This is a genomic window from Mycobacterium sp. SMC-19 (assembly GCF_045310815.1).
GTDB lineage: Bacteria > Actinomycetota > Actinomycetes > Mycobacteriales > Mycobacteriaceae > Mycobacterium.
In genome coordinates, this window is sequence record NZ_JBJIAM010000008.1 from 1 (window position 1) to 57,671 (window position 57,671).

49 protein-coding genes, 1 pseudogene and 1 riboswitch (1 of these 51 running past the window's edge) are annotated in these 57,671 nt (G+C 66.9%); of the genes and pseudogenes, 24 read left to right on the forward strand and 26 right to left on the reverse strand.

Annotated elements, in window-relative coordinates:
- A partial coding sequence (locus ACJH5R_RS17455; RefSeq protein WP_406782491.1) for an SDR family NAD(P)-dependent oxidoreductase occupies positions 1–2,460 on the forward strand: 2,460 nt, incomplete at its 5' end.
- 21 nt (positions 2,461–2,481) lie between these two features.
- Positions 2,482–9,819, forward strand: a complete 7,338-nt coding sequence (locus tag ACJH5R_RS17460; protein WP_406782492.1) for a beta-ketoacyl synthase N-terminal-like domain-containing protein — start codon at positions 2,482–2,484, stop codon at positions 9,817–9,819.
- A 261-nt stretch (positions 9,820–10,080) separates the two neighbouring features.
- Here the strand turns inward: ACJH5R_RS17460 and ACJH5R_RS17465 are convergent, their stop codons facing one another.
- Complete coding sequence (locus tag ACJH5R_RS17465; protein ID WP_406756904.1) at positions 10,081–10,836, reverse strand: DUF1906 domain-containing protein; 756 nt, start codon at positions 10,834–10,836, stop codon at positions 10,081–10,083.
- A gap of 318 nt (positions 10,837–11,154) precedes the next feature.
- Between ACJH5R_RS17465 and ACJH5R_RS17470 the strand changes: the two genes are divergently transcribed.
- On the forward strand, positions 11,155–11,898 hold the full coding sequence (locus ACJH5R_RS17470; protein WP_406756592.1) for a carotenoid biosynthesis protein: 744 nt from the start codon (positions 11,155–11,157) through the stop codon (positions 11,896–11,898).
- On the opposite strand, the gene ACJH5R_RS17475 is transcribed toward ACJH5R_RS17470, so the two are convergent.
- The gene (locus ACJH5R_RS17475; protein WP_406782493.1) at positions 11,895–13,106 is read right to left on the reverse strand and encodes a PPE family protein; all 1,212 of its coding nucleotides are present in this window, start codon (positions 13,104–13,106) and stop codon (positions 11,895–11,897) included. The two genes, ACJH5R_RS17470 and ACJH5R_RS17475, sit on opposite strands and share 4 nt — an antisense overlap.
- A 17-nt stretch (positions 13,107–13,123) precedes the next feature.
- On the reverse strand, positions 13,124–13,420 hold the full coding sequence (locus ACJH5R_RS17480) for a PE family protein (RefSeq protein ID WP_406756594.1): 297 nt from the start codon (positions 13,418–13,420) through the stop codon (positions 13,124–13,126).
- Positions 13,421–13,709: 289 nt separating this feature from the next.
- Positions 13,710–13,882: riboswitch (M-box (ykoK) riboswitch) on the reverse strand.
- A 468-nt stretch (positions 13,883–14,350) separates the two neighbouring features.
- Here ACJH5R_RS17480 and ACJH5R_RS17485 point away from each other — a divergent pair.
- Genes ACJH5R_RS17485 through ACJH5R_RS17505 form a run of 5 tightly spaced genes read left to right on the forward strand, consistent with a single transcriptional unit; the run spans position 14,351 to position 18,648 of the window.
- Positions 14,351–15,325 carry an acyl-CoA thioesterase gene (locus ACJH5R_RS17485; protein WP_406756595.1) on the forward strand — a complete coding sequence of 325 codons (975 nt, stop codon included), beginning with the start codon at positions 14,351–14,353 and terminating at the stop codon, positions 15,323–15,325.
- On the forward strand, positions 15,325–16,146 hold the full coding sequence (locus ACJH5R_RS17490; protein WP_406756596.1) for an SDR family NAD(P)-dependent oxidoreductase: 822 nt from the start codon (positions 15,325–15,327) through the stop codon (positions 16,144–16,146). The genes ACJH5R_RS17485 and ACJH5R_RS17490 overlap by 1 nt, the downstream gene beginning before the upstream one ends.
- A gap of 24 nt (positions 16,147–16,170) precedes the next feature.
- Complete coding sequence (locus ACJH5R_RS17495) at positions 16,171–17,091, forward strand: LLM class F420-dependent oxidoreductase (RefSeq protein ID WP_406756597.1); 921 nt, start codon at positions 16,171–16,173, stop codon at positions 17,089–17,091.
- 28 nt (positions 17,092–17,119) lie between these two features.
- Positions 17,120–17,920 carry a DUF1906 domain-containing protein gene (locus ACJH5R_RS17500; protein ID WP_406756598.1) on the forward strand — a complete coding sequence of 267 codons (801 nt, stop codon included), beginning with the start codon at positions 17,120–17,122 and terminating at the stop codon, positions 17,918–17,920.
- Positions 17,917–18,648: a hypothetical protein gene (locus ACJH5R_RS17505; protein WP_406756599.1), complete on the forward strand. Its 732-nt coding sequence runs from the start codon at positions 17,917–17,919 to the stop codon at positions 18,646–18,648. The genes ACJH5R_RS17500 and ACJH5R_RS17505 overlap by 4 nt, the downstream gene beginning before the upstream one ends.
- Here the strand turns inward: ACJH5R_RS17505 and ACJH5R_RS17510 are convergent.
- Positions 18,598–19,215 carry a TetR family transcriptional regulator gene (locus ACJH5R_RS17510; protein ID WP_406756600.1) on the reverse strand — a complete coding sequence of 206 codons (618 nt, stop codon included), beginning with the start codon at positions 19,213–19,215 and terminating at the stop codon, positions 18,598–18,600. The two genes, ACJH5R_RS17505 and ACJH5R_RS17510, sit on opposite strands and share 51 nt — an antisense overlap.
- Positions 19,196–20,035 carry an SDR family NAD(P)-dependent oxidoreductase gene (locus tag ACJH5R_RS17515; protein ID WP_406782494.1) on the reverse strand — a complete coding sequence of 280 codons (840 nt, stop codon included), beginning with the start codon at positions 20,033–20,035 and terminating at the stop codon, positions 19,196–19,198. The genes ACJH5R_RS17510 and ACJH5R_RS17515 overlap by 20 nt, the downstream gene beginning before the upstream one ends.
- Before the next feature lie 120 nt (positions 20,036–20,155).
- On the opposite strand from ACJH5R_RS17515, the gene ACJH5R_RS17520 reads away from it, so the two are divergent.
- The 5 genes from ACJH5R_RS17520 (at position 20,156) to ACJH5R_RS17540 (ending at position 24,736) form a co-directional block, all read left to right on the forward strand.
- Positions 20,156–21,022 (forward strand): LLM class F420-dependent oxidoreductase, encoded by an 867-nt coding sequence (locus ACJH5R_RS17520; protein WP_406756602.1) that lies wholly within the window; start codon positions 20,156–20,158, stop codon positions 21,020–21,022.
- A complete protein-coding gene (locus tag ACJH5R_RS17525) occupies positions 21,019–21,513 on the forward strand; it encodes a nuclear transport factor 2 family protein (RefSeq protein WP_406756603.1) in 495 nt (164 codons plus the stop codon). The genes ACJH5R_RS17520 and ACJH5R_RS17525 overlap by 4 nt, the downstream gene beginning before the upstream one ends.
- Complete coding sequence (locus ACJH5R_RS17530; protein WP_406782495.1) at positions 21,513–22,289, forward strand: SDR family NAD(P)-dependent oxidoreductase; 777 nt, start codon at positions 21,513–21,515, stop codon at positions 22,287–22,289. Before ACJH5R_RS17525 ends, ACJH5R_RS17530 begins: the two co-directional genes overlap by 1 nt.
- A gap of 90 nt (positions 22,290–22,379) precedes the next feature.
- Complete coding sequence (locus tag ACJH5R_RS17535; RefSeq protein ID WP_406756605.1) at positions 22,380–23,612, forward strand: acyl-CoA dehydrogenase family protein; 1,233 nt, start codon at positions 22,380–22,382, stop codon at positions 23,610–23,612.
- The gene (locus ACJH5R_RS17540) at positions 23,612–24,736 is read left to right on the forward strand and encodes an acyl-CoA dehydrogenase family protein (RefSeq protein ID WP_406756606.1); all 1,125 of its coding nucleotides are present in this window, start codon (positions 23,612–23,614) and stop codon (positions 24,734–24,736) included. The genes ACJH5R_RS17535 and ACJH5R_RS17540 overlap by 1 nt, the downstream gene beginning before the upstream one ends.
- A 9-nt stretch (positions 24,737–24,745) precedes the next feature.
- On the opposite strand, the gene ACJH5R_RS17545 is transcribed toward ACJH5R_RS17540, so the two are convergent.
- The 11 genes from ACJH5R_RS17545 to ACJH5R_RS17595 form a co-directional block, all read right to left on the reverse strand.
- Entirely contained in the window at positions 24,746–25,063 is a 318-nt protein-coding gene (locus ACJH5R_RS17545) for a DUF732 domain-containing protein (RefSeq protein ID WP_406756607.1), read from the reverse strand.
- Positions 25,064–25,119: 56 nt separating this feature from the next.
- Positions 25,120–26,295: a sodium-dependent bicarbonate transport family permease gene (locus tag ACJH5R_RS17550; RefSeq protein ID WP_406756608.1), complete on the reverse strand. Its 1,176-nt coding sequence runs from the start codon at positions 26,293–26,295 to the stop codon at positions 25,120–25,122.
- Positions 26,296–26,346: 51 nt separating this feature from the next.
- Positions 26,347–27,672, reverse strand: coding sequence for a PPE family protein (locus tag ACJH5R_RS17555; protein WP_406756609.1), 1,326 nt, complete (start codon positions 27,670–27,672; stop codon positions 26,347–26,349).
- Positions 27,673–27,740: 68 nt separating this feature from the next.
- Entirely contained in the window at positions 27,741–29,009 is a 1,269-nt protein-coding gene (locus ACJH5R_RS17560) for a PPE family protein (protein WP_406782496.1), read from the reverse strand.
- A gap of 475 nt (positions 29,010–29,484) precedes the next feature.
- Positions 29,485–30,513 (reverse strand): fused (3R)-hydroxyacyl-ACP dehydratase subunits HadA/HadB, encoded by a 1,029-nt coding sequence (locus tag ACJH5R_RS17565; RefSeq protein ID WP_406756611.1) that lies wholly within the window; start codon positions 30,511–30,513, stop codon positions 29,485–29,487.
- 51 nt (positions 30,514–30,564) lie between these two features.
- Positions 30,565–32,238, reverse strand: a complete 1,674-nt coding sequence (cydC, locus tag ACJH5R_RS17570) for a thiol reductant ABC exporter subunit CydC (RefSeq protein ID WP_406756612.1) — start codon at positions 32,236–32,238, stop codon at positions 30,565–30,567.
- Positions 32,225–33,838, reverse strand: a complete 1,614-nt coding sequence (gene cydD, locus ACJH5R_RS17575) for a thiol reductant ABC exporter subunit CydD (protein WP_406756613.1) — start codon at positions 33,836–33,838, stop codon at positions 32,225–32,227. The genes cydC and cydD overlap by 14 nt, the downstream gene beginning before the upstream one ends.
- Positions 33,839–33,894: 56 nt before the next feature.
- Positions 33,895–34,938, reverse strand: coding sequence for a cytochrome d ubiquinol oxidase subunit II (gene cydB, locus ACJH5R_RS17580; protein ID WP_406756614.1), 1,044 nt, complete (start codon positions 34,936–34,938; stop codon positions 33,895–33,897).
- A gap of 20 nt (positions 34,939–34,958) precedes the next feature.
- The gene (locus ACJH5R_RS17585) at positions 34,959–36,428 is read right to left on the reverse strand and encodes a cytochrome ubiquinol oxidase subunit I (protein WP_406756615.1); all 1,470 of its coding nucleotides are present in this window, start codon (positions 36,426–36,428) and stop codon (positions 34,959–34,961) included.
- A 142-nt stretch (positions 36,429–36,570) separates the two neighbouring features.
- Positions 36,571–37,395, reverse strand: a complete 825-nt coding sequence (locus tag ACJH5R_RS17590; RefSeq protein ID WP_406756616.1) for a class I SAM-dependent methyltransferase — start codon at positions 37,393–37,395, stop codon at positions 36,571–36,573.
- Between the two features lie 116 nt (positions 37,396–37,511).
- Positions 37,512–38,084 (reverse strand): TetR/AcrR family transcriptional regulator, encoded by a 573-nt coding sequence (locus tag ACJH5R_RS17595; RefSeq protein WP_406756617.1) that lies wholly within the window; start codon positions 38,082–38,084, stop codon positions 37,512–37,514.
- 140 nt (positions 38,085–38,224) lie between these two features.
- Between ACJH5R_RS17595 and ACJH5R_RS17600 the strand changes: the two genes are divergently transcribed.
- The 3 genes from ACJH5R_RS17600 to ACJH5R_RS17610 are packed head-to-tail and all read left to right on the forward strand — an operon-like array spanning position 38,225 to position 41,963.
- Entirely contained in the window at positions 38,225–38,686 is a 462-nt protein-coding gene (locus tag ACJH5R_RS17600; RefSeq protein WP_406756905.1) for a hypothetical protein, read from the forward strand.
- Positions 38,683–39,126, forward strand: a complete 444-nt coding sequence (locus ACJH5R_RS17605; protein ID WP_406756618.1) for an MmpS family transport accessory protein — start codon at positions 38,683–38,685, stop codon at positions 39,124–39,126. Before ACJH5R_RS17600 ends, ACJH5R_RS17605 begins: the two co-directional genes overlap by 4 nt.
- The gene (locus tag ACJH5R_RS17610) at positions 39,123–41,963 is read left to right on the forward strand and encodes an RND family transporter (RefSeq protein WP_406756619.1); all 2,841 of its coding nucleotides are present in this window, start codon (positions 39,123–39,125) and stop codon (positions 41,961–41,963) included. The genes ACJH5R_RS17605 and ACJH5R_RS17610 overlap by 4 nt, the downstream gene beginning before the upstream one ends.
- Here the strand turns inward: ACJH5R_RS17610 and ACJH5R_RS17615 are convergent.
- Complete coding sequence (locus ACJH5R_RS17615) at positions 41,960–43,099, reverse strand: epoxide hydrolase family protein (RefSeq protein WP_406756620.1); 1,140 nt, start codon at positions 43,097–43,099, stop codon at positions 41,960–41,962. The two genes, ACJH5R_RS17610 and ACJH5R_RS17615, sit on opposite strands and share 4 nt — an antisense overlap.
- Positions 43,086–43,688, reverse strand: coding sequence for a TetR/AcrR family transcriptional regulator (locus tag ACJH5R_RS17620; protein WP_406756621.1), 603 nt, complete (start codon positions 43,686–43,688; stop codon positions 43,086–43,088). The genes ACJH5R_RS17615 and ACJH5R_RS17620 overlap by 14 nt, the downstream gene beginning before the upstream one ends.
- Before the next feature lie 81 nt (positions 43,689–43,769).
- Here ACJH5R_RS17620 and ACJH5R_RS17625 point away from each other — a divergent pair.
- The 3 genes and pseudogenes from ACJH5R_RS17625 (at position 43,770) to ACJH5R_RS17635 (ending at position 47,017) form a co-directional block, all read left to right on the forward strand.
- Positions 43,770–45,532 (forward strand): annotated as a pseudogene (locus tag ACJH5R_RS17625) (N-acyl-D-amino-acid deacylase family protein).
- Positions 45,533–45,568: 36 nt separating this feature from the next.
- A complete protein-coding gene (locus tag ACJH5R_RS17630; protein ID WP_406756906.1) occupies positions 45,569–46,072 on the forward strand; it encodes an SRPBCC family protein in 504 nt (167 codons plus the stop codon).
- Positions 46,073–47,017, forward strand: coding sequence for an oxidoreductase (locus ACJH5R_RS17635; protein ID WP_406756623.1), 945 nt, complete (start codon positions 46,073–46,075; stop codon positions 47,015–47,017).
- On the opposite strand, the gene ACJH5R_RS17640 is transcribed toward ACJH5R_RS17635, so the two are convergent.
- The 4 genes from ACJH5R_RS17640 to ACJH5R_RS17655 form a co-directional block, all read right to left on the reverse strand.
- On the reverse strand, positions 46,986–47,606 hold the full coding sequence (locus ACJH5R_RS17640) for a TetR/AcrR family transcriptional regulator (protein WP_406756624.1): 621 nt from the start codon (positions 47,604–47,606) through the stop codon (positions 46,986–46,988). The two genes, ACJH5R_RS17635 and ACJH5R_RS17640, sit on opposite strands and share 32 nt — an antisense overlap.
- 132 nt (positions 47,607–47,738) lie before the next feature.
- Positions 47,739–48,251 carry a YkgB family protein gene (locus tag ACJH5R_RS17645; protein ID WP_406756625.1) on the reverse strand — a complete coding sequence of 171 codons (513 nt, stop codon included), beginning with the start codon at positions 48,249–48,251 and terminating at the stop codon, positions 47,739–47,741.
- Between the two features lie 44 nt (positions 48,252–48,295).
- Complete coding sequence (locus tag ACJH5R_RS17650) at positions 48,296–48,943, reverse strand: nitroreductase family protein (RefSeq protein WP_406756626.1); 648 nt, start codon at positions 48,941–48,943, stop codon at positions 48,296–48,298.
- Between the two features lie 34 nt (positions 48,944–48,977).
- The gene (locus tag ACJH5R_RS17655; RefSeq protein WP_406756627.1) at positions 48,978–49,526 is read right to left on the reverse strand and encodes a carboxymuconolactone decarboxylase family protein; all 549 of its coding nucleotides are present in this window, start codon (positions 49,524–49,526) and stop codon (positions 48,978–48,980) included.
- A 139-nt stretch (positions 49,527–49,665) separates the two neighbouring features.
- Here ACJH5R_RS17655 and ACJH5R_RS17660 point away from each other — a divergent pair, with 139 nt between their 5' ends.
- The 3 genes from ACJH5R_RS17660 to ACJH5R_RS17670 all read left to right on the forward strand — a co-directional run bounded on the left by ACJH5R_RS17660 (position 49,666) and on the right by ACJH5R_RS17670 (position 52,562).
- A complete protein-coding gene (locus ACJH5R_RS17660; RefSeq protein ID WP_406756628.1) occupies positions 49,666–50,289 on the forward strand; it encodes a TetR/AcrR family transcriptional regulator in 624 nt (207 codons plus the stop codon).
- A 66-nt stretch (positions 50,290–50,355) separates the two neighbouring features.
- A complete protein-coding gene (locus tag ACJH5R_RS17665) occupies positions 50,356–51,018 on the forward strand; it encodes a DsbA family protein (protein WP_406756629.1) in 663 nt (220 codons plus the stop codon).
- 86 nt (positions 51,019–51,104) lie between these two features.
- Positions 51,105–52,562 carry an aldehyde dehydrogenase family protein gene (locus ACJH5R_RS17670; protein ID WP_406756630.1) on the forward strand — a complete coding sequence of 486 codons (1,458 nt, stop codon included), beginning with the start codon at positions 51,105–51,107 and terminating at the stop codon, positions 52,560–52,562.
- Between the two features lie 3 nt (positions 52,563–52,565).
- Here the strand turns inward: ACJH5R_RS17670 and ACJH5R_RS17675 are convergent, their stop codons facing one another.
- Complete coding sequence (locus ACJH5R_RS17675; protein ID WP_406756631.1) at positions 52,566–54,614, reverse strand: MMPL family transporter; 2,049 nt, start codon at positions 54,612–54,614, stop codon at positions 52,566–52,568.
- Between the two features lie 68 nt (positions 54,615–54,682).
- Here ACJH5R_RS17675 and ACJH5R_RS17680 point away from each other — a divergent pair, with 68 nt between their 5' ends.
- On the forward strand, positions 54,683–55,303 hold the full coding sequence (locus tag ACJH5R_RS17680) for a hypothetical protein (protein ID WP_406756632.1): 621 nt from the start codon (positions 54,683–54,685) through the stop codon (positions 55,301–55,303).
- Positions 55,304–55,404: 101 nt separating this feature from the next.
- Positions 55,405–56,031, forward strand: coding sequence for a hypothetical protein (locus ACJH5R_RS17685; protein ID WP_406756633.1), 627 nt, complete (start codon positions 55,405–55,407; stop codon positions 56,029–56,031).
- 2 nt (positions 56,032–56,033) lie between these two features.
- Here the strand turns inward: ACJH5R_RS17685 and ACJH5R_RS17690 are convergent, their stop codons facing one another.
- The 3 genes in view from ACJH5R_RS17690 to ACJH5R_RS17700 are tightly spaced (each overlapping or abutting the next) and all read right to left on the reverse strand, a layout consistent with a single transcriptional unit that may run on beyond the window.
- Positions 56,034–56,705 (reverse strand): maleylpyruvate isomerase family mycothiol-dependent enzyme, encoded by a 672-nt coding sequence (locus tag ACJH5R_RS17690; protein WP_406756634.1) that lies wholly within the window; start codon positions 56,703–56,705, stop codon positions 56,034–56,036.
- Positions 56,698–57,138, reverse strand: coding sequence for an SgcJ/EcaC family oxidoreductase (locus ACJH5R_RS17695; RefSeq protein ID WP_406782497.1), 441 nt, complete (start codon positions 57,136–57,138; stop codon positions 56,698–56,700). The genes ACJH5R_RS17690 and ACJH5R_RS17695 overlap by 8 nt, the downstream gene beginning before the upstream one ends.
- On the reverse strand, positions 57,135–57,671 hold the final stretch of the coding sequence (locus ACJH5R_RS17700; RefSeq protein ID WP_406756636.1) for an FAD-dependent oxidoreductase. Its footprint extends 813 nt past the window's final position; the window shows 537 of its 1,350 coding nt (coding positions 814–1,350); its start codon lies beyond the right edge, outside the window — the gene reads right to left on this strand; the stop codon is at positions 57,135–57,137. The genes ACJH5R_RS17695 and ACJH5R_RS17700 overlap by 4 nt, the downstream gene beginning before the upstream one ends.

Sequence of the window (57,671 nt, forward strand, 5' to 3'; positions counted from 1 at the left end):
GTGCAGGATCGGGTTCCATCGTTGCCTGAGGTGGAGACGGCGACGATGGCGGCGTTGGTGACGTTGCAGGAGATCGTCGACTACCTGCAATCGCTCATGGGATCACCACCACCGGATCTGGTGGCGACCAACGGATTATCGGCAGGTGATCGCGCCCCTTTTGAGTTGACCGGAGCGGAGGTGGCGCGCTACGAGGTACGCGCCACCGCCGCTCCGGTGAGCGGGATGGGCATGCCTGGCCTGTATGCCGCAAGGACCGTCGAGATCGTGACGGCCGAGGCGGCCCAGGCCGGACTGACCGAGACGGCCGAGGCCTTGGCCGCAAGGCTGCGGGCCCACGGTATTCGCGCGACGATCGCGGCCCGGCCCAGTGCGGACGCCGAAGCGGTCATCCATCTGGGCGGCCTGCGGCCGATCGCCACTCGTGACGAGGCGCTTGCCGTCAACCGGGTGCTGTTCGCCGACGCACAGTGCGTCGCAGCGCAGTTCGCAGAGCGTGGCGGTGTCTTCGTCACGGTCCAAGACACCGGCGGCACGTTCGGGCTGCTCACCGATCCCGGCCTGCGGGCCTGGTCGGGCGGGATCGGCGCACTGACCAAGACGGCCGCGCAGGAGTGGACCAGCGCGCAGGTGAAGGCAATCGATATCGCCGTCGGGCACCGGTCCCCGGATGTCGTCGCCGAGCAGATCGCCGACGAAGTCCTGTCCGGCGGGATGGAACTCGAAGTGGGCCTGGGCAGTTCGCACGGGCGAACCATCGTCGTCGCGGACGCGCAGCAGGTGAGCACTCGCACTCACCGCATCGGTGCGCACGACGTGATCGTCGTTTCGGGCGGTGCCCGCGGTGTCACCGCCGGTTCAGTGATCGCCCTGGCGCAGCAGACCCAGGCGGCTTTCGTGTTGATCGGGCGCACCGAGCTCAGCGACGAGCCGCCGGAAGCGCACGGGCTGACCACCGACGCGGAGCTCAAGCGGGCGCTGCTGGCCAGCGCTGGGGCGCAAGGGCTCAAGGTCACACCGAAGCAGTTGGAGCAACAGGCGCAGCGCATCCTGGCCGATCGCGAGGTGCGGGCCACCCTGGCCGCGCTGACCGCGGCCGGCTCCCGCGTTCGCTACGCCGCCGCCGATGTCCGTGACACCGCGCAGCTGGGTGCGTTGCTGGACCGGGTGCGAAGCGAGTTCGGTCCGATCACCGGGCTGGTGCACGGTGCCGGCGTGCTGGCCGATGCGCCGTTGCACAAGAAGACCCTTGACGGGTTTGACCGGGTTTTCGAGACCAAGGTCGGCGGCGCGTCCGCGCTGCTGGATGCGACGGCCAACGATGAGCTCAAGGTGATCTGCCTGTTCTCGTCGGTGGCCGCGCGCAGCGGAAACGTCGGGCAAAGCGACTACGCCATGGCCAATGAGATCCTCAACAAGGTGGCCCTGGCGGAGCAGGCTCGTCGCGGGCCGTCCTGTGTGGTGCGGGCGTTGGGTTGGGGCCCTTGGGATTCCGGGATGGTTACCCCCGGGCTCAAAGCGATGTTCGAGTCCCGAGGCATCTCGCTGATCCCGCTCGCCGACGGCGCGCGTGCGTTCGTCGCCGAGGTTCTGGACGGCGAAACCGGCAGTTCCGAGGTGACCCTCGGCGACGGCGTGCTGGCCGGGCTGCCCACACATCCGATACCGCCGGAGGGTCGGGTCGCGCGGGTGCTCGCCCACGTGGCGCAGCAGCCCTATCTGCTTGACCACCGGGTTCAGGGCAACGTCGTGTTGCCGGTCGTGCAGGCGCTCGAATGGTTCATCCGGATGGCCGAGGCGTGCCGGCCCGGGCACTACGTGGACCGTGTGCTCGACCTCAAGGTGCTGCGTGGCGTGACGCTCTACGAGTTCGAGAAGCACGGCAACCCCCTGTTGGTGCGGTGCGTGCCCGTCGACGATCGTCCCGAGCTGCTGACGTTGACGCTCTCCGACATCGAAGACTCGACCGCGTACTACTCGGCCAAACTCGAGATGCGTTCGGGCGCAGCCGTGGTCCCGAGCGCCCCGATGTCGGCACCGGGCAATCGCCGGATCGACCGCGAAGGCTGCTACACCGGCGGAGCACTGTTTCACGGAGCGGCATTCCAGGTGCTCGACGCCGTGGACTGCGCCGAGACGACCGCGACGGCCAACCTGTCCGGATTGACGACGGTGGGCTGGCCGGGGGAGGGCTGGGCGACTGACCCGGCCGCCGTCGACGGATGCCTGCAGGCGGCACTGGTCTGGAGCTACGAGCTGCTCGGCCGCAATGTCCTTCCGCTGCGGGTGGGCGAGATCATCCGGTATCGGTCCGGCGCGCTGGGTGCGGGACTGCGCTGCGTGCTCACCGGCGGGGACGCCAAGACCAGCCGCGCCGTCTGCGACATCGATCTGGTCGACGCCGACAACCAGCTGGTGATCAGTCTCAAGCGACTTGAGTTGTATCCCTACGGCGGCTGAATCGACGGCGGCTGATTCGAAGTGAAGTTTGATCCCATCGCGATCGTCGGGCAGGGCTGTGTCCTGCCCGGGGGACTGAATGCGGGTGAGCTCTGGACGACGGTGCGCGACGGCCGTGACGCGCTGGGTTCGCCCGGCCCGGATTATTGGGGCGTATCGCCGGCTCGCGTCCTGTGCGCGCCGACGGACGCACCCGAACTCGACCACACCTGGTCGGACCGCGGCGGCTATGTCCGCGGCTTCGACGACGCCTTCGATCCCCGCGGACTGCTCCTCGAGGCCGACGATCTCGCCGGCCTCGACCCGCTCTACCGGTGGGGCATCGAGGCGGCCCGACAAGCGCTGGACAGTGCCGGTTGGCGAGCGGGTGAGGTCCCCGGCTCTGCGGGCATAGTCCTGGGCAACCTGAGCTACCCCACCAAAAAGATGACCGACCTCGCCGAAAACGTCTGGCGGGGACAACAGCCCGGCGTCGACGCCGGGCTGGACTGGCGCAATCGCTTCATGTCCGGGCTGCCGGCGCATCTGATCGCACAGGCACTGGGCTTGACGGGGGGAGCCGCGGCTCTCGACGCCGCCTGCGCTTCGTCGCTGTATGCCATCAAGTTGGCGTGCGACCGGCTGCACGATGGCACCGCGGACGTCATGTTCGCCGGCGGCATCAACGGTGCCAGCGATCTGCTGCTGCATGTCGGCTTCACCGCGTTGCAGGCGCTGAGCCGAACGGGGCGGTCGCGGCCGTTCAACAACGGCGCCGACGGGCTGGTCCCCGCCGAGGGCGCGGCCATCCTGGTGCTGCGACGGCTTGACGACGCGATCGCCGAGGGCGACACCATCCTGGGCGTTATCCGGGGCGTCGGCTTGAGCAACGACGGCCGGGGACATGGATTTCTGGTGCCCTCGCAGGACGGCCAGGAGCGCGCGATGCGACTGGCCTACGAGATGGCCGGCCTACAGCCGCGAGACATCTCGCTCGTCGAATGCCATGCCACCGGGACATCGCGCGGCGACCTGACCGAGATGATGAGCATGGCGCGCATCTTCGCCGGCCTCACCGACGTGCCCATCGGATCGCTGAAATCCAATCTGGGACACTCGATCACGGCATCGGGTGCGGCGGGAGCCATCAAAGTGCTCGCGGCGATGCGTGCCGGCATCCGCCCGCCGACCCTGCATGCCGACGATCCGCTGCCCTTCATCGCCGACTCGCCGTTCCGGCTGCTCACCGATGCCGAGCCGTGGGACAGCGACGGCCCGCGCCGCGCCGCGGTCAACAACTTCGGCTTCGGCGGCAACAACGCCCACCTGCTGCTCGAAGAATGGGTCGAAGGGCGCGGTCCTACGCCGGCCGCACCGATCACCGCCCCCCTGCCCGAGCAGGAGATCGCGATCGTCGGGCTGAGCCTTCTGGTCGGCGATGGACACGGAACCGCCTCTGTCGCAGAGCACTTGAAGACATGTCAGCCGATACCCACCGGCACGGCCGATGGAGGCCGCGGCGCACGCATGGATGAGGTCTGTCTGGACCTGACCCAAACCCGCTTCCCGCCGGCCGACCTCAAACAGACCCAGCCCCAACAACTGGCACTGCTCGGCGCGGCCCTGGGCATCGGCGAGCTGATCAAGTCCTTGCCGCCGGACACCACCAGCGTCATCGTCGGAATGGGCTGCGACGCCGAAGTCACCCGATTCGGGGTGCGCTGGCGGTTGGCGGACGAATGCGACGACCCCGATCAGCTCGCCGCGGCCCGCGACGGCGTCGTCGCGGGATGGACCGCCGCGGGGGTCGTGGGCGCCATGCCCAACATTGTGGCGAACCGTCTGAACAGCCAATTCGATTTGCGTGGACCGAGTTTCACGGTGTCGCGGGAACAGCTCTCGGGCACCACGGCACTCGAGTTGGCTGCGCGGGCGTTGCGACGCGGCGAGGTCGACGCGGCCGTGGTGGGGGCGGTGGACCTCAGCTGCGAACCGGTGCACCAGGCAGCGGCGCGTGCCTTACTGCACGCCGACGAGCAGATACCCGGCGACGCAGCCGTTGTGCTCGTCCTCAAGCGCGCCGCCGATGCGCGCCGCGACGGTGACACCGTGTATGCGACCCTGCTCCCCAATCAGCAGGTGGACGCCGAATGTCTGCACCTGGGCACCGTTCCCGGTGCGGTGAACCTGTCGGCCCTGTTGGGGCACGCGCACGCCGCCTCCGGGCTGCTGCATGTGGCCGCCGGTGTGCTCTACGGAGCCCTCGGTGTGTGGCCCGACGGCGAGCCCTGGACCTCCGAGCAACGGCGCGTCGCCGTCGAACTCACCGGAATGGCCGACCAGCGACACCACCTCACGCTGGTGTCGTCGGCAACCGGGCCCGAGGCCGCGACCTTGCTGGCGCCGGCGGAGGCCAACGCCGGCGCGAAACCCATCCGGCTCAACTTCCCCGCGCACCTGCCCACGGTCCAACTGCCACCACGCGTCACGGCCCCAGGAACGAACCCCCCTCATCAACTGGAGCGATTCATGCCAACCCAACTCCCGATGCCTCCGGCCCTGGCAACCGTCGCGGAGTCGCTGGCCCGGCTGCCGTTGGCTGTCGCCGCCGCAACGCCGTCGCGCCCGGAGCCGCAGCCGACCGCGGCCGCGGCTGAAGGCGCGGCACCGGCCGCCGGCACCATGTCCGCAGGCGCAAGCCGGGCCATCCAGCCCGTCCGGCCCGCCGACAAGGTGGTGCCGGTGCCGACGGTCAAGCGCGAGCCGGTGGGGCTCAAGCTCGACAAAGACGGTCTGCGCGTGCACTCCTCGGGGCACATCTCCGAGATCTTCGGCCCGGCGTTCGCCGAGCAGGACCAGTACCCGCGACAGGTCCGGATGCCCGAACCGCCACTGCTGCTGGCGGATCGACTGCTGGGCATCGACGCCGAGCCGGCCCGCCACGGCACCGGAACGCTGTGGACCGAAACCGATGTCACCGCCGACTCATGGTGGCTCCAGCAGGGCCGGATGCCCGCCGGAATCATGATCGAAAGCGGGCAGGCCGACCTGATGCTCATCTCCTGGATGGGCGCGGATCTGCTCAACAAGAGCGAGCGGGTCTACCGGCTGCTTGGCTGCGAGGTCACCTACCTGGGCGGCCTGCCCGAGATCGGCGACACCCTGCGCTTCGACATCCATGTGGACGGCCACGCCCGCCAGGGCGATGTGCGGCTGTTCTTCTTCCACTACGACTGCACGATCGACGGTGTCGAGCGGATGTCGATGCGCAACGGCCAGGCCGGCTTCTTCACCGACGAGGAGCTGGCGGCATCCGGCGGGGTCCTGTGGCGCCCCGAGGAACAGACCGTCAGCGGACCGATGGAAGTCACTGCCGCCCAGACGACGCGCACCTCACTGCAGCGCGCCGACCTGGAAGCGATGGCGTCCGGCGACATCTGGCGCACATTCGGCGAAGGCTTCGAGCGGGCGGGCAGCCACACCCGCACCCCGAGCATTCATGCCGACGACATGCTCTTCGTCGACGAGGTGACCGACCTCGACTTCACCGGTGGCCCGTGGGGCCGCGGCTACCTGCGGGCCGTCGCGCCCGTCACGCCGGAGAACTGCTTCTTCGCCGGCCATTTCAAGAACGACCCGTGCATGCCCGGCACGCTGATGTACGAGGCGACCATGCAGACCATGGCGATCTACATGACCGCGCTGGGCATGACGCTCGACTGTGACGGGTGGCGCTTCGAACCGGTGCCCTTCGAGACCTACAAGCTGCGCTGCCGGGGCCAGGTCACCCCGCAGTCGCGTGAGGTGGTCTACGAAGTGTTCGTCCGCGAGGTCATCGCCGGACCCGAGCCAACCCTGTTCGCCGACCTGCTCTGCACCGTCGACGGATTGCCGGCCTTCCACTGCGAGCGGATGGGCCTGAAGCTGTCACCGGGCTGGCCGATGGACCTTGGCGCCAAAGAGCTCGAAGGCTACGTCGAGCCCAAGCCGGTCGCCGAAGCAAACGGATTCCGCTACGACTACCAGGCGATGCTCGCCAGTGCGATCGCCAAGCCCTCCATGGCGTTCGGGCCGCTGTTCGAGAAGTTCGACTCGCCCCGCAAGGCGGCCCGGCTGCCCGGCCCGCCGTACCACTTCATGTCCCGGGTCACCGAGCTGGTCGGCGAGACGGGCGTGATGAAGGCCGGCGCCGAAGTCGTGGTGGAGTACGACGTCCCCGCCGACGCCTGGTATTTCGCCGAGAACGGCGCCGCGGGCGGGCACGAGACGATGCCCAACGCGGTGCTGATGGAGGTCGCGCTGCAGCCCTGCGGCTGGCTTGCCAGCTACGTCGGCTGCCCGCTGGACGGTGAGGCGGACCTGTTCTTCCGCAACCTGGACGGAACGGGAACCCAACACTGTGAAGTGACCCCGGCGACCGGAACGCTGCGCATCAAGGTGAAGCTGAAGAGTCTCGCCAAGGCCGCGGGAACCATCATCGTCAGCTTTGACGGGGAGATCACCGCCGACGACGGACCGGTCTACACCTTCGACACCGTGTTCGGCTACTTCAAACGCGAGGCGCTGCAGAACCAGGTGGGTCTCCCGGTCAGCGACGAACAACGTGCCGCACTGGAGCAACCCTGCGAGACTCCGCTGGTCGACCTGACCACTCAGCCCGCCGAGTTCTTCGGTGCGGGAGCGCGGTTGGCGGACCCGATGCTGCTGATGGTCGACCGGGTCACCGGCCGCTGGCCCACCGGCGGAACCGCCGGACTGGGCCAGTGGCGCGGGGTCAAAGACGTCAACCCCGGTGAGTGGTACTTCAAGGCGCACTTCTTCCAGGACCCGGTTCAGCCGGGATCCCTGGGCATCGAAATGCTGTTGCAAGTCTTGCAATTCGGGATGCTCGACCTCGGGCTCGGCAAGGAGGCCGGCCCGTCGGCGCGCTTCGAGCCGGCGGCCCTGCACGACGCCATGACCTGGCGATACCGCGGCCAGATCATTCCCACCAACAAGCAGATCACGGCGCAGGTGGAGATCACCCGGATCGTTCGCGAGGACGCCGGCATCCTCGCGGTGGCCGAGGCGTCGCTGTGGGTGGACAACAAGCGCATCTACACCGCGAGCAACCTGGGCATGCGCATCGTCGCCGGTACCGGGGACCAGCGATCCCCGGCCGGTGCCGGCGCCATCACGACGCCCGCACCGGAACCCGTGTCCGCGGCAGTCACAGCTCCCGAGCCTGCCTCGCCGTCACCGGCGGACACCGCTGCCGCGGTGCAGAATTCGACCGCTGCGATCACCACGATGGAAATCGCGCTGGATCCGGTCAACGACTCCTGGATCGTCGATCACTGCCCGACATATGTCATCCCGTCGCTGCCGATGATGTCGGTCATGGACCTGTTCGCTCAGGCGGCAGCCCGGGCAACGGGCGGAGCCAAGGTCGTCGAGATCACCGATGTCCAGATGGTCCGGTGGGTGGTGGTCGACTCCCCGAAGCAGCTGCGGGTCGTGCTCGAGCAGACGCAGCAGCCGGGACATTTCCAGGGCCGGCTGGAGGTCTGGCGGGATGCACCGCGAGCGGAGTTGTCCCGCTGGGAAATTCACGCGCACGCCGTCGTCGTCACCGCTGCGCAGTACAGCGGTGAGCCTGAGCCGCCCGCCCCATTGGAAGGCGCGGTGCCCTATGCCGATCCCTATGACGGGACGGTGTTTCACGGTCCGGCCTTCGCGACCCTGACCGAGGGTGCCCGCATCGGCCGCAACGGCTCGACCGGAACGCTCGCGATCGACCGGTGCGCCGTTCCGGTCGGCGAACTGCAGCCCGGACTGCTGGATGGCGCGTTGCACGTGGTGCCGCACACCGCGATGAGCGTGTGGACCACCGACACCACTGATCCCGCGTCGTACGCCGATGCCCGCGATTCCGATGTCGGGTTCCCGCGCCGCATCCTCTCGGCACGGTTCTACGCCGCCACTCCGGTGGCGGGAACCGTGGATGTCGAAGCCCGATTCGTGGGATTCGATGACGACGAAGGCCGCATGCCGACGTTCGATCTGTGGCTCAGCGTCGGCGGAAAACCCTGGGCGCGTATCCGGATGGCCGAGTTCCTGCTGAGCAAGGGACCGCTGGCCGAGGTCGGCGGTCCAGAGCGGCGCGCGTTCATGGGTGACCGGCAGGCGGTCCCCGGATTGTCGCTGAGTGAGCGCCTCGGACGCGGCGTCCTCGAGCTCGACACTGCCCGGATGGCAACGCTGGACTGGTTCAAGGGGACCCTGCAGGCCGTGTACGGGTCGGACAGTCAAGGCGATTCGCTGATGGTCGACATCGTGACCAAGGAGGCGGTGGCAGACGCGGTCCACAATGCGGTTCATCCCGTACAGGTTCAGATCCTCGATGGGCAGGTGAGTTGCCCCGCGCTGCCCCTGGAGCGCATCACCGTCGACGTCGAGAAGCTGGGGCCGGGGTCGTGCCGCGCGAGCGCGTCATCGGCCACCGACTGGGAGCCGGTCCGAGCCTGGTGGACCGAGAGCGCGGGCATGCCGGACGGGTGGTTCGGCGAGCTGGCCCTGGGGGCGGTGCTCTCGCGCTACGTGCGGCACGTCGTGGTGACGGATCCGGCCGCGATGGCAGCGGTGCGGGGTCGGCCGGTGTTGCTGCTGGCCAATCACCAGGTGCAGGTCGAGTCGCTGCTGGGCACCACCATCGGATCGTGGCTGACCGGCACGAAGGTCGTCACCATCGGCCATGCCAAACACGAAACCGGCTGGGTCGGCAATCTCCTGCGGATGATCGACGCGGCGGCCGGCAAAGAGCTGGGGCATCTCCGCTACTTCGACCAGCAGCAGCCCCAGGAATTCTTCGGGCTGGTCGACGAGCTCAAGCGGGAGGCCGCGGCCCTCGGGGTGTCGGTCATGGTGCACGCCGACGGGACACGCAGCGTGAGCTCGGGCCAGCGGGTCGAGAGGTTGACGTCGACCTTGCTGGACATGGCGATCGAGATGTCGATGCCGATCGTGCCGGTGTACTTCGCGGGCGGCTTGCCCGAGGAGCCGTTGCCGCACAAGCTCGAAGTGCCCTACGGCCATGCCGCTCAGGACTACATATTCGGCAGGCCGATCCTGCCCGAGGAGCTGCGCGGTCGGCCCTATGCCGAGTTGCGGCGCTACGTCATGGACGCGATCAATGCGCTCGCACCGTTCAGCGATGCTCCGCACGCCCCGAACTACGACGTGGAGAGCCGGATCACGGCGGCCGCTCCCGGCGCCTCGCCGCTGGAGTCGGTGTGGTTCTGCATTGAGGACGCCCTGGACTCCCTGCCGGTCGATTGGCGAAACCTGATCGCCGACGAGGAATGGGAGACGGTCAAGGCGGCTGAACTCAGTCCGTCCTGATCCGACGGCTGGGCGTCGGCCTTGTTGACGACGGCGCAGGTGGGCGGCTAGCTTAGTGGCGATCGTGGCACGGCCGTCCAGCTACGCAGCTGGGCGTAGATCGGCCTCAACGAATCAAGACCAACCAAGTCTTTGCAGACAGGAGCCCACTTATGGCGTCAGCATCTCTGGGCGTCTACACGTGCCTCGCGTGTGTCGTGATGCTTACCCTGGCACTCTTCTTGTCCAGCAAATCCTGATCGGTCTCACGGTCTCACGGCCTCACGGATGTAGATTCCACTGGCCGCAGTCCTGGGCCAGGACGTCGCTGACGTCGACCTCGATCCCGCCGACGATCGGGCCCGGGTTCGAGGCGGTACTCACTATCCGCTGGTAAAGCACCGCCCCGGGGTCGATCTGACCACGCGACCAGGATCGGGTCTGCCAGGCCCACCGCTTACCGGGTGTACGTGAGACCCCGATGACCCCGTCCGCGGCCGCCCACTGGCACACGTTCACGCCCCCGTAGACGCCGGTGCGCTGCACTCCCAGTACCGAGTTGATTCCGCGAAACCATTGCAGCGCCACGGCGTTCCAAGTGTTGCGATCGATATCGTCGTCGACGCTGAAGAAGACCGGTGCGCTTTGACCCCCGCCGGCCGCGGTGTGCAGTTGCCAGGCGGTGCGCGCATCGGCGACCCCACCGGGGTATCCACGGGTGAAGTCCGATGGGGCCGTCCCGCCGGGTTTGCCGTACTGGAAGTTGCTGACGATCACCAGCCCCGCGGCGGTCAGCGACTCGGCGTAGGGCCGGGTGATCGGCTTGGCGCCGAAGTTGGAGCCGGGCCGCGACGTCGACACGTAGTTGATGACGCCGGCGTGGCCGGCGGCCCGGATGTCCTGCGCCGGAATCTGGCGCATGGCGTAATCGATGAGCGTGGGCGCCGCGGCCGAAGCCGTCGGGGCGCCGGCGGACGCTGCACCCAGTCCGGTGAGTGCCGCTGCGGATGCGTACCGCAGCGCTTCACGTCGGGAAATATGGTTCCGAGGGCGGGAAGTCCGCGGAGAGTCAGGCACGGCCCCGATGTTAACAATGTGACTGCTGTTAACGGTGTCGCCCGCGCCGAGAGCGCCCGGCCGTCTTTCCGCGAATATCGCGGTGTCGTCCGGAAAGCGGGTCATCGCCAGCTCCGGGAAAGCTACGATGCGTCGGTGTCGACGCCCGTGAGCAGCACATTGCTAGCGACTCCGCGTGTGTCTGGGCCCGGGGTGGTGATCACTGGCTGGTGCCTTGTCGCGATCTGGCTAGCCGCGACGGTAACGGCTGCTCTGAGTGTCGGATCATCGATATCTCCTGTGGCCGAGGCCATCTCGGGTGCCTCGTTGCTGGTGTTCGTGTTGCTCCATGCACTGACGCTCTACAAGCCCGCCGGGGCCGCCGCGTACTTCGCCATCGCGGTGGCCGTGGGCTTCGGTCTCGAGGCGTGCAGCATCGCGACCGGCTTCCCGTTCGGCTTCTACGTCCATTACTTAGAGGGTCCCCGCGCGCTCGGCGTGCCGTTCACCGTTGTGGCGGCCTGGGTGATTCTGGCCTGGCTGGCGTGGATTCTGGCCCGGGTGCTTGTGGGGGAGTGCCGGAGTCGCCGCCTGTACGTGATCGTGACGCCCATCGTCGCCACCCTCGTCGTCGCCGGTTATGACCTGGTGATCGATCCGATCGGGGCCTACGCGCGTCACCTGTTCTCCTATCGGTCACCCAGTGGGGTTCTGGGCGTGCCGTTGAGTAACTACACCGGTTGGTTGATCACGGGTTGGCTGCTGTTCCAGACGTTCGCCCTGATCGAACGACGGTGGCGACGGGAACCCACCTCCTCAACCCGGTCGGCGCTGTTGATGCCGGCCGTCGTCTGGTTCGGCATGGGCCTGCAGGTGAACCTCGGACTGCTGCGTGCCGGCGACGCCACGACGACCATTGCGGGCACGCCCGTCGCACTGGCTGACATCTACGAGACGTGCTCGGAGATGACCTGGTTCATGATGGGCTTGGTGGTGGTCCTCAGCGTGGTACGGCTGGCCGCCGCCGACAGCAGGGACAGCTAACCGACCACGACGGGACGCGGCATCACGGTCAGCTTGACGCCATAGCGCGGCATGCCGAGGCCGTAGCTGCCGTTGCGGCCGGCGCCACCCGGAGGAATCGGGGGAGGCATGGCGGTCATCGACCTGCTTTCCGGGGCGACGGTCCATCCGCTACCGGTCCCGGCGATGGGAGCACCCGTCGGGACGGCCGCCGCCCAACTGGGTGGTGCCGACAACGAACCGACCAGGGTGGCCCGGCCCACTCCGGCAGCCACCGGTGAGCTGCTGCCACCGGCAGCAGCGCGGGCGGCGGTCTCCAGCCCACCGGAGGCCGTCGATGCCAGCGTCATGCCTGAGCCGGGGCCCATTCCCCCGCGTGCCAGGGCAGCCGTGCCGCCATCCATGCCGCGTGCGAGGAACCCGAGTGTGGCCAGTCCGGAAAAGCCCTCGATGTTGCCGCCGGGGTCGAAAATGCCGGTTGCGGCGATGGTGTTCCACAACTGGGCATTGATGTTCAAACCCGACCCGTCGTCGTGGCCCCACGTTCCGTCGAATAGGCCATCGAAGAACTTCGTCCAGTGCCAGTCCGGATCCGTCGGACGCGTGCCCTCCGCCGGCGACGCCATGTTCCGCAACGCATTGGGCAGCTGGGCGTGGGCATCGGTGGGGTCTACACCACCGGCGGCCGGCCCGCCCTCGTCTTGATGGGTGGTTTCGGGAGCATCGGCGAAGGGGATCAATTGCGTGGCAGTGGCCGAAGCCGCGGCGTAGCCGTACATCGCCACGGCGTCTTGCGCCCACATCTGGCCGTAGCGAGCTTCGGCCGCCGCAATGGCGGCGGTGTTCTGCCCCAGAGCGTTGGTCTTGACCAATGACGCCAACAGCACGCGGTTGGTCTCGATCGCCGCCGGCGGCACCGTCATGGCGTGGGCACAGGCGTAGGCTTCGGCCGCCGCATAAGCCTGCGCCGCGGTCTGCTCGGCCTGCTCGGCGGTCACGCTCAGCCAAACAAAGTAGGGTTCCGCCGCCGCCGCCATCGCCGATGCGGATGGCCCCGACCACCCCTGACTGGCCAGGTTCGCCACCAACCATTCGAAAGATGTTGCAGCCGAGCGTAGTTCCGCGGCCAGCAGGTTCCAGGATGCCGCGGCGGCCAGCATAGGTCCTGATCCTGCCCCCGCATACATGCGCGCCGAATTGATCTCTGGTGGCACCGATCCGTAGTCCATTGTCCAAAACCCTTTCATTAGGCCGAGATAACGTTCGCAGCGTCGGTCGCTGCGTATGACTGCGCGCTGCGCTGCAGTGTCTTCACGAACATCTCGTGCACCACCGCGGCGCGCTTGCTGATCACTTGGTACATCTGTGCGTGCCGTGCGAACTGAGCTGCGGTCAGCGCAGAGACCTCGTCGGCGGCGGCGGGAATCACGCCGGTGGTCGGTCCTGCGGCAGCGGCGCTCTGCGCGGCCACCGTATCTCCGACGCCGCGCAGATCAGCCGCTGTCGCGATCAGTTCTTCGGGCAGTGCGGACACAAAAGACATAGGGGACTCTCCTTCGAGAGGGCATAACGAATTACGCTGCTACACCTGAGCATTCGCGCGCCAAAGCAGCGCAGGTCCACGATGCGGACAGCGCTGGTGCGGCGCGGGCGAACCGATTCAGAAGGTGAAAGCGGCGCCGGGGCAGGATTCGAACGAAATGGTCGTCGATCTCGGATAGGGACTATCGCTCGGACTCAATGTCGCTCTCACCTCCTCACGGCCAGGGCACACGGGGATGCCGTTGTGGCAGGCACATCGGGACAAACCGAACCAGCGCAGAGTCGGCCGGACGGCACCCCTCTCGACAGAGTTTTGGCACTGCACGGCGTATCCAGTCATAAGCCGAAAGCCACTTGGGCTCAACCCTTAATCCGGGAAGAGCTGTCCTGACCCTGGGCGTCTCTCGACGTTTGAGGTCAGTGGCCTGTATCCGTACAGACGCCTCACCTAGCGAGGTGCGTTCGCGGCCATGGTGGCACCAATGTTGGTCAGAGTCAACTCGAATGAGCAGCCAGGCTGCCCGAAATGCGTTGCCCCAAATCAATATTGTGCCGTGAAATCGGTTGGGCGCCCGTAGTATTCGCGATAACGAAAAGTTTGCCCATCAGAGGGAACCCGGCACTGGTAAGAAGTTTGTGGCGGCGGTGTTAGTGAACTGTAAGAAATACCAACGCTTCCCACTGCAATGCGCAGGTCGGGTGACTGATCAGCGGCGCAGGATGCCGATTCGATGAAGAAGGCCGGGAGAGGCCTCGGCAACCTTCGGAGTGTCGGCGGTCGACCTCTGCGCACGTGGTCGCTCGAGGGACGGCAGTGGCGTGCCCTTGACCGGGGTCGCCGAGTTTTACTTAAATGGGCTAGCAGTCACATCACCGGCTACCCGAGTCGGCAGTCCGCCGCGGACGGGCCACAGCGGGTGAGGAGGAACTTGTGCAGACGTCGGCGTCCGAGGTCTCCGCCCACCCCGATTACAGTGGTCCGCTGCTCGGCTCCGGCAGCCCACTGGAACGAGCCACGCTCGATGCGTTGGACACGCTGCAGCAGGTGTTGACCCTGCAGCCATTGGATGCCGACCGTTTCCTGGTGGGCAACGAGGCCGGCCGGTTCGGCCGGATCTTCGGCGGCCAACTCATCGCCCAGGCGATGGCAGCGGCTGCGGCGACGGTCCCCGAGCTCACGGCCCATTCGATCCATGCATCCTTTCTGCGTCCCGGTGACTCGGCGGTACCTCTGGAGATCGCCGTCGACCGCACTCGCGACGGGCGAACCATGTCGGCACGGCAGGTCACCGTGCAGCAGGGGGGCCGCACCCTCATGGTGGCGACGGTGTCCTTCGACACCAGCCCCGACAGCACAGACGCCGCCCCCGCGCCGCTGCCGGGAGCCGAACCTGAGGCGCTTCCGCTGCTGCAGCACTGGGTGCAGCACGCCCCGCCGTACCTGGCCGGGCGGGGAGCCACCTGGATCGAACGACCCCCGCCGCTGGAAGTCCGCACCGCTGAAGCGCCCATCTTCCTCGGCGGTGCACAGGCGCCGGGTCCGCGTGCACATTGGATGCGATTGCCGCGCAGGATCGACGGAGACTCGCAGCTGCACGCCGTTCTGCTTGCCTATGCCAGCGATTACCTCCTGGTGGACACCGCGTTTCGTGCCCACCCGCAGCCGGTCGACCATGCCACGCACACCGGCCTGACCCTTGATCACAGTGTGTGGCTGCACCGTCCAGTCCATTTCGATCGATGGCACCTCTATACCCAGCACACTGTGGCCACGGCCGGACACCGTGCCCTGGTGCACGGCACCATGGTGGACGTCACCGGTCGCCATGTGGCCAGTACCGCCCAAGAAGTCCTCGTCCGGCCGATCACCGAGCCGCAAGAACGACAGAAACCCGAGGGCCAGTAGTGGTCCTGCGCGCAGAAGCGTCGACACTCGAAGGACGCGTAGCCGTCATCACCGGGGGCGGATCGGGGATCGGCCGAGGTATCGCCGAGACTTTCGCGGAGTTCGGTGCCCGGGTAGTGATCTGGGAACGCGACACCCAAGCGGCCCGAGCGACCGCGAAGCTGGTCGGCGGTCACGCCTGCGCAATCGATGTCCGCGACCCCGATCAGGTCGATGCGGCACTGGCGGACACCCTTGCCACGGTTGGCCTGCCGACGGTGTTGATCAACAATGCCGGCGGAGTCTTCCCCTCCCCGCTTCTGGACGCCGCCCCGAAGGGGTGGGACAGCCTGATCCGCTCCAATCTGACCCATGTGCTGCTCTGCACACAACGCGTCGCGCGGGCAATGGTGCAGCACCGAACACCGGGAAGTGTCATCAACATCAGCACCATTGAAGGCACCCGTGCCGCGCCCGGATTCGCGGCATACGCGGCAGCCAAAGCCGGCGTCATCAACTTCACCAAGACGGCGGCCCTCGAGCTGGCGCCGCACGGCATCCGGGTCAACTGCCTGGCCCCAGACCTCACGCTGACCGAAGGACTCGAGCGGATGGGTTCGGCCGAATCGCTGGCCGACGCCAACCACATGATCCCAATGGGCCGGGCCGGCCATGTCGATGAAATGGCGGGCGCTGCAGTATTTCTGGCCAGCGGCCTGAGCTCCTACGTGACGGGTCAGACGCTGCATGTCGACGGCGGAACGCACGCCGCGGGTGGCTGGTACCACCATCCCGACAATGGCGACTACATACTCGGTCCATCGCGGCCGACGATCACTTAGCAACTCCACACGAAGGAGAGCCGTATGCGGTTCGCGTTCACCTACCCGATCATCACCCATCCCTGCGATCCCGAGCTGGTCTCGGCGCACGGGGTGACCGCCGTTGCGCAGGCGGCCGAAGCCGCCGGGTTTGACGCCATGGGTTTCACGGACCACCCGGCTCCGACCCAGCGCTGGCTCGATGCCGGCGGCCATGACAGCCTCGATCCCTTCGTGGCGATGGGGTTCGCCGCGGCGCACACCGAGAAGATCCGGTTCGTTCCGAATGTCGTCGTCCTGCCGTACCGCAATCCGTTCGTGGTGGCGAAAGCGGCAGCGACACTGGATCTTTTGTCGGGGGGAAGGTTCACTCTGGCCGTCGGCGTGGGCTACCTCAAGGGTGAGTTCGCCGCTTTGGGGGTGGACTTCGATGAGCGCGCCGCCCTGGTCGAAGAGAGCCTGGACGTCATCCGAGCCATCTGGACCGGCGACGACGTCTCGTTCGAGGGCCGGCATTTTCGCGCTCGCGGGATCACCGCGCATCCGCGACCGGTCAGCAGGCCCCATCCGCCGATCTGGATCGGCGGCAACACCGGCAGAGCTCGTCAGCGGGTTGCGACGCGGGGTGACGGCTGGGCGCCGTTCCCGGCGCCGCCCGGTCTGGCCAGTACCGCCCGCACCGCCGAGTTGAGTTCCGTGGAAGCGCTGGCAGCAGGTATCGACGATCTGAAACGGCGCTGCGACGAAGCCGGCCGTGACTGGTCGACCATCGACGTCTGCTTCTCGAACCTGGCCGGCGGTCGTCTCGGCTATGACGACTTCGATCCCGGCGCCTATCTGGACGGTCTGGGCCGGCTGGCAGAGGTCGGCGTGACCTGGGTGCAGGTCGCCGTTCCCGGCGACAGTCTCGGTCACGCGGTGCACGCCCTAGGCCAGTTCGGCGAATCGGTGATCGGCGCGTTCTAGGAACTTCCGGCCGGTACCCTTGCCAGTTGTGACGCGTTCCGCTTCGCGGCGCGACGTGCTCAGGTATGCCGCGTTACTCGGCCCGGCACTGGCCCTGCCCGGCGCCCTCGGGGCGACGGTCGGCGCTGCGCGGGCCGGTGCGGACGGGCTGCAGGTCATCGATTTCGCCCACCGGCTGGTGTCGCCCGAACAGATCAGGGCCGCCGGATTCGACGGGGCGCTGGTCTACGTCTCCGAGCTCCGGCCGGGCGCCACCTTCGACTTCAAGCCCGTCACCCGCGACTATGCCGATGGGCTCCGCGCCGCTGGGCTGCAGGTCGCCAGCTGCTACCAGTACGGCAAGCCAGGCTGGACGCAGTCGCCATCGGACTTCACCAGGGGCTACGACGGCGGTGTGGCCGATGCGCAGACGGCGCTTCGGCTGCATGCCGCGGCCGGTGGACCGCCGTCGGCGCCGATCTTCTTCAGCGTCGATGAGGATATCGACGCCGCAACATGGAAGAACGTGGCGGTCAAATGGTTTCGCGGGATCAATTCCGTACTGGGTGTTGACCGCACGGGAATCTACGGTGGTGCCCGGCAATGCACCTGGGCGATCAACGACGATGTGATCGGGAAATCGACCAGCCCGGGTCACCGGTGGGCATGGCAGACCAGGGCATGGTCGCACGGAGACCGTGAAACGGCAGCCGTACTCTTCCAACGAGAAATCGTTACCGCGACCGAGCCGGGTTTCGTCATCGACGGCGCGCACGTGGACGTCAACGACGTCCTCGCCGCGGACTTCGGTCAGTGGGACCTCACCCGACAACAGGGGGAACTTTCGTGATCGGCACATCCTGGGACGCACCACGAGTGGCCCGGTGGTCCGGCATACTCGGCGTCATCCTGCCCGCGACCACGTTGCTGGCCTACCCGATCTGGTCATTCCCGGGGACGCGAACGCAGTCGATCGACGTGGCGCGGTGGGCCGCGGCTCACCACGACCGGTTGGTCGTGGCGATGGCGCTCAATACCGTCGGCGTCGCGCTCTTGTTCGTCTTCGGCGCCGCGGTGTGGGCGTATCTACGGGATCGCGTTCCCATGAAATCGATCCTTCCGACCTGTTTCGCCGCGGGATTCATCGGCTGCCTGACCCTGCTGCTCAGCGGGTTCACCGCCTTTGACCTCCTGCTGTACCGGCGCCGCAGTGCCGACGCGGCGTCAATGCTCTACGACCTGACGTTCGGACTGCTGGCCATGTCGGGGATGCCCCTGGTAGTGGCGCTGGGCGCGTTCGTGATCTCGGTGTACGCCCGGCAGGCGTTGCCCGCGTACGCCGGGCACCTCGCGCTCGCCGCGGCGGTGGTCCATCCGGCGCTGCTTCTGACGTTCGTCTTCCGCACCGGCCCGCTGTCGCTGGAGGGATTCGCGATCACCGCAATGCCGGCGTTCTTGTTCGCGTGGATCCTCGGGACCGCGCTGGCGATGCCACACTCCAGCGACAGCGCCACCGCGAGTCCGGCGTCAGCGCAGCGGCGCGGGCCCGGCGTGCGCACCACTACGCCAGGGCGCTAGCAGCAGCTCGCAGGCGCGCCGCATGTCGCGTTCGGCCTGCGCAGGGGTCGTTTCACCCATCACCGCCCAAGACAAGATCCCGTAGGCGCACTGCTCCACCAGGAGCGCCAGCTGGGTATCGGGCGGTGTGGGCCGGGAGATCCCGGCGACGGCCAAGATGTTGGCGCGCAGATCGAAGTCTCCGGGTGCAGTCGATTCGGATCGCCGGGCATTGACCGAGGTGATCATCGCGCGTGCCAGCCGCGGCCGCGCGAGCATCGATCGGCAGAGCCCAACCATGAGATCGGTGACGTCAGTTGCCGGACAGCCCGTCAGCGGGTGCGAAGGACCGGCGGTCTGGGTGTAGTGCAACAACAAGGCGCTGAACAAGTGATGCTTGGTGGGGTAGTAGCGGTAGACGGTCGCGATCGACACCGCTGATTGATCGGCCACATCCTGCATCCGGACGGCCTCCAAGCCGTCGCGGGAACCGAGTCGGGCGGCGGTGGCAAGGATGCGCTCGCAGCGTTGTCGTTGGGCGGGCGTGCTGGGGGTGGCGGCTTCGCGCTCAACTGGCGGGCGGGGCACCGGTGCCTCGGGCGGCCGCTGCGAGCAACTTCTGCATCAGCCGATGCGAGGCGAGCACCGCTTCGGCCCGATCTGCGGTGGCGTGCAAAGCGGGGCTGTCGGCGTGGGCCGAGATGACGTGCACCGGTCCCCGGGAGAGCTGGTCGAGGCCTTCACGGGCGACATCGGCCGGATCGGACACCCGCAGCCCCGGCACGTCGAAGTTGAGGCCGGCCCGTGCCATGGCCGGCGTCCTGGTCACCCCGAGCACCAATTCCAGGACGTGCACGTTGTGGTCGCGCAACTCCAACCACAGGCCCTCGGTGTAGATCCGGCTGAATGCTTTCGCGCCCCCGTAGACGGTCTGCCGTGCCGAACCGAGATACCCGGTCAGCGACCCGACCAACAGCAGACCACCGCGCTGCCGGACCCGCATCGGCCTGGCGAAATGGTGGATCAGCGCCAACGGTGTCCGCACGTCCAGGTCGAGGACGCGCTCGAAGGCAGCCAGATCGCCGTCGAGGAACTCAGCGCTGTGGGTGTTGGCACCCGCGTTGTAGATCAGCAGACCCACCTCGACGTCGGACGTCGCCTCGCTGATCCGCGTGACGGCATCGGCGGCGGTCAGATCCAGAGCGAGCGCCCGGACGTCGACACCGCGGGCCCGGCACCGATCCGCGGTGTCGCGCAACGGGTCTGACTTGCGAGCGATCAGGACCAGATTGATACCGGCCGCGGCCAGCTGGGACGCGAACTCGGCGCCGACACCTTCCGAGCCTCCAGCGATCACAGCCCAGGGGCCGTACTGCTGCGCCCATTCGGGTTGATCATCGCTGGACAAGAGACACCTCCGTAACTAAAATTCATTCTAGTTTTCTCAAACGAGGCTACCTCACCCCCGCGGCGCAACGGAAGGCGCAGAGTCGATGCGATACAACGGTCCCCGGATTCGGCCCCGCTGATGCGGCTCGGTTTGGCCACGCCGGTCGTCATTCAGATCCCTGGCGTGGCATCGAGCTGGGAAGCCGAGGCCAATGTTGACGACCTTGGCCAGATCGCCTCGGCCGCCGACGAACTCGGGTTCGCCTACCTCACCTGTTCGGAACATGTCGCGGTTCCCGCCGAGGCCGCGGCCGGCCGCGGGGTGACCTACTGGGATCCGTTGGCCACCTTGTCGTTTCTGGCCGCCCGCACCCATTCGATTCGATTGGTGACATCGGTTGTGGTGCTGGGCTATCACCATCCGTTGGAGATCGCCAAATGCTACGGGACCCTGGACCGGCTCAGCGGTGGTCGGCTGACCTTGGGTGTCGGGGTGGGGTCGCTGCGGGAAGAGTTCGACCTGCTCGGTTGCGCGTGGGAAGACCGCGGCGCCCGGGCCGATGACGCGATGATGGCGTTGCGGGCGTCGCTGTCGACCACCCGCCCCGCCTATCACGGCGCCTTTTACGGGTTCGACTCGATGATCGTGCAGCCCTGCGCCGTGCAACAGCGGGTGCCGATCTGGGTGGGTGGACGCACCCGGCGTTCGCTTCGCCGGGCGGTGGGCCTGGGTGACGGCTGGACACCATTCGGCCTCACCATCGACGAACTGGTGAAACACCTTGACGCGGTTGACTTGCCGGACGAGTTCGCAGTCGTCTTGTCGACGCCCCCGCTGGATCCGATCGGCGCCCCCCAGCAAGCCCTCGATCGGATCGGCAGATTGACCGGCGTCGGCGCGACCGATATCAGCTGCGTGATCTCGGCCCGTTCGGCGGCGCACTTCCGCGACCAGCTGAGCGCACTTGCCGAGCTGGCCGACCTGCCGCGTCCGGGGCGACGATGAGCGAACAGCGGTTGGCTGACCTAGAGCGGCGTCTGCAGCAGATCGAGGACGAGCGCGCGATCGAGCGGCTGATCGCGTCCTATGGACCGCTGGTGGACGCCGGTGACCCCGAATCGACCGCCGCGCTGTGGCATCACGACGGTGTCTACGACGTCGAGAACTGGCTCATGAGCGGCCGCGAGCAGATTGCGGCCATGGTGCGCTCGCGTGGCCACCAGGATCTGATCGCTCGAGGTTGTACGCACTTTCTGGGCCCGGCGGTGGTCACCGTGACCGGCGACGAAGCGGTCGCGGTGTGTGAGTCGACGCTGCTGGTCAAACAGGGCAGCGAGTTTCGCGTCGCGCGGGGCGGCGCCAACTACTTTCACCTCAAGCGGGTGGCCGACTCGCCCGGGCAGTGGCAGATCGTCAAGCGGATCACCCGGATGCTCGACGGCGCCGCCCAGAGTCGGGAGTTGTTGACCGACGGCATAGCCGGACGAATCCGATGATGCCGGTTCTGAGTGGGAGAACCGCCCTGATCACCGGCGCGGGCGCCGGCATCGGCGAGGGGATCGCCCGACGATTCGCCGAAGAGGGCGCGCATGTCGTGGTCACCGAGCTCGACGAAGAGTCTGGGCGTAGCGTGGCCGCGTCGGTCGACGGGCTCTATGTGCCGATGGACGCAGCAGATCGAGCAAGCGTCGAAAACGCTGTGGCGGAAACAATTGCGTCATACGGGTCGATCGACATCCTGGTCAACAACGCATGGGGTGGTGGTGCGCTCGGCCGTGTCGAGCACAAGACCGATGCCCAGCTCACCGGGGCACTCGCTGTCGGATACATGGGCCCCTTCTGGGCTATGCGAGCCGCTCACGCCGACATGAAGGACCGCGGCTGGGGTCGAATTATCAACATGTGCAGCCTCAATGGAGTCAACGCCCACATCGGGACCCTGGAATACAACGCCGCCAAAGAAGCGCTGCGTGCCCTGACCAGAACCGCCGCTCGTGAATGGGCGCCGAACGGCATCACCGTCAACGCGATCTGCCCAGCGGCCAAGAGCAAGCAGTTCTACCAGGCGATGAGTGAGCACCCCGAACTGGAACCGTTGGCCGACGCGATGAATCCGATGGGACGTATGGGCGATCCGTACGAGGACATCGCACCGATTGCGGTGTTCCTGGCCGCCGACTCATCCCGGTATCTCACCGGCAACACACTTTTCGTCGACGGCGGAAGCCACATCAACGGCGTGGCCTGGGCGCCGAGCCTGCCAGACAGTTAGCTGCCGCGAGGTAGCCGGAACCGTCCTTCACTACTCGGCGGCTAGACTGCGCGCAAAAGCGTCTATCCGCCGGCACGGCAGGGGAGATTAATGGATCTGCGGTGGTCGGAGGAAGACCGGGCATTTCAAGCCGAGGTACGGGATTTTCTCGACCAGAAGCTGACACCGGAGCTGCGCCGAGCGGGCCGGCTGATGACCAGCGTGTACGCCGACCACGAGGCCAGCATGGCGTGGCAGGCGATTCTGCACGAGCGGGGTTGGGCGGCGCCCGCGTGGCCGGTGGAGCATGGCGGCTGCGATTGGAGCCTCACCCAGCACTACATCTTCAGTCGCGAGTCGACCCTCGCCGGCGCGCCGTCCCTGTCACCCATGGGAATCCGGATGGTCGCGCACGCGATCGTCCGGTACGGCACGGACGCACAGAAGGACTACTTCCTGCCCCGGATCCTCACCGGCGAGGTGTTCTTCTGCCAGGGGTACTCCGAGCCGGAGGCCGGATCGGACTTGGCGGCCTTGTCGATGGCGGCCACTGTCGACGGCGACGACCTGGTCTGCACCGGCAGCAAGATCTGGACCACCCACGCCGGTGAGGCGAACTGGATGTTCGCGCTGGTGCGCACGTCCCGGACCGGTAAGAAGCAGCAGGGCATCACGTTCTTGCTGATCGACATGACCTCTCCCGGTATCGAGATTCGGCCGCTGGTGATGACTTCCGGCGAAGAGATCCAGAACCAGGTGTTCTTCGACGAGGTGCGGGTCCCCAAGGCCAACGTCATCGGGGAGATCGACAGCGGCTGGACGGTCGCGAAATATCTGCTCGAGTTCGAGCGCGGCGGCGGCGCGGTGGCGCCGGGCCTGCAGGTGGTGGCCGAGGAGGTTGCCACGGCTGCCAAGAATCAGCCGGGGCCCGGCGGCGGCAAGCTTGCCGACGACGACGCCTTCATGCGCAAGCTGGCCGACGCGCGGATTCGCGCCGAGGTGTTGGAGATCCTGGAATACCAGGTGCTCACCGCCGTCGCGCAGGGGCGCAATCCCGGGGCGTCGTCGTCGATGCTCAAGATCTTGGGCACCGAGCTGAGCCAGGAACTGACGGCGCTGGCGTTGGAGGCGGCCGGGCCGCGTGGGCGGATCTACCAGCCGCACGTCACCGCGCCCGGCGGGCCGATCGCCGACTACCAGCCTCCCGCCGACGGGTATGCGTCTGGCGAACCGTGGCAGGCGGTGGCCCCGCTGCGCTACTTCAACGACCGGGCCGGATCGATCTACGCCGGCAGCAACGAAATTCAGCGGAATATTCTGGCCAAGGCGGCATTGGGGCTCTAATGGACTTCAACATGAACAACGAGCAGCAGATGCTGCGTGACGGCATCACCAAGTTCCTCGCCGCACGCTACGACCTCGAGACGAGCCGCGCGGCAGCCAAGACCGGCGCCGGCTGGCAGCCCGAGATCTGGCGCGCCTTCGCTGGCGAACTGGGCATTCTGGGTGCGACGTTCCCCGAAGAGTTCGACGGAATCGGCGGCGGTGCTGTCGAACTCATGGTCATCACCGAAGCGCTCGGGCACGCGCTGGTGATCGAACCCTATGTCGACACCGTCGTCGTCGCGGGCGGACTGCTGCGCCGCTCCGGCAGCTCGGTCGCAGCCGGTGTGCTCAAGGAGCTCGTGGCCGGTACCGCGGTAGCGGCATTGGCTGCAGCGGAACCGGATTCAGCAGACCGTTGGCAGGACGCGAAAACCCTGGCGCGCCCCGATGGTGACGGTTGGGTGTTGAACGGCTCGAAGATCATGGCCGTGGCGGCACCCCTGGCAACGCATCTGCTGGTCACCGCGCGTATCGAGGGCGAGGATGGAATCTCGTTGTTCCTCACCGACGCCGACGCTGCGGGCATCACGCTGCACCCGTATCGGACCATCGACGACCGGAGCGCGGCCGACGTCACCTTCACCGATCTGCGGCTTGGCGCGGATGCGTTGCTGGGTGAGCGGGGCGGGGCCTGGCCCTCGTTGGCGCAGGCCCGCGACGAGGGTGCCGCGGCGATCTGCTCCGAAGCGGTTGGCTGTATGCGAAAAGTCCTGGCGGACACCGTCGAATACTGCAAGCAGCGTCAGCAGTTCGGGCAGCCCATCGGCAGCTTCCAGGTTCTCCAGCACCGCATGGTCGACATGTTGATGGAGGTCGAGCAGTCGGCCGCCGCGGTCTACCTGGCGATCCTCAATCTCGAGGCCGACGAAGCGACCCGTGCCCGTGCGGTGTCGGCGGGCAAGGCCACCATCGGCCGGGCGGCCCGATTCGTCGGCCAAGAGGCGGTGCAGCTGCACGGTGGTATGGGCATGACCGAGGAGTTGGCGATCGGCCACTACTTCAAGCGGCTCACCGCTATTCAATACGAGTTTGGAAGCACCGACTCGCACCTCGCCCGCTACGCGGAGCTGACCAAGGCGTAGTTGGGTCGGCTACTTCTTCAAGTGCTGCGGGCAGTAAGCGTTCGCGGCCGCCGCTGCGAACTGCGAAGCGGCGTCCATGGTCAGCCCGGGGTTGTCGGCCGTGAGTTGTTTGACGACCTGCAATCCCGTCTCGCCGTTGTTCGCCATGCTGCAGACGGCATGACCGGCCACAATGGCCTGATCGCTACTGGCGAAGGTAAGTCCCACGGCTCTTACCGCAGTCAGGAAGGCGGCGTCGCCGCCGCCCCCCGCATCGGGATCCGCGTACGCCGGTGCGGCACAACCGATGACGGCGGCTACGCCCAAGATCGATAACACGCTGCGCATGCTGTTCCTCCTACTCTTCACTCGACTGCCTGAGGTTTCCATGCTCTGCAATCCCTCTACTGCGACGTGATGAGACGGGCGATCTCGATGTAGAGCGGGATGCCGATGGTGACGTTGTAGGCGAACGTCAGACCCAGCGATGCGGCCAGCGGCAAGCTGGGGCTGGCTTCCGGAATCGCCAGCCGCTGGATCGCCGGCACGGCGATGTACGACGCCGCGCCGCACAGCACGGCGAACAGGACGTAGGTGCCCAGCTGGAAGTGGATGCCGGTCAGCTGCGAATAGGTGTGTGCCACAAACAGGCCCAGGGTCGCGAACAGGTTGGGAACCAGCAGGCCGAAGAGGATGAAGCCACGGCCGGCCGTTTTCAGGTCCTTCAGCTTGCGCGCGGCGGTCAGGCCCATCTCGAGCAGGAAGAGACACAGGACGCCCTGGAACGCGGTGACGAAGACCGGGTCGTCGACACCGGTGACCTTCGAGCCCTGCAAACCGCTGATGAAGCCGATCGCGATACCACCGAGCAGCAGGCAGATGCCCGGGTTGAGGAAGACCTCCCGCACCAGTTCCCGGCTGATCAGCCGTCCGTTGGAGGTCACTTCGGTCCCCGCGCGACGCTCGAGGCTGGTCTCGATGGCCAGGCCGCCGGTGGGGTCGCCGGCCTGGGTGGCGCCGACGGCTGCCGGGACAGAATCGGCCGGCACCGTGTAGCCCGGCTCGTGAGGCATGTTTCCGGCAGCGTCCATCCCCCGGTGCCGCAACCGGGCGACCAGGAACAGTGCCACCAAGCAGCCGGGGATCTCCATGATCGCCAGCATCACCGGCATGTAGGCGTCGAAGGCCATGCCGATGGTGGCGAGCACGCCCATGCAGGTGGCGAAGGTTCCGGCCGAATCGGAGCCGTAGTACCCGGCGACCGTTGCGCGGTCGACTTCGCGCATCTTCGTGAGGTATTTCAGCAGCACATAGGCGATCGTGCCGATCAGGAAGTTCAGGACGAAGCCGGTGAGCATGAATCCGAGGATTCCGCCGATCTGCGAGATGTCGATGCCGGCGAGCTCCTCGCCGCCGTGCCAACCGATGGCCAGCAACAGGTACATCGTCAGACCCTGATACACCGCGTTCGGAAACTCGAACGGCACCTTGGCCAGCGCGAGAAGGAAGCCGAAGTAGAAGAACAGCAACAGTGGCTTGAACAGGTTATGCGTGAAGTTCTGCCAGAACTCGAGAAGCATGACTCTCTCTTTCGGGGAAGGTAGGGGAGGGTTCGGCGCCGCTGGTAGGCGTCAGCTGAGGGGGGTTGCGGCCTTCTTGGCGCCCTTGAGGTGTACGGCGTGAACGCCGGGCTTGCGGGACAGCTCTTCAAGCAGTTCGTCGAGTCCGGCCTGGTCGACGTTCCAGTGCTGGACCGCCTCGGGCTGGCTCTGCAGCTTGGCGATCACCGCGTCGAGCTTGACGGGAGTCTTCGCCTTGCCACCCTGGATCCGGATGCGACCGGTGCCCGCGGTAGCGGTGCGGGGGCGGGCACTTCCCAGGGCTCCGCCGGCCATGCTGCCCAGCGCAGCCTGGTTGAGCAGGCCGCCGGCCATCCCCGAGGCGGGGGCGGCAGCCAGGGCTGCGGCGGGGGCGCCGGTGGCCGCCAGCCGGATCGCCGGGCTGGCAGAGGCCCAGCTCGGCGGGACGGACAGGTTGCCGACCAGGTTCGCCTCGGACATGGTGGCCGACACCGACGAGGTCAGGCCGGCCACGCCTCCCATCCGCAGCCCGGCGCCGAGGCCGCTGAGCGGCAGGCCCTCGAAAACCCGGCCTACCGGGGTTCCGAACTTGAGGAAGTTCTGGATGGGGAAGTTGGTCAGCAGCGAAATGTCGTTGAACGGCGTGGTCAGCCCCGCCGGACCCTTCAGAGCCGCGAACACCGACGCGAAGTTGGCCGGAGCACTCGGATTGCCGGTCAGCTGGATGAGCGCGTTGTTGACGAAGTTGTTGTACTGGGTGGCCAGGTTGCCCAGGAAATCCATGATCGAGTTGCCGCCCGAGGTGGCTGCCGCCGACCCCGCGTTGGCCGCCGACGTGGCTTCGGCGGTCCCGGTGGTGGTCTGTGGTGGCTCGGTGAACGCGGTGGTCTTGGTTGCCGCGGCGGCCGATGCGGCGTAGGTCTGCATGGCGGCGGCGTCCTGCGCCCACATCTCCAGGTACTGGGCTTCGTTGGCCGCGATGGCGGCGAGATTCTGGCCCAGGAAGTTCGTGGCGTACAGCATTTGGTTCTGGGTGCGGTTGGCCGTAACGACTTCCGGCGGAACGGTCGCCGCGTGCGCTGCTTCGTAGGCGGTGGCTGCGGCCTGCGCCTGCGTGGCCGCCTGAGCCGCGGTGGCCGCGGTGGTCGACATCCAGGCGGTGAAGGGCTGGGCGGCGGCCGTCATCGCCGCTGCCGACGGACCGGTCCACGATTCACTGGCGAGCGAGTCGAGCACGGCGTTGTATTCAGATGCGGCGGTGCTTAATTCGCTGGCAAGACGCCCCCACGCCGTGGCGGCGGCAACAAGCGACGCGGATCCGGGCCCGGCGTACATCTTGGCCGAGGTGACCTCTGGCGGGATCAAAGAAAAGTACATTTCGACACCCTTATCTGGTCGCGTGCGACTGGGTCGGCTGGGGGAGGCCATGTTTCGTCATCGCTGGGTCACTCATCCAGTGCCGGAATGACGATGATGGTGGCGGCCGCGGGATCGGCCTCACCGGGCGGAATGGGGCCGAAGGCATCGGACCCGCCGCTGTTGCGCAGCGAACGGGTTGCCGCGCCGACAGTTTGGGTGGCGGTGGTGCCCATACCGCGGCCCAGCAGGCTGGACAGTGCCATCTCACCGAACATGGCGTCTTGACCGGCTACCGCAGCCATCGGAGCGGCCTCCAGTGCCGCCGGCAAGGACGAAGCCATGCTGACCAGCTTGGTCGCCGGCGCTGCGACCGCCCAGGAAGCAGGTACCGACAACTTCCCGACGGTCGCGGCGTTGCCCAGCACGCCGGTCGCACTGGTCAGGCTTGCCGCCGGTAGTGCCGTTTGTGCGAGAGGTGCCAGCGGCAACAGCGCTCCGGTAATGGCTTTCGGGCCGGCGAAGAACGACTGCGCAGCCATCCCGTTCATGATCCACGAGTACATCTGTCCGAACGCCAGCCAATAGCCGCCGGGGATTGTCGACCAGCCGAGAGGGGTCGTGGCCCCGGTCAGTGTGCTGAAGATCAAGTTCCAGTTGTCCAGGAATGAACCCGATGTTGTCGCCGCCGCGGTCCCCACCGGGTTGGAGGCCAACGACTGCAGTGCCTGGGGCATCGCGTTGAGCATCTGGGAAACCTGCTGCGCGATATTGGAAGCCGTCGAGTTTCCGGTTGCTTCTGCCGCTGCCGCCGCCTGATTGGCCGCACCGGTCGGATTGGTGGTCTCCGGGGGCTGGTTGAACGGTGTGAGCTGTGTTGCCGCTGCGGCCGATCCGGCGTAGCCGTACATGGCCCCGGCGTCCTGCGCCCACATCTCCGCGTAGTGAATCTCAGTGGCCGCGATCGCCGGCGTGTTCTGTCCGAGGAAGTTCGTCGCGATCAGGGTTGCCAGCTGCGTCCGGTTCGCCGCGACCACCGGCGGTGGCACCGTGGCGGCGAAGGCGGCCTCGTAGGCCGCGGCCGCGGCACGGGCTTGGTGGGCCGAGAGCTCTGCCTGCGTCGCGGTCGTGCTCATCCACGTCACGTAGGGCTCTGCTGCGGCGGCCATCGTGGTGGACGACGGCCCTGACCATTCCCCCGTGAGGCTCGAGACCACGGACTCGTAGGCCGAAGCCGCAGAACCCAATTCCGCCGCGAGTGCGTCCCAAGCCGAAGCGGCCGCCAGCAGGGGGCCGGAGCCCGCACCTGCGTACATCCGGCCGGAGTTCATCTCCGGTGGCAATGCAGCAAAATCCATCTCGGGTGACTCCTTACGTCACGCGTCCTGACTGCCGACGCTTGAAAACTCGCCATCGAAACCCAAACCCTAGACGGCCGTTGTCTATTCGAGGTTCCTGCGATGTAAACAGCGTGCGACCATTTTCAGTTAATAGTGGTACCAGTAGATCTTTGAAAACTGTTGTGAGGCAGCTGTCATCAAGCTATCCGCAGCGATTACCCGCTTACATCAAGCTTTTGACGGTCTTTATGCCGTTAATTCCAAACGGGAGAAATCGCAGCCGGTTTCGAGTTTTCCGGCTACGCCATCAGCCGGATTGCCGAAGCCGGTCCACGCCTCTTCGTTCGGGCGGAATTCTCTTCACAATCGTCATCTCAGTCGACTGATAGTACGCAGGGGTTGCTGGAAACTACCTGTATGCGAACTGGGTCTTCGCTGTCGCTGTGCTGCTGGCGGACTGTCAGGCTTGCGGTCGCCCGTACTCGGGCAGAGGTCAGCGGAAGCGGACGTGCATGGTCGCGAGGCCGAAGATCTTCCGGTTCTCGGACTTCGCGGCGACCAAGATGATACCGCTACGCGTGTCAGCGTCCAGCGACTTGATCCGGCCGCTGAATTCGATGTCGGAGCCTTCCTTGGCGGACACGATCGCGGGTGCGGACAGTCGTACGGCGTAGCGAGTGACGGCACCCGGGTCGCCGGTCCAGGAGGAGGCGAAGCCCGCGCCCAGGCCCATGGTGAGCATGCCGTGCGCGATCACGTCGGGCAGGCCGGCCAGCTTGGCGATGTCCTCGTCCCAGTGGATGGGGTTGGCGTCGCCGGCGACACCGGCGTAGTTCACCAGGTCGCCCCGGGACAGTCGGGTGTGATGCACCGGCAGGGCGTCGCCGACCTTCACCTCGTCGAAGGAAGGTGTCGCCGGGGTGCGGGTCAGGCCCCCCTCGGATATCCGGATCTCGCCTGCGGGCCGCACTGTTTTTTCATAGCGGGCGGCCGATTCGCCGACATCGAGGATGTTGACGTCGTGCATCATCGCGCGCTGCACGGCGGTCTTGACTTCCGGGCCGATGTCCTCGGCGGTGACACCGACCACGGTGGTGTGCAGGGTGTGCACCACTTCCCCCGCCGTGTCGGTGAAGGTGTTGGTGACGGTGATCAGGTCGCGGCCGGCGATCCGGCGTACCGAGGTCAGCTCGACGTCGATGGTCAGTTCGTCGCCGTCCACGATTGGACGGTGCTGCTCGAAGACCTCTTCGGTCTGCATGTAGGTGTCGTAGCCGACGACGACGGATTCGAACATGCGCCGGTTGCACGCCATGCCCGGGGTTGAGGTGAACGTCAACGGCGCCACCAGGCCCGAGTAGCCCATCTCGGCGGCTGCGGCGACGTCCCAATGCGCGGGGTGATAGTCCTGCACGGCGCGCGCGTACTCGCGGACCTTCTCGCGGCCCACCAGGTAGGTGCCGTCCATCTGGTAGTAGTGGCCGACCCGGGCTTCCAACGCGGACGTCTCTGCTGCGGTCATGAGTTGACTCAACCGTTCTGTCGGCTGGTTGCGGAAGCCGACTAAAGCACCCTAGCGGGTCTCCGCCATCGGCTCAGCGGGGATCACGAGCGCGGCGTAGCCGGGCGCTGCGCCGTCGCCGGGCAGGTGATGGGTGGCCACCACCACCGTCCGATCGGCTCCGAACAGCCCGCGCGCGGCCAAGACGGCCCGCAGCAGGTCGTCCGCGTCGGTGGCGTCGAGGTGCTCGGTGGGTTCGTCGAGCAGCACGATCCGGGCCGGCGAGAGCAGGGCCCGGGCCAGTAACAGGCGCCGCCGCTGCCCCGCTGACAGTGCTTCGGCGCCGCCGGCCAGCACGGTGGCCAAACCGTCCGGAAGACCAGCCAGCCACTGCCCGAGCCCCACCCGGCTCAATGCGCTGACCAGCTCGTCGTCGCGGCAATCGCCCCGCGCCACCAGCAGATTGTCCCGGACTGTGGTCGCGAAGACGTGTGCGTCTTCGGCGAAGAAACTGATCGCGGATCGCAGGTCGGCTTCGGAAAGCTCCTGCAGTACGGTCCCGCCGACGGAAACCTGACCGGTCAGCGGTGCCAGCAGGCCGGCCAGGGTCATCAGCAGCGTGGTCTTGCCGGCTCCGCTGGGGCCGGTGATGGCCAGCCGGTCCCCGGGCGCCAGCTCAAGTTGCACGCGCACGGACTGATCCCGTCGATATCCGGACCGCAGATCGGCGCGCAGTGGCGGCGTGGTGGCCGAATCCGGCCGCAGGACTGCCGGTGTGTCCGCAGTCACGGGATCATCCGGGGCCAGGTCGATCAGCCGCCGCGCCGCGATCCGTGCACGGGTCAGGGCGACGGCGGCGCCCGGCAGTGCTGTGGTCGCCTCGAACGCGGACAGCGGCAACAACATCAGAATTGCCACGGTGGTAGGTGCCACGGCATCGGCCAGCCCGATCCCGGCTACCACGGCGCCCAGCACACTGAACCCGATCGCGGCGGTGGGCAGCGCAGCGGCGATCGCGGCCGGTTCGGCGGCCCCGTCCAGGGCTGCGCCCCACGCCCGCTGGCGGCGTTGGGATTCGCCGATGACGGCGGGAAGCCGCCCGGCGATCCGCAGCTCAGGGGCGTGGTCGAGTGCGTCCATGGCTGCGACGTCACGCTCTGCGAGGTGGTCGCGGGCCGTGTGTTCCTGCGCCGCGGCGGCCCGCGCGGCCAGCCACGGCGCCACCACACCCGCAGCCAGCAGGCAGACCGCCAGGACCATCGCTGCCGCCGGCGAGATCACCGCGATCACCGAGGTGGCGACCATGCCCAGCACCGCCGCGACCCCGATCGGCAGCAGGGCACGTACCAGGACGTCTGCCAGCGCGTCGATGTCGGCGCCCATCCGCGCCACCAATTCACCACTGTGCAACCGCACCGCGTTCTGCACCGGGCCACGGGCCAGTCGCCGGTAGAGCTGTCCGCGGGCGGTGCCCGCGGCCCGCAGCGCCGCGTCGTGACTCACCAGCCGCTCGCAGTAGTGCAGTACGCCGCGCGAGATCGCGAATGCCCGCACCGCCACCACCGCGATCGACAGGTCCAGCACCGGCGGCATCTGCCAGGCCCGAGTGATCAGCCAGGCCGAGATCGCGGCCAACGCGAGCGCACTGCACAGCGACAACGTCCCGAGCAGGCCGGCCAACAGCAGCCGGGGCAGGCGCGGGCGCAGCAGCCCGACGGCCTCCCGTAGCGGATCAGGCCGGCGCATGATCTGCGGCTCCCACGCTGTGCACGGTGACGACCTGGTCGCCGATCGCCAGCACCGGTGTTCGGTGGCCCACCACCACGACCGTCGCTCCGGTGCGCGCGCGTCGCACCAGCTCGGCCAGGACCCGTCGTTCGGTGGCGGCGTCCAGGTGGGCTGTCGGTTCGTCGAGCAACAGCACCGGCGCTGTCGAGCCCAGCGCTCGCGCCAGCCCCAGCCGCTGCCGCTGCCCCAATGACAAGCCGACACCACCGCGACCCAGCCTGGTGTGAAGCCCGTCCGGCAGCCCAGCGATCACGTCATCGAAACCTGCTGCGGCGCAAGCAGTATCGGTGTCGATGAGATCGCCGAACAATGCGAGGTTGTCCGCCACCGTGCCCGGGATCAGCGCCGGACGCTGTGGCAGCCAGGACAATTGGGCCCACCATGCCGGCTGGTCGAGGGCGGCGATGTCGACCCCGGCCACCGTGATGCGTCCGGAATCGGAGGCGGTGAGGCCGGCGATCGCCGCCAGCGTGGTGCTCTTGCCGGCGCCGTTGGCTCCGGTCAGCACGGTGACCTGGCCGGGTTCGATCACTGCGGTCAGGCCGGCCGGCGCGGCGCCGTCTCGGCCGGCGACGCTGAGCCGATCGAGGTGAATCCGGGCACCACGTGCGGCAACCGTGCGGGTTCCCGGTGCTTGGCGAGCCGGTTCACCGATCAGCGCAAAGGCCTTCTCGGCGGCGGCGCGCCCATCCTGGGCCGCGTGAAACTCCACCCCGATCCGGCGCAGCGGCCAATACACGTCGGGCACCAGCAGCAACACCGTCAGCCCGGCGGTCAAGGTCATCTCGCCGAACACCAGGCGCAGGCCGATGCTGACGGCCACCACCGCCACGCTCAGCGTGGCCAGCAACTCGAGCACCAGCGCCGACAGGAACGCGATCCGCAGGGTGGCCATCGTCGACCGGCGCTGCGCGTCGGACAGTTCGGCGATACGGCGCTCCGGCCCGGCCGCCCGCCCCAGGGCACGCAGGGTCGGGATGCCGGCGATCAGGTCCAGCAGCCGGGCCTGCAAGGTTGTCATGGCCGCCAGGGCCGCCGCCGAACGATCCGCGGTGGCCAGGCCGATCAGCACCATGAACACCGGGATCAGCGGCAACGTGATCATCACGAGCACCGCCGCGCGCCGGTCGTAGCAGGCGATCACCAGCACGGTCACCGGGGTCAGGATCGCCGCCAGCAGGAGTGCGGGCAGGTAGGCGGTGAAGTAGGGGCGCAGTCCGTCCAGTCCCCGGGTGACGACGGTTGCGGCGGCGTCCCGTTCGGTGGCCAGCCGGCGGGGGGAGCGCGCGGTGATCGCGGTCAGCACCTGTCCGCTCAGCTCGGCGATCACCGCGCTGGCTCCGCGCTGGCCCAGGCGTGCCTGCAGCCAGTGCGCCAGGGTGCGCACCGTCCACAACAGCGCGAGTGCCGCCAGCAGCGGTGACCAGTGCGCGATGCTGCGTGTCGACGGTTCGGTGATCACGTGAGACACGATGTCGGCCAACACGATCGCGGACCCGATTGCGCAGGCCGAGATCACCACCCCGCAGCCCACCATGGCCAGCAGAAAGCGGCGCACCGCCGTCGATGCCTGCCAAAGCCGCGGGTCCAGCGGCGCCCGAGCTCCCCGGGCGCTCAGGACGGCTGCCTCGCCAACCCGATGGACGGCGGAATCTGATCCGCTGAGATCCGTTGCCGGAACACCCAGTACGTCCAGCCCTGGTACACCATCGCCAGCGGGGCGAAGATCACCGCGGCCCAGGTCATGATCTTCAAGGTGTACGGGGTGGACGAGGCGTTGTAGATCGTCAGGCTCCACTGCGGATCCAAAGTGGAAGGCAACAGGGCCGGATACAGGGCGCCGAACAACAATACGACCACCGCCGCGACGACGGCGGCGCTGCAGGCGAATGCCCAGCCGTCGGACACCCGGCGCCACACCAGCGCCACCGCCGCCACCTGCGCCACCACCGCGACGCCCAGTACCGGCCACGTCCACCCGGTGCCGTAGGCGAGTTGGGTCCACACCCCGAAGCCGCCGACCAGCGCGGTCACCGGTAGCGCCAGCCGGATCGCGAAGCGGTGCGCGTCGTCGCGGATCGCCCCGGAGGTCTTCAACGCGGTGAAGACCGCGCCGTAGAACAGGAACAGTCCGCCGGTGGCCAGACCACCCAACAGGGTGTAGGCGTTGATCACGTCGCTGAACGCCAGGCGGACATGGTGGTCGGCGTCTACCGGCAGGCCTCGGACCAGGACCGCGAACGCCACCCCCCACAGAATCGCCGGCAACCAGGAACCGGCGGCGATGCCGAAGTCCGCCCAGGCTCGCCACTTCGGGTCGTCGACCTTGCCGCGCCACTCGATGGCGACGGCCCGCACGATCATGCCGAACAGGATGGCCAGCAGCGGCAGGTACAGCGCCGAGAACACCGTGGCATACCAGCCCGGGAACGCGGCGAACATCGCGCCGCCGGCGGTGATCAACCAGACCTCGTTGCCGTCCCAGACCGGGCCGATGGTGTTCAGCGCGGCACGTCGGTGCGCCTCCGCTGAATCAGGGGCGCTGACGCGGCCGAACGGTGCCATCAACATCCCCACCCCGAAGTCGAAGCCCTCCAAGACGAAGAATCCGAGAAACAGCACCGCGACCAGTACGAACCACACCTGTTGTAGGTCCATCGCGATGACCTCCTTCTGCGTCAGTAGGCGAACGACAGTGGTGCCACGTCGTTCTCGCCGGGCGGCGCCGGCGGAGCGGGTTCGGCGTCGTGCTCCAGTGGTCCCTCGGCCACGTAGCGTCTGATCAGCCAGAACCAGATCACCGCGAGCACCGCATAAACCAGGGTGAACATCACCAGCGAGGTGACCACCACACCCACGCTGTTTCCCGACACGCCCTCGGCGACGGTCAGCCGTACATTCGGGTCCCCGGTCGGGTTGGGGACGACAACCCAAGGCTGGCGGCCCATTTCGGTGAAGACCCAGCCGGCGCTGTTGGCCAGGAACGGGGTGGGGATGGTCAGCAGGGCCAGCCAGGAGAACCAGCGCTGGTTCGGGATCCCCCCGCGGCGGGTCAACCACAGCGCGGCAAGCGCGAACAGCACCGGCAACAGCAGCAGGCCGATCATCGCGCGGAACGACCAGTACGTGACGAACAGGTTCGGCCGGTAGTCGCCGGGGCCGAACTTCTGCTCGTAGTGCTGCTGGATGTCGCGGACCCCGTCGAGCCGAACGCCGGTGAATCGGCCCTCGGCCAGGAACGGCAGCACGTAGGGCACCTCGATCACCCGGGTCAGGTGGTCGCAGTTGTTCTGCCGTCCGACGGTCAAGACCGAGAAGCTCGGGTCGGTGGCGGTGTCGCACAACGATTCCGCCGACGCCATCTTCATCGGTTGCTGGACGAACATCAGCTTGCCCTGTATGTCGCCGGTAAAGAACAGTCCCACCGCGGCGACCAGTGCGACGAGGCTCCCGAGGATGGTCGCCGGCCGGTACAGGGTGGCCGCGTCACTGCCGGCGGTCTGCGGGGCGCCGTCGGCACGGGACCGGACCATCCACCAGGCGCTGACCGCGGCGACGAACGTCCCGGCCGTCAAGAACGCGCCGGCAACCGCGTGCGACAGGGCGGCCTGGGCGGTGTTGTTGGTGAACAGCGCCATGATGCTGTCCAATTCGGCGCGCTTGGTCTCCGGATTGAAGTGAGCGCCGACCGGGTGCTGCATGAAGGAGTTGGCGGCGATGATGAAGAACGCCGACACGTTGGTGGCGATGGCGACAACCCAGATGCACGCCAGGTGCACCACCCGCGGCAATCGGCTCCAGCCGAAGATCCACAGCCCGATGAAGGTGGACTCGAAGAAGAAGGCGGCCAGTCCCTCCATCGCCAGCGGTGCGCCGAATACGTCGCCGACGAACCGTGAGTACTCGCTCCAGTTCATGCCGAACTGGAATTCCTGCACGATCCCGGTGGCGACCCCCAGCGCGAAGTTGATCAGGAACAGCTTGCCGAAGAACTTCGTCAGCCGATACCAGGCGACGTTGTCGGTGAGCACCCACACCGTCTGCATGACCGCGACCAATGGGGCCAAACCTATGGTCAGCGGCACAAATATGAAGTGATAGACGGTGGTGATTCCGAACTGCCACCGCGATACGTCGACAACATCCATGGGCGATCTCCCGGAGCTGCGGAGCCGATGCTACGACCGAGTGTAGTAGTTGCGTCGCGTCGGCACTAGAGGTCAATTTGACCTGCGGTTATCGCGCGGCCGGCGGGGGAAGTGTCGATGGCCGAACGTCAGCCGGATGAGCTCACGTCGGGTTCCCCAAGCGGAACAGGTTGAACCGGTAGGAGTTCACGACCTTGGGCAGAATTCGTGCCAGCGCCGGCAGGCCGTAGCGATAGCGCCACGGCAGCGAAGCGGCCAATTCAGGCTGTGGGGACGCCATGGTGAGGCTTTCCTGTAGCTCCATGCCCCAGGTGTTGAGTTCACGCGGGTCGTCGCAGACCCACTTCATCCGGGCGGTCACCGCTCGCATCGCTCCGTTGCGGTGCTGGTTCTCGATCATCGTGCGGCCGCCGGTGTCGAGGATGAGTTGCGATCCCGGGAATCGGTTGGCCAGATTGCCAATGGCACCGCGCGTTTGGTCTTTGGGGAAGTACAGCAGTACGGCCTCGGCGACGAAGAGGTAGGGCCCCGGGGCGCCGGCCACGGCGTCGAACCAATCGATGTCTAGGACGGAGCCGGCCAGCATGGTGCGACGGTCGGTGTCGGCGAAGTAGCGACGGCGCAGCTTGATGGTGTCGGGCAGGTCCAGGTCGAACCAGCGCAGACTGCCGTTGTCGACTCGTTCGAAGCGGGTGTTGAGCCCCGTGCCGATCTCAATGATGGTGCCGGCGGGATGATCGCGCAGAAACTGGCGGACCCAGACGTCGAAGATCGCAGTGCGCAGAACCGAGCCCGGCAGCGAACCGCCACGAAAACGCGTGAAGTCGTAGTCCAGATCGTTCACCAGCTCCGCGGCGCGCGCGTCATGGAGTATCGAATGCCTCTCCGCGTTGTCGCGTGCGCGTCCGTACAGCGGGATCAGCAGGGTTTCTTGTACCTCACCGAGGTCGGGTTGGACCTTGCCCATTAGTCACCTCACGAAGCCGCCCCGTAATTTCCCGCCAGACTAGCCACGTTCGCCCCCGCCCGGGGGTTCGTCCGCGCGTCCGTCATGTCATCGACACGCTGGTCCTGCCGGCGGGGCTAGGGCGCCAGTGTCACGCCGCGCTCGAAGATCCGCGTGAGTGTCGGCACGATGCTGTGGCGCGGCACCGTGCCCCGCGCTGCCTCGCTGCAGGCCTTGACCAACAGGCCGAACAGTGCCACCCGAATCCATTCCGCGCTGATGTCGGGATCGAAGACGCCTTCGTGTTGGCCGCGAACGATGAGGTCGAGGATCGGCGCCGAGTTCGGCAGGTTCTCGGCCGGGATGTCGCGAAGCACCGCGGGGTCGGCGAACAAGAACACGATCCGATCGCCCTCCGGGGCGAGTGTGGTGATCACGCGTCGCATCGCGTCGAGCGCCGGACCCTCAGCGGTCGCCGCGGCCGCCAGGATGTCGCTGATGACCCGGATCGAATCCAGAGTGGTCTCGTAGATCAGCCGATCCCGGTCGCTGAAGTAACGGTGCAGGGTGGAGCGGGCGACCTGAGCGGCCGCGGCGATCTCCGGCAGCGTGGCAGTGCGGTCGCGGGCCAGTACCGACGCCGTCGCGTCCAGGATGGCTGCCCGGGTGCGGGATTGTGCACCGGTGAGTTCCTGGGACTGCTCGTTCACGATTCCCATGATAGCCACAGCATAGTCCCGTAATGAGATGTTGACGTCTCATTACGGGACGTTTAGCATCCCTAATCAGCTGTCCAGGCCCACCCGGGCGCTGGCTGTTGCAAGCGACGGATTGGGGGCTGGCGTCGGCGATGAACTGGAATATGTTCGGCACGAACTGGCACCTGTTCGGCGATCTGGCGGCCATCGTCTTCGTCGCGCTGTTGGCCTTCGCCACCGGCTTGTACTTCTACATCCGGCAACTGCGCAGTCGGCCTGCGCTGCCGATCAGTGAAGGAATCGGCGCCCGCAGAACGGTGCTGGCCAAACTCCGCAAGCGTCAACCCATGTCACCGGACGAGCTGGAGTTCGCGACGCGAGCCGTCACCGACCTGCGTACGCCGCTGGCCTTCTGCATCCCCGCGGCCACGTTCTCACTGGGCTGTCTTTATGTGCTGGGCAGTCTGGAACAACTCCATGGCGCCACCCCGTCGGAACGAACGTTCATCGGGGTGATCCCGATGCTCGGGTCGTTGAACATGACGGCCCAGATCGTGCGGATCAGGAAGCTCAAGAAGCTGCTTCCGGCGGCGTCGAAAGGGGAAGCCGAGTGAGTCCGCGGTCGCCGCGCAGGTCGATGCTGGCGCGCACCTGGATGCCGCTGGTTGCCGTGATCGCGCTGAGCTTGGGCGGGCTGTCGATGTGGAAGGTTCACCAGCTGTCCGCTCCGGGGCCGGTGCTGACCGTCAATCCGCCCCAGGCTCCCGAACAGTTCAACCCGAAGAAGCTCACCTATGAGGTGTTCGGCTCCGCCGGCGACGGCGCCTTGCTCTCTTACCTCGATATCAACTCCCATCCCCACACCGTCGAGTTGGACGCCCTGCCCTGGACCCATGTTGAGACGACGATGCTGACCGTGGTGTCGGGCAGCATCTCGGTGCAGGTGCGCGGCGACTTCGTGGGCTGCCGGATCCTGGTCGACGACGTGATCCGCGACGAGCACACCAACACCCATGCGAATGCAGACATCACCTGCCGGGTGAAGTCCGCATGAGCCAGCATTCCGGCAAACGGCCCCTCGTCGCGCGCACGGTCCGCCTGCTGGCGATACCGCTCATCGTCTGCTGGGGCCTGCTGGCCATGACCACGAATACGTTTGTGCCACAGGTGGAAAAGGTCGCCGAGGAACTCGCCGGCCCGATGGTGCCGACCTATGCGCCCTCGCAGGCCGCCATGCTCGCGATCGGCGAGAAGTTCGAAGAGTCCACCTCGACCAGCATGACCATGCTGGTGCTGGAGGCCGACCGCCCGCTGGGCGCCGCGGACCACCGCTACTACGACGAGCTGGTGCGCACGCTTCGGGCCGACACCGAACACGTCCAGTACGTCATGGACACCTGGGGCAAACCGATCACCGCCGCCGGCGCCCAGAGCCTCGACGGCAGGGCCGCCTACGTGCTGCTGCGCCTGGCCGGCGACATCGGCCAGATGCAGGCCAATGATTCTGTTGCCGCCGTGCGCCACACCGTCGCCACCTCCGACCCGCCCGCGGGGCTCAAGGTCTACGTCAGCGGCGCAGCACCCCTGGCCGCCGACACCGTGGCGACGGCGAATTCGAGCCTGAACAACATCACGATCGCCACGATCTTCCTGATCATCTTCATGTTGCTGTTGGTCTACCGCTCTTTCATCACCATGCTGGTGCCGCTGTTCGGGGTGCTGATCCTGATGCTGGCCGCCAAGGGGGTCATCGCGACCCTCGGGCACTTCGGCTACATCCAGCTGTCGTCGTTCGCGGTGAACATGGTCGTCTCCCTGACGCTGGGCGCCGGGACGGACTACGGCATCTTCTTGATGGGCCGCTATCACGAGGCACGACTGAACGGCGAAAGCCGAGAAGAGGCGTACTACACCGCCTACCGTGGTGTTTCGCACGTCATCGTCGGCTCCGGTCTGACGATCGCCGGTGCGGCCTTCTGCCTGAGCTTCGCGCGGCTGAACTACTTCAACACCATGGGGCCGGCGGTCGCGATCAGTATGGTGCTGACCGTCGTGGGCGCCTTGACGCTCGGCCCGGCCATCTTGAGCGTCGGAAGTCTGTTCGGGCTGTTCGACCCGAAACAAACCGTCAAGGCGCGGCTGTATCGCCGGATTGCCACCAGCGTGGTGCGCTGGCCCAAGCCGATCCTGACCGCCAGTGCCGCGCTGGTGGCGGCCGGGGCGGTGTTCGTGCCGACGTATCAGGTCAGCTTCGACGACCGTACCTATCAACCGCGCAACTCCGCCGCCAATCTGGGCTTCGCCGCCGCCGACCGGCACTTCGCCAAGAGCAAGCTGTTCTCCGAGATGCTGATGGTCGAGTCAGATCACGACATGCGCAACTCGGCGGACTTCATCTCGCTGGACCGGGTGGCCAAGGCCCTGATCCGCCTGCCCGGTGTCGCGATGGTGCAGAGCATCACCCGGCCGATGGGCCGCGCACTCGAGCACGCCTCGCTGCCGTATCTGTTCACCGTGCAGGGCAGCGCCAACGGCCAGCAGCTGCCGTTCACCCGGGAACAGAACGCCAACACCGAGAAGCAAGCACAGATCATGGGGCACACAGTCGAGGTACTGCAGACCACGATCGCGTTGACCCAGAAGCTGGCCGATGAAATGCACTCCACGGTGCTGACCATGGAGGAGATGCAGTCCCTCACCGAACAGATGGACGAGGAGCTATCCAATCTGGACGACTTCATGAGGCCGATCCGCAGCTACTTCTATTGGGAGCCGCACTGTTACGACATCCCGGTGTGCTGGGCGTTCCGGTCGCTGTGGGACATGATGGACAGCGTCGACAAGCTCGCGGAGAACATCAAGGATGCGGTGACGTCGCTGGAGGTCGTCGACTCGCTGTTGCCGCAGATGGTGGCGCAACTGAACATCATGGCCGACGATCAGATCGCTCTGCGGTCTCTGATCGTGAACACCTACGGCCCCAGCAGTATTCAGGCCGAGAACACCGACCAGACGTTCGACGACATGATCAACGTCGGGAATGACTTCGACGCCTCGCGCAGCGACGACTTCTTCTACATACCCCGGCCGGCCTTCGACAACGAGGACATCAAGACCGGCATGCAGCTGATGATGTCTCCGGACGGCAAGGCCGCCAGATTCATCGTCACCCACGAGGGCAACGCCATGGGGCCCGAGGGCATCGAGCATGTCGAGAAGTTCCCCGACGCCATCAAGATCGCGCTGAAGGAGACCTCGCTGGCCGGCGCGAAGATCTATATCGGCGGCTCGGGCTCGAACAACAAAGACATTCAGCAGTACTCACGATCGGATCTGCTGATCGCCGCGATCGCAGCTTTCGTATTGATCTTCCTGATCATGCTGGTCATCACCCGAAGTCTGGTGGCGGCGTTGGTGATTCCCGGCACCGTGGCATTCTCCTACGCCGGCGCGTTCGGGCTGTCGGTATTGATCTGGCAGCACCTGATCGGGCTGCATCTGCACTGGCTGATCCTGCCGCTGACCTTCATCATCTTGGTGGCCGTCGGATCGGACTACAACCTGCTGCTGATCGCGCGCCTCAAAGAGGAACTTCCGGCCGGGTTGAACACCGGCCTGATCCGAGCGCTGGGCAGCACCGGCGGGGTGGTGACTTCAGCCGGCCTGGTGTTCGCCTTCACCATGCTGGCCATGCTCGCCAGCGATCTGCGCACCATCGGTCAGGTCGGCTCCACGGTGTGCATCGGTCTGCTGCTCGACACCCTGATCGTGCGGTCGTTCATCGTGCCGTCCCTGGTGCGGATCTACGGGCCGTGGTTCTGGTGGCCGACGATCGTGCGTCAACGGCCGCTGCGGCGTCGGCCGACTGCCACGCCGGCTGGCCGGCCTTAGAACACCGCTTGCTGCAGCAGCACGTCGGCGAAGGCCGCCAGGTCAGCGGCGAAGATCGCGGGCTGTTCGAAGGCGGCGAAGTGCCCGCCGCGGTCTGCGACGCTGTAGTGAACGAGGTTGTAGCGGTTGGCGGTCCACGCCCGCGGCGTCTGCAGCAGCTCAAACGGGTAGACCGCGTAGCCGGTCGGCACGGCGACGCGTCCCTGCCACGAGCTGAGCGCGCCGTTGCCGGCGCGGGCGGACTCGCAGTACAACCGAGCTGACGACGTCCCGGTCACCGTCAGCCAGTAGAACATCAGGTTGTCGATGAGCCGATCGGTGCTGATCGGCATGCCCTCTCGAATGTCGCACCAGGCGTGGAACTTCTCCAGAATCCAGCCGGCCAGGCCCATCGGTGAATCGTCGAGGCCGAAGCCCAGCGAATGGGGGCGAGTGGCCTGCTGATTCAGGTATGCGGTGCCGTCGGCGGTGCGCTGTACCGAGTCGATGATCGCCGCCTGCTCGGCCGGTGTCACCGCGGCCATCAGTTCGGGGTTGTCGTGATCGGGCGGAGCGAAGCACATGTTGGTGTGGATGGCCGCGACGCGGCCCGCGTAGTGCTCGCCGAGGTGGCGGGTGACCAGCGCCCCCCAGTCGCCGCCCTGGGCGACATAACGGTGATAGTCCAGCTGTCCCATCACGTCGTCTGCGGCCGCCGCCACGGCCGCGACGTCGACACCCGTCCGACGGGTGGGCCCGGAGAACCCGTACCCGGGCATCGAGATGACCACGACGTGGAATCGCTTCCGTAGCAGCGGCACTGCGTCGAGGAACTCCACAATCGAGCCGGGCCAGCCGTGGGTGATCAGCAGGGGGATGGCGCCGGGCTCGGATGACCGGACGTGCAGGAAGTGCACGCGCTGCCCGGCGGCCTCGGTGACGAACGAGCCGAGCGCGTTGACCTCGGACTCGACGCGTCGCCAATCGTAGTTGTGCAGCCAGTGTTCCACCACGGACCGGAGAAAACTTTGGTCGGTGCCGTAATCCCAGCCCGCGCCATCGATCTCCGCCGGCCAGCGCGAGTTGGCGAGCCGGCGGCGCAGGTCATCCAGCTCGGCATCGGGGACACGCAGCGGGAAGGGTTCAGGGTGAGTCACGGTGGCCTCCGGTCAGTCCGTCGATGATGTGGTCGCTGACGAAGCGGCGCACGGCGCGGGGATTGTCGAGGTTTACCCGCATGGGCGGGAGCAGCTCGAAGCTGAACAGCATCCGCACGATCCATTCGCCGGCACGGCCCGCGTCGAGGGTGTCGTCGACTTCGCCTCGGCGTTGCGCGGCGCGGACCAGCGGCATCCACAGCGCCACGGAGCGGTGCATCAGGTCGTCGCCGCCGTGTTCGAGCAGCAGGACCAGCACGCTCTGGTTGATGGTGCGCGGCTCGGCCGCCGATCTGCGGCGATGCGCGGAAATCAGTACCGCTGCGGCCGCCACCTGCTCGGCGAGGGTGTCCAGCTCGTTGACCTCGGCGGCCATGGTCTCGATGAACGCCGCAGACAGGTGGTCGAGTGCCGCGGCGATGGCGTGATCGCGGGTTCCAAAGGCGTTGTGCACGGTGCCGCGTGACACGCCCGCCGTTTCGGCGACCGCGGTGAGGCTGAAGCGCCGGGGACCGAGATGGCGCAGGGTCTCGGTGGCGGCCAGGAGCAACGGCGGGGGGAGCGGTTTCGACGATTTCTCACCGGGCACTTGCACACATTATCGAGATGTGTACAAATTGATCAACATCGTTCTTGGGTGCGCCCGACACCACTATCGAAGGAGACGGCTGTGTACGACCTCACGATCACCGGTGGCACCGTCGTCGACGGGACGGGCGCCGATCGCTATCTCGCCGACGTCGGCGTCCGGGACGGACGGATCGTGGCCGTGCAGCGTCGCACCGGAGCCGATGATCCGGGGCTGACGGGTGCAGCGGCCGAAACGATCGATGCCACCGGCAAGGTCGTCGCACCCGGGTTCGTCGACATCCACACGCACTACGACGGGCAGGTCAGCTGGGACAGTCTGCTGGAGCCCTCCAGTGGTCACGGTGTGACCACGGTGGTGACCGGCAACTGCGGGTCGGCTTCGCCCCGGTTCGGCCGGGCCGCGAGGAGTGGCTGATCAAACTGATGGAGGGCGTCGAAGACATCCCCGGCACCGCCCTGACCGAAGGCATTACCTGGGGGTGGGAGAGCTACCCCGAGTACCTCGACAAACTCGAGAGCCAGAGTCTCGCCGTCGACGTAGGCAGCCAGGTCGCGCATGGCGCGATCCGTGCCTACGCCATGGGCGATCGCGGCGCCCGCAACGAGCCGGCCACCCCGGATGACATCGCGGCAATGAGCCGGCTGGTGCAGGAAGCCATTGAGGCTGGGGCGCTGGGATTCTCGACGTCACGCACACTGGCGCACCGGGCCATGGACGGCGAGCCGGTACCGGGCACGTTCGCCGCCGAAGACGAACTGTTCGGACTGGGCCGGGCCATGGCGGCCGGCGGACAGGCGGTCTTCGAGCTGGCGCCGCAGGGGGCGGCCGGTGAAGACATCGTTGCGCCCAAGAAAGAGCTCGAATGGATGCAGCGCCTGGGCGCCGAGATCGACCGGCCGGTGTCGTTCGCATTGATTCAGGTCGATGCCGACCCGAACCTGTGGCGCGAACAGCTGGACATCTCCGCGGCTGCCCATCAGGCCGGCAGCGCGCTCTATCCGCAGATCGCCGCGCGACCGTTCGGCATGCTGCTGGGCTTCCCCGGGCATCACGCGTTCACCCATCGGCCGACCTACCGCCGGCTCAAGGCCGAGTGCAGCCGCGCCGAGCTCGCGCAGCGGCTTGCCGAACCGGCGGTCAAGGCGGCGATCCTGTCCGAAGACGATCTGCCGGTGGACCCGTCTGTGCAGTTCGACGCGATGTTCGCGCTGGTCCAGCATTCCCTGCACCGCATCTACGACCTGGGTGACCCACCGGACTACGAGCCGACCCCGGACCGTGCGGTCGCGGCGATCGCCGCGGCGCGCGGCGACGATCCGCTGGCAACGCTCTATGATCTGATGTTGGAGGCCGACGCCGGCGCCATGCTGATGCTGCCGTTCTTCAACTACGCCGACGGCAACCATGACGCGATCCGCGAGATGCTCACCCACCCTGCCGGCGTGCTGGGACTCTCCGACGGCGGCGCGCACTGCGGAATGATCTGCGACGCCTCCTATCCCACCTACCTGCTGACGCATTGGGCGCGCGATCGGCACCGTGGTGACAAGCTGCCACTGGAGTATGTGGTGCGCAAACAGTGCCGCGACACCGCGCAGCTGTTCGGCCTGGGCGATCGCGGGGTCATCGAGGTAGGCAAGAAGGCGGACATCAACGTGATCGACATGGATGCGCTGACCCTGCTCCCGGCTCGGATGGCTTATGACCTGCCGGCCGGCGGGCGCCGCCTGCTGCAGGGGGCGAGCGGGTATGTTGCGACGATCGTCAGCGGTACCGTCACCCGGCGCGACGGAGTCGACACCGGCGCGCGGCCGGGGCGTCTGGTGCGCGGAGCGCGCTAGTCGGCCATCACCGAAAGGAATCAGCAGTTGTCTCGGATGCACCCGTGTGAGCAGGTCGGCCTCGATTTCCTCGAGCGCGCGCCGCAGCGGTTTCGCAACAGTGTCGACCTGGCCGTCACGCCCGAGGAGATCTGGGAGGTGCTGGCCGACGCCGAAGCTTGGCCGCATTGGGCCAGTGTCATCACCAACGTCACCTGGACCAGCCCCGAGCCGCACGGCGTCGGCACCACCCGCGTCGTCGACATGCGGGGCGGCATCGTCGGCGATGAGGAGTTCCTGGCCTGGGAGCCGGCACGGCACATGGCATTTCGCTTCAACGCAAGCTCGACGTCGGCGCTGGCGGTGTTTGTCGAGGATTACGTCATCGAGCCCACCCCGGCGGGGTGCCGGCTCACCTGGACCCTGGCCAATCGGTTGACCGGCCCGGCAGGGTGGTTCTCGCCGATCAGCGGGCCGCTGATGAATCTGGGCTTTCGCCGCTTCCTGGCCAACCTGCGCCGCTACACCGACCAGCGTTTCGCGACCGCGGGCCGCGGGTAGATGAGCGCATCCGGATGGTCACCGGAGCAGGGTGCTCCGCAGGCCGGCCGGGTAGCCGTCGTGACCGGCGCGAACACCGGAGTCGGCCTCGAAGTCGCGCGGGGACTGGCGATCCTGGGCGCCACGGTCGTGCTGGCCTGCCGCAATACCGACGCCGCTGCCGCGGCCCGGCAAGACATTCTCCGGTCGGCTCCGGCTGCACGCGTCGACGTGGTTCGTCTGGACGTCAGTGACCTGGCATCGGTGCGGGCTTGCGCGGACGAGCTGCGGGCCGGCTATCCGGTGATCGACATCCTGGTCAACAACGCCGGTGTCATGCACCAGACCCGGAAGTTGACGGTTGATGGCTTCGAGGGGGATTTCGGCACGAACTTCCTTGGGCCGTTTGCGCTCACGGGGCTGCTACTGGATCGGATACTCGCCTCCCGGGCGGGACGGATCATCGCGGTGAGCAGCAAGACCCACCGCAGTGGCCGGATCGCGTTCGACGATCTGCAGTTGACGACGTCGTTCACTCCGGCGAGGGCCTACACCCAGTCCAAGCTTGCCCAGTTGATGGCCACCTACGAACTGCAGCGCCGGCTGGAATCGGTCGGCAGCCCGGCGATCGCGTTGGCGGCACACCCCGGTGGCACCCGCACCTCAATCCTGCGCGAGCAGTCCAGGGCGGTGCGCTGGGTGTTCAACAGCCGGTCTCGCTATGTGACGGGGTGGTTCACCCAGGGTCCTGCGGAGGGGGCCCTGCCGATGTTGCGGGCAGCGACCGACCCGGCCGCCACCGGCGGTCAGTTCTACGGCCCGGGCGGGCGTTTCGAGCAGATCGGCCCGCCGGTGTTGGTGCGAGCCGCCGGACGAGCCGGTGACGCCGACGCCCAGCGGCGGCTGTGGACCGTCGCCGAAGCGCTCACCGGCGTCACGTACTCGCTGACGCGCGATCCGGCGTAGCGCTGCGCGCCGCACTCACCGCCGGGGCGATCCACCGACGCAGCAGGCGCCGTAGTTCCTCGCCCGGCGCCGGCGGCGGCGCCAGGATGAACGACTGCAGCGTGCGCAGCACCATCTCGATGATGTCGTCGATGCCCTGATCGTCGAAGCCGGTCCAGTCGACGTCGAGACGTTCGAGCAGGGAGTGCCCGAAGCTCCGGCCGGTGTCGGTGGTGACGGTCACGGCAAAGGCGCTGGCCTGTTGGGTGCGCAGCAGCAGACCGAGATAGGGGTCGACCGGGAGGCGTTCCAGGGTGAGTGCGACGCCCTCGGCGACCGCTTCGCCGGGATCGGTCATTCCGGCCAGGGCTTCGGCCAGCTGGTCCAGAAAGGCGCCGGCACCGTCGGCGGCGGTTGCCGTCAGCAGCTCCTCGGTGCTGGGGAAATAGCGGTAGACCGTCTGCCGGGTGACGCCCAGCGTGCGTGCGACGTCGGCGATGCTGGTCTGCTCGCCGCGTTCGTCGATGGTCTGGCGGGTGGCTTGCAGAATCCGTGCCACCGCCTCTTCGTCGCTGGCGGGCACATTCCCGCTCCAACCGCGGGTGCGCATCAGAACCTCCGTGTCAGGGTACGACGCCGATTCATAGCCGGAACGGTAATCGATCCGCCTGCCGCACAATCGCCATGGACCGAGCGAGCTTGCGGCAGGCGGATCGATTCGCTCCCGACCTCCTTGGTCATCTCATCTGTTCGTCGAGGCTGCGCGACGAGCGATTGCCTCCATGGTGTCGGCCAGCGTCAGAATCGACACTGCCAGCAGCGCAACGTCTTTGACCAGAAACTGGCCGGTCATCGACAACAGGGGGAATCCGCCGGCGGACACTTCCGCTACGCCCGGCGTCGTCACCATGAATGACAGGGTGCTGAGGAAAAGCGTGATAGCCGACACGCTTCCCAGTAGCGACATTTTCGGATACCACGGTTTTACCGCCAGCAGCAACGCGGTGATCAGCTCTACGACACCAAGAACCGACGAGAACGTCTCCACGCTGAAAATGCCGTAGAACCAACCCATAAACGGGCTGTTGGCTACCAGGGGCGCGATGTTGTGCGCTTCGTAGGAGTGGAACTTGAGAACGCCGATCCACCCGATCACGAGCGCCAAACCGTAACGGGCAATGTTGTTTCCCGCAGCTCGTACCACTGGCGTTGCATTGAGGGCTGACGTGACATACGTGTTGGATTCGATGGACATGGTGGAGGCCTTTCGTTGGTTTTTCGGATGATGAGTGGGGGTCTTCAGAAGAAGGTGAAGAGCTGTTCGGCCTCGATGCGTGAAATCGGATTGCCGTACGCCTTCGCGGGGTCGGGGTAGCCCAGGGCCAGCAGCACCGTTGTCGTGTATCCGGTTTCGCGGATCTTGAAGGCCTTGTCGACGCTGGCGGGATCGAATCCCTCGAGCGGCGTGGCATCGAACCCGAGCTCGGCGGCGGCCATCATGGTCATGCCGAGGGCCAGATAGGTCTGCTTCTCCATCCAGTGGCCGAGATCCCGGTAACCGTTGGCGCGTAGGTGCAGGAAGTCGCGGGCCATGGATTCCCAATGCGCCTGCTTTGCCGGGTCCGGGAACCGCCCGTCGGCCTTCTCTTTTCCGAACACCTGCTCGAGGTGGCTGTCTGGCAGGTCCGTCCGGGTGGTGAAGATGATGGTGTGCGACGCATTGAGTATCTTGTCGCCGTTGTCCTGGAAGCGTTCACCGAGATTGTTCGCGAGCCGCGCTTTGCCTTCCGGCGTTGCGAGCACGTAGAAGCGGCTAGCTTGCACGTTCACCGACGAGGGCGTCGAGCGCAGGAATCTGAGCAGCTGTTGCAGGGAGTCCGCGGGGATGGTTCTGCTGGAGTCAAAGGCTCTCGTGAGGTGCTTGCTCATCAGTGCGTCGAGGTTCATGTCAGTTCGCTTTCTCTGCAATGGGTTATGGGTTTCAACGAGGGGTGGCGGCCGGACTGGTCGACGGAATGTCGACCGCGGTCTGGTTGACGTTGTTGATGTAGTTGGTCAACAGGGCCTGCACGGAGACCGTGACGATCGCCAAGATCTGCGGGTCGCTGTACCCGGCGCCTCGCACCGCTGCGAGTTCGGCGTCGCTGACCTTGCCGCGGGTCTCGATCAACCGCGCCGCGAAGCGAGCGACGGCAGCGCGTTTGGGGTCGGTCGAGCTTCCTGCTCGAGCCAGCTCGATGTCGTCGCCAGACATCCCGCCGAGCTCGGACGAGACATACGAATGAATCGCCAGGCAGTAGTCGCATCCGTTTGCCTCGGACACCGCGAGCGCAATGGTGTGGCGCGTCTTCGCGTCCAGAACTCGACTCAAGGCGGTTTGCAGCGTCATGACGACGTCGAGGACGGTCGGATTCGACGCGAGCATCGCGAACATTCCAGGGACGAAGCCGAACTGATTTCCGACGTTGTCCAGGACGGTCTGTGCTCCAGCGGGCAGCACTTCGGGAGCGGGAGTGGTCAGACGTGACATGGCGGATCAACCTCCAGTAGGTGGGAGTGAGCCCCGGCGGTCGGGACGCGGTATCAAATTTTGGGCTAGTTAGCCCACTTCTGGAGTAGACAGGATTCGGAAGTGGGCTGTCAAGCCCAATTCCGGTATTGTTTGGCGCATGAAGGTCTCAGCAGCTGCCGCGGAGCCCCGGAAGCTCACCGAAAAAGGGCAGGCGACGCGGGCGCGGATCCTCGAGCACGCCGCCGGGCTCATCTACGCCCATGGCGTCGCCGCCACGAACAATGAGCAACTCCGTCGCGTCGCCGGTGTCAGCGGGTCGCAGCTCAACCACTATTTCCCGACCAAGGAAAGCCTCGTCCTGGCGGTGATCGAGTGGCAGGCCGAACGCATTCTGGCGGCCTATCGGGCGGAACGATTCGCCGGCTTCGACACCTTCGAAGCGCTTCGGGACTGGGCGGATTCCTACGTCAATGACGAGAGCGCCTATCGGGACGGCTGCACCCTCGGCTCCCTCGCCAGTGAGATCATCAAGACCGACCTCGACGTGCACGATGCGCTCGCTGGGGCCTTCGACCAGTGGCGCGACATCTTTCGCGATGGAATCCAGCGCATGCAGGACCTCGGTCGGATCGGCGCCGAGGCGGACCCTACGCAACTGGCCGATCTGCTGCTGTCGGCATTTCAGGGCGGGATGCTGCTTACCCAGGTCAAACGGGACGTCAGTCCGTTGAAGAACGCGCTACATGCGGCAATCGACCACGTGCAGACCTTCGCCAAATAGCCGATTGGGCTTGACAGCCCAGAAGTCCCAGGCGTCTAATCGGGAAATGGGCCGAGCAGCCCAAAAATGCTCGATCCCCACAATCAAGGAGGCGCTGTGACCGATACTGCGACCGCAGCAGCGAGCAAAGACCGCGCGGACTTCTGGTTCGACCCGCTCTGCCCCTGGTGCTGGATCACCTCTCGCTGGATCCTCGAGGTGGCGAAGGTGCGCGACATCGAATGCCGGTTCCATGTCATGAGCCTTGCGGTGCTGAACGAGGGTCGAGAGGGCCTCCCTCGGCGGTACGTGGAACTGCTGACCCGGGGCTGGGGGCCGGTGCGGGTGTTGATGGCCGCCGCGCGGCGGCACGGCGATGCGATCCTGTTACCGCTGTACACCGCGATGGGCACTCGGATTCACAACGAAGGCCGTACGGATATGGCCGCGATTGTTGTGGAGGCGCTGACCGAAGCGGGTGCCGACGTCGATCTCGCGGACGCGGCGAAGTCCACCGACTACGACGCGGCGTTGCGCACAAGCCACCACGCGGGCATGGACAAGGTGGGTCCCGACGTCGGAACCCCGACCATCCACGTCAACGGGGTCGCCTTCTTCGGTCCGGTGCTCGCACGCATTCCACGTGGCGAGGACGCCGGGCGGGTGTGGGACGGCGTCGTCGCACTCGCGTCCTATCCGCATTTCTTCGAACTCAAGCGGACCCGCGACGAGGATCCCGAATTCGACTGAGCGCGCAACGCCCGCTGTTGACCATGCCGTGTCTCGAATGCTAAGCAGGTGCACAGCACCTGCCGTCGCGACCAAAGGACCCGTCAATGACAGTGCAGTCGGTAATCGATGATCTTGCGAAGCGGCCCGGTACCGGTGAAGTCATCCCGGTGATCGACCCGGCCACCGAAGAGCTGATCACCGAGTTCCGTGACGCGGGCCCCGAAGCGGTCGACGACGCCGTCGCCCGCGCCAAGGCGACCTATCGATCCGGCGCGTGGACCGACCTCCCGGCGCGGCAGCGGGCCAAGGTGCTGTGGCGGCTCGCTGATCTGATCGATGAGCACGCAGCGCAGTTCGCCGAGCTGGAGTCCCTGGATGCCGGCATGCCCCCGGCCCAGGCCGAGATGATCGTGTCCACCTGCGCGGAGTTCTACCGGTATTACGCGGGCTGGTGTACGAAGCTCAACGGCAGCAGCTACCAGGTGCAGATGGAGGGCGGAGTCAACAGCACCTACGCCAACATGCACGCCTACACCGTGAAGGAACCCTACGGCGTGGTGGGCCTCATCTATCCGTGGAACGGACCGCTGTTCAACGCCTGCGCCAAGGTGGCCCCGGCATTGGCGGCAGGCTGCAGCAGCGTCGTCAAGCCGGCGGAGGAGACGCCGCTGTCGGCGGTGCTGTTGGAACGGCTGATCGCGCAGGCCGGGGTCCCCGACGGCGTCACCAACTTCGTCATCGGCTACGGCGCTACCGCCGGCGCGGCGATCACCAGCCACCCCGATGTGGAGAAGGTCGCCTTCACCGGCTCGACGGAGGTCGGCAAGGAGATCATGCGCAACTCCGCGGACAACCTGAAGAAGGTGACGCTGGAGCTGGGCGGCAAGTCCCCGGTGCTGATCTACGAAGACGCCGACCTGGACATGGCGATCATGATGGCCGCGATGGGCATCTTCGTGCACTCCGGTCAGGGCTGTGTCTGCGGCTCCCGGATCTTCGTGCAGCGCAGCGTCTACGAGCGCGTCGTCGCGGGCATCGCGATGATCGGGGAGAACCTGGTCCTGGGAGGCCCCAAGGACGAGGGCGCCATGATCAGCCCGCTCGTCAGCGCCAAGCAGCTCGAGCGCGTCATGGGCTACATCGATCAGGGCCGCAAGGACGGTGTCGAGGTGGTGTCCGGCGGTTACCGGGTGGATCGCAAGGGCTACTTCGTGAAGCCGACCGTCCTGACCAATGTCGACCCGGCCACCAGCCGGCTGTACCGGGAAGAGATCTTCGGACCGGTCGTCACCATCTTGCCGTTCGACGACGACGACGAAGCCGTGGCGATGGCCAACGACACCAGCTACGGTCTGGCGGCCACGGCGTGGACCACCAACCTGGCTCGCGCGCACAACCTGGGCAAGCGCCTGCAGGCCGGTACCGTGACGTTGAACTGCCAGCTGGTCTTCGACCACAACGTGCCGTTCGGCGGCTACAAGCAGTCCGGTATGGGCCACGAGTTCGGCTACGAGGGCATCGACGGCTACCTGAAGACCAAGTCGATCTGGGCGGCACTGTAGAGGTCAGCGTGGCGGATTGGGCCACCAGACCCGATCGCCGATCAGTGAGAACAGCGCCGGGATCACCAGGGTGCGAACGACGAACGTGTCCAACAGGATTCCCAAGCCCACGATGATGCCCAGCTGGGTCAGCACGATCAACGGCAGCACCCCGAGCACGCAGAACACCGCTGCCAGCACGATGCCGGCACTGGTGATGACTCCGCCGGTGGCTGTAACCGCGCGCACCATGCCGTCGCGGGTGCCGTGTGCGGGCGTCTCTTCGCGAGCGCGGGTCACCAGGAAGATGGTGTAGTCCACGCCCAGCGCGACCAGGAACAGGAACGCGAACAGGGGAGTGCTGTTGTCCAGCGCGGGAAATCCGAACAGGTGCAGGCTGGCCCAGCAACCCAGCCCCAGCGCGGCGACTGCGCTGAGCACCGTCGCTGCCACCAGGACAGGCGGGGCCAACACCGACCGAAGCAGCACGAACAGCACGGTGAGCACCACCAGCAGGATCAGCGGGATCAGCACCTCGCGGTCGCGCGTGGCTCCGTCGCGCACATCGAGGGCCTGCGCGTCGGCGCCACCGACCAACGCCCGCGCATCTACCGCGCTGACCGAATCACGAAGTCCGGCAATGGTTGCGAAAGCGGCGTCCGTGGCCGGGGCGGCGTCGAGCACCACCGACCACATGGTTCGTCCGGTCTCGGACACCCCCGTCGGGACCGCCGAGTTCACGCCGGGGACCGCGGTGATCGCCTGCTTGAGTTGCCGGGCCCGGGCACTGGAGCCGATCACGACGGTCGGACTCGCGGCGCCGTCGGGAAAGTGCGCTGCCAGGGTGTCGAAGCCGATCACCGAGTCGGCCTGTAACCGGAACTGCTCCGTCTGCGACAACCCGATTCCGGTACCGAGCAGTCCGGCGGCCGACGTCGCCAGGACGGCGACCGCCGCTGTGCACACCACGGCCGGGCGACGTGAGACGGCTTCGGCCACGCGATGCCACGGGCCGGCCGGCGTCCCGGCGTCGTCGGTGGGGTGGGGAATGAACGGCCAGAACACCTTCCGGCCGAACAACGCCAGCAACGCAGGCAAGACAGACAATACGAACACGGCGGCCACGACCAGCCCGCAGCTGGCGCAGATCCCGAGACTGCGGGTGCTCGGGGTGACCGCCAAGATCAACGTCAGCAGGGCCAGCACCACGGTGGCGTTGCTGGCCAGGATCGCCGGGGCGGCGGCGGCCACCCCACGCCGCAGGGCGGCGCGATGCCTGGGCTCGGTCCGCAGTTCTTCGCGGTAGCGCGAAATCAGCAGCAGCGCATAGTTGGTGCCGGCGCCGAAGACCAGGACGCTGGTGATGCCGGAGGTGGAGCCGTCAAAGGTGACCCCCGCCGCACGCGCGACATCAGATCCCACCACGGTGGCCACCCGGTCGGCGAACGCGATCACCATCAGCGGTACCAGCCACAGCACCGGCGAGCGGTAGGTGACGATCAACAGCAGCGCGACCACCAGCGCGGTGACCGCCAACAACGTGACGTTGGCGCCGGTGAAGGCATCGGCGATGTCGGCACCGAACGCCGGCCCGCCGGTGATGTGGTTCGACAGTGTCGCTGGCGAGCCGTCATTGGCGGCCGCGCGCAGGGCTTTGACCGCATCGGTGAGCGCGAAACCGGACAACTCCGAATTCAGCGGCACCGTTGCCAGGGCAGCCAGCTGGTCGGTGGACAGCAGGACCGGTGGTGCCGGCCCGGACAGCACGTCGGGCACCTGCGTCATACGGTCGCGAGCCGCATTCACCGCCGCGAGGTCGCCCGTCGTCAGCGGCGCACCGTCGGTGCGGGTGGCGACCAGCAGGGCGGTCGCCTGCTCCCCGCCGGCGAAGGTGGACAGTGCGGCGGCGGCGCGGGCTGATTCGGCGCCTGCCGGCAGTGACTCGGGAGATTGGGTCGCGCCGGCGTTGTCGTTGCTGAGCACCATCAGCGCGACGGCGATCAGGAGCGGGACCAGCGCAACGAGCCAAGAACGGCGGCCGGTGACGGTGGCGGACAATCGCTCCCAGACCATTCGGCGAGCATGGCACCGAATTATTGGGTGTACAACCGAAACCGGCTGCGGTCGGTACTGTTGATGCGGTGAGCGACCCGACGACGACAGCGATCTCGCGACGCATCTTCATCCGCGGGGCTGTGTGGTCGGCCCCGGCGCTTGGTATCACGCTCGCCGCCCCGCGCGTGCTGGCAGTGCCACCCGGCTCGCAGGATTGCGGCGACCCGAATGAGGTGATCGAGAACTGCGTGGTGCAGCTGCCCGAAGAGTTCACCTCGACGAGTTTCAGCACCACCGCCGTGGTCGGAGGGACGAACTACTCCATCCTGTTCAGCACCAATATCCGGTCGGGGCCGCTGGTGCCTCCAGCCGCCACCGGATACCGCATCAACAGCATCGGTCTGGCCGGCACCAAGCGCGACGGGGTGCCGTTCTCGATCACTCCGCACATCGGGGAGCGCGGTCCGCGGGTACTGGGCGCGCGGTCGGCGTCCTCGCTGGGTTTCGTCATCGACGCGCCGTGGACGGCTGGACAGCTGGTTCGCAATTTCGCGTACACCTTTGACGTGGTGTACCTCAACGGGCTGACCGAGATTCAGACCTGCTCGTACGTGACCGCGATGACGCTGGCCGAGAACGGAATGATCGTCGGCGGTGTCGGGTCGGTGGCGTTCTCCCCGCCGCGGTTGACCTCCTGCGGCGGGTGAGGTCAGCCAGGCCGGGATCGGCTGATTTCGGTGACGGATTCGCCTGAACCGCAACTTTGGTCGAACAACCGAATGCGCTCCGATCACCTACGGTGAGACTCGTGACCGGCAGTGCTCAGACGGCGTTCTCGCGCCGCAACTTCCTGCGCGGTGCCGCCTGGTCGGTGCCGCTGGTCGGTGCCGCGTTCGCGGGCCCGCGTGCGCTGGCCGCGCCGACGGGATCGTCCGGGTGTGGGGAGCCGAACGAGCTGATCGGGAACTGCGTTGCAGAGCTGCCGGAGGAATTCACCTGGACCAGCTTCTCCACCACCAGGGCGATCGGCGGCGGAACAAGCTACGCAATCCAATTCACCACCAGGATCAGCCCCGGACCGCCGGTGCCGGCGGAAGCCACCGGCTACCGCATCGACAGCCTCAGCGTCGCCGGTACCAAACCCGACGGCTCCGCGTTCTCGGTGGTGCCGTCGATCGGGGAGACCGGTGCGCGGGCAATTTGGATCCGGACGATCGACTCATCGCTCGGTTTCGTGCTGGATGTGCCCTGGGATGCCAAGCAGTTGGTCCGCACGTTCGCCTACACCTACAACGTGGTCTACCTGAATTTATCCACCGAGATTCAAACCTGTACCTACGTGACCACGATGCAACTCGCCAACAACGGAGCCGTCGACGGCGGGGTCGGATCGGTGGCCTTCTCCCCGCCGCGGTTGACCTCCTGCGGCGGGTGAGGTCAGCAGACCGGGACCGGCTGATCGTCGTCGCGGTGGCCGAAAACTCCGAAGCTGTCGACCAGCTGCGCCGACGGTTCGGGGGACCACTCCCACCCGGCGATCTGACTGCGCGAGCGCCTGCTGAACAGTCCGCGCATCAGCTCATAACCGTCGGCCCGTAATTCGGTAACGGATTCGCCTGAACCGCAACGCCATTCCTGACCAAGCTCGTCCATGATCACCAGGGTGGCGGTGTCACGCAGTCGCCGACCGGGCAAGTTCCCCAGGACGTCCAGGAACGGCTGCCAGTGTTCACGGTCGATCCGGGGCAGGCTCAACGCCTCGCGCAGGTCGCCCTCATGGCAGATCGCGTCCGCGGCGAGGTTGGGCCCGGCGAACCGCTCGGGCAGACCCGCCTCGGCTGCCGGGGACGCGTGCTCCCACTCGTCGAGCAGCTCGTCGACCGGGCGGTCGCGACGTTCGGCGACGTGCCGTGCGGTCCAGGACTCGCCCGGTGCCCCGTCGAGTCGCTGCGCCAGGACGTCTGCGGCGCCGCCGGTCAGGTGGGCCAACACGTCGTGTACCGACCAGCCGGGTGTCGCGGGAACCGCGAGGCGTAGCTGGTCAGCGGAGAGTCCGGCGGCCAGGGTGCTGATCCTGCCGCGTGCGGCCCGGTAGATGGCGTCAAGCATGGGAGCCTCCTGTGTCGCGGCGTCGGGAAACCAGTGTGTGCATAAGTCTTTGGGCCAGGCGTCGGTGGGTGGTGTTCTGCGAGGAGGCCAACCGCCAGCCATCGCCGGTCCGGACCGCGACGCTGGTGTTGATCCGCACACGGCCCGGTGCCTTCTTGGTGACCGCGGCGTGGCAGTGGATCAGCGCCACGTCCGGTGTCACAAACCGCAGCCCGCGGACTTCGAGTTCCAAGCGCGACCCTCGCAGCAGCTTGGCGAACAGTGGGACGTACGCCGTGGCGATCGCCTCCCGACCTTGGTGGCGGGCACCCAGGAAGGTCACGTAGTCCGCGTCGGGGGTGAAGACGGCCGCATACGCCGCCGGATCACCTGAGTTCCAGCCGGCGACCTGATCGGCGAGCAGCTCCCGGATGGCGGCCTCGTCGTCCGTCATGAAGCGAATCCCGTGCCCCGCAGATTGGCCCGCAGGATCCGGGCCAGCAGGACCGGATCACGCAGACGCGATGGGGAATCCACCAGATTGCGCACCCGCAGGAACCGCTCGGTGACAGCGATGTCGCGCGATGCGGCGGTCCCCACCGCGTCGGTGAACCATCCGCCGAGCCGGCGGCGGATCGGGTGCGGGCGGTCCTGGGCAGCGGGACGATCCTGGGCCGCGTTCGCTGCCCAGATCGGTGCGATCTGGGCAGCCGCCGCGCGGAAGAAGCGCTGCGACAGTTCCGGACCGCCGTCCCGGAGACAGTCGCGCAGCGCCAGCGCCTGCAGTGCTGCCACGGTCATACCTTGCCCGTGCAGCGGGTTGAGTCGGCAGAGCCCGTCGCCGACCACCACGAGTCCTTCGGGGAAGCGCTGCATCTGGTGGTAGCGGTGCCACAGTGCGCCGGTGTCGTGCGAGACCGCGATGTCACCCGCCGGTGTGGCAGCTCGCAAGCCGGCCATGATGGATTCCGGAAGAAGCTGCTTGGC

Bases quoted from the DNA above. Each gene is read 5' to 3' on its own strand.
- ACJH5R_RS17695 (WP_406782497.1), bottom strand. From the start codon at position 57,138: ATGACGGACGACGAGGCCGCCATCCGGGAGCTGCTCGCCGATCAGGTC.
- ACJH5R_RS17630 (WP_406756906.1), top strand. From the start codon at position 45,569: ATGCACCCGTGTGAGCAGGTCGGCCTCGATTTCCTCGAGCGCGCGCCG.
- ACJH5R_RS17555 (WP_406756609.1), bottom strand. From the start codon at position 27,672: ATGTACTTTTCTTTGATCCCGCCAGAGGTCACCTCGGCCAAGATGTAC.
- ACJH5R_RS17545 (WP_406756607.1), bottom strand. From the start codon at position 25,063: ATGCGCAGCGTGTTATCGATCTTGGGCGTAGCCGCCGTCATCGGTTGT.
- ACJH5R_RS17650 (WP_406756626.1), bottom strand. From the start codon at position 48,943: ATGAACCTCGACGCACTGATGAGCAAGCACCTCACGAGAGCCTTTGAC.
- cydB (WP_406756614.1), bottom strand. From the start codon at position 34,938: ATGGACCTACAACAGGTGTGGTTCGTACTGGTCGCGGTGCTGTTTCTC.
- ACJH5R_RS17565 (WP_406756611.1), bottom strand. From the start codon at position 30,513: ATGACCGCAGCAGAGACGTCCGCGTTGGAAGCCCGGGTCGGCCACTAC.
- ACJH5R_RS17670 (WP_406756630.1), top strand. From the start codon at position 51,105: ATGACAGTGCAGTCGGTAATCGATGATCTTGCGAAGCGGCCCGGTACC.
- ACJH5R_RS17665 (WP_406756629.1), top strand. From the start codon at position 50,356: ATGCTCGATCCCCACAATCAAGGAGGCGCTGTGACCGATACTGCGACC.
- ACJH5R_RS17635 (WP_406756623.1), top strand. From the start codon at position 46,073: ATGAGCGCATCCGGATGGTCACCGGAGCAGGGTGCTCCGCAGGCCGGC.
- ACJH5R_RS17690 (WP_406756634.1), bottom strand. From the start codon at position 56,705: ATGCTTGACGCCATCTACCGGGCCGCACGCGGCAGGATCAGCACCCTG.
- ACJH5R_RS17540 (WP_406756606.1), top strand. From the start codon at position 23,612: ATGGACTTCAACATGAACAACGAGCAGCAGATGCTGCGTGACGGCATC.
- ACJH5R_RS17535 (WP_406756605.1), top strand. From the start codon at position 22,380: ATGGATCTGCGGTGGTCGGAGGAAGACCGGGCATTTCAAGCCGAGGTA.
- ACJH5R_RS17520 (WP_406756602.1), top strand. From the start codon at position 20,156: ATGCGGCTCGGTTTGGCCACGCCGGTCGTCATTCAGATCCCTGGCGTG.
- ACJH5R_RS17475 (WP_406782493.1), bottom strand. From the start codon at position 13,106: ATGGACTACGGATCGGTGCCACCAGAGATCAATTCGGCGCGCATGTAT.
- ACJH5R_RS17610 (WP_406756619.1), top strand. From the start codon at position 39,123: ATGAGCCAGCATTCCGGCAAACGGCCCCTCGTCGCGCGCACGGTCCGC.
- ACJH5R_RS17585 (WP_406756615.1), bottom strand. From the start codon at position 36,428: ATGGATGTTGTCGACGTATCGCGGTGGCAGTTCGGAATCACCACCGTC.
- ACJH5R_RS17560 (WP_406782496.1), bottom strand. From the start codon at position 29,009: ATGGATTTTGCTGCATTGCCACCGGAGATGAACTCCGGCCGGATGTAC.
- ACJH5R_RS17590 (WP_406756616.1), bottom strand. From the start codon at position 37,395: ATGGGCAAGGTCCAACCCGACCTCGGTGAGGTACAAGAAACCCTGCTG.
- ACJH5R_RS17530 (WP_406782495.1), top strand. From the start codon at position 21,513: ATGCCGGTTCTGAGTGGGAGAACCGCCCTGATCACCGGCGCGGGCGCC.
- ACJH5R_RS17640 (WP_406756624.1), bottom strand. From the start codon at position 47,606: ATGCGCACCCGCGGTTGGAGCGGGAATGTGCCCGCCAGCGACGAAGAG.
- ACJH5R_RS17660 (WP_406756628.1), top strand. From the start codon at position 49,666: ATGAAGGTCTCAGCAGCTGCCGCGGAGCCCCGGAAGCTCACCGAAAAA.
- ACJH5R_RS17480 (WP_406756594.1), bottom strand. From the start codon at position 13,420: ATGTCTTTTGTGTCCGCACTGCCCGAAGAACTGATCGCGACAGCGGCT.
- ACJH5R_RS17675 (WP_406756631.1), bottom strand. From the start codon at position 54,614: ATGGTCTGGGAGCGATTGTCCGCCACCGTCACCGGCCGCCGTTCTTGG.
- ACJH5R_RS17495 (WP_406756597.1), top strand. From the start codon at position 16,171: ATGCGGTTCGCGTTCACCTACCCGATCATCACCCATCCCTGCGATCCC.
- ACJH5R_RS17525 (WP_406756603.1), top strand. From the start codon at position 21,019: ATGAGCGAACAGCGGTTGGCTGACCTAGAGCGGCGTCTGCAGCAGATC.
- cydC (WP_406756612.1), bottom strand. From the start codon at position 32,238: ATGCGCCGGCCTGATCCGCTACGGGAGGCCGTCGGGCTGCTGCGCCCG.
- ACJH5R_RS17550 (WP_406756608.1), bottom strand. From the start codon at position 26,295: ATGCTTCTCGAGTTCTGGCAGAACTTCACGCATAACCTGTTCAAGCCA.
- ACJH5R_RS17600 (WP_406756905.1), top strand. From the start codon at position 38,225: ATGAACTGGAATATGTTCGGCACGAACTGGCACCTGTTCGGCGATCTG.
- ACJH5R_RS17655 (WP_406756627.1), bottom strand. From the start codon at position 49,526: ATGTCACGTCTGACCACTCCCGCTCCCGAAGTGCTGCCCGCTGGAGCA.
- ACJH5R_RS17645 (WP_406756625.1), bottom strand. From the start codon at position 48,251: ATGTCCATCGAATCCAACACGTATGTCACGTCAGCCCTCAATGCAACG.